Raw genomic sequence first — 57,671 nt, 5'->3', positions numbered from 1 at the left:
CCGTGGCGGAAGAGCGCGATGACGCCGATTCCGACGCAGAAGCCGGCCAGCACCGCCGCCACATAGGGGTTGATGGCACTGAAACTCATCATCGTCGGCAGCAGGCCGGACAGCAGGGCGATGCCGGTCACCGCGACCAGCGACCTGATGGTGAAGCCCACGCCGATGCGGGCCAGCGCAAGGAAGTAGAAGGGCAGATTGACCAGGAAGAACAGAGGCCCGAAATCGACGCCCGTCGCGTAGGAAATTACGAAGGCCAACCCCGCCGCCTGCCCGGTGACCAGCCCGGCGGCATGGAGAATGGCAATTCCGAACGAGGTCATGACAACGCCGAACAGTTGACCTTGCAAATTGTCAAAGAGACTGTGTGCCGCGCGCGGACGCTCGTAAGTGACCGATGCAGGGGATGACGAAACAGTCGAGGCGGAATTGTTCGTCATGTCAGCTACTCCCCCGATGTCGCCTGTGTGTTTACACGCGAACACCAACATAGGTCATTTCTGCTGACCTATCCAGACTTCGCTTCGGTGAAGGGGGGAGCTATGCGATTTGCGGGGGAGCGACCGGTGGGGCGGTCCTTTGGTGCCAGCCGCTTTGCCCCCTCCCCAACCCTCCCCCGCTCTCGGCCGGCCGAAGGCCGGTCCGATCGCGGGAGAGGGGACTGCCGCCGATTCGACGCGTGCTCCCTCTCCCGCAAAGCGGGGGACGGTTGGGGAGGGGGCAAGAGGTCGCAGCAATTGCAAGTCGGGGATCACGCCGCCAACGTCCGCGCCAGCGTGTCGCCGTCCACATTGCGCCCGGACAGCACCGCCACCGTCCGCCCGGTTCGCCCAAGCCGGCCGCCCAGGACCGCGGCGACTCCGGCGGCGCCGGCCCCTTCCGCCACCACGCCGAAGGAGCGGTGCAGGGCGCGCATCGCGGCGGCGATCTCCGCCTCCTCCACCTCGACCACCCGGTCGACCAGCGTGTCGACGATGGCTTGGGGCAGCTTGCCGAGCGCATGAACATTGATGCCGTCGGCCAGCGTTGGGCCGCCGCGCCGGGCAAGGCGCACGCCGATCACCCGCACCCGCGGGCGCTGCGCCTTCACCGCGGCGGCCACGCCGGCCAGCAGCCCGCCGCCGCCGACCGGTACCACCACCGTATCGACGTCCGGCCGGTCGGCCAGGATCTCCAGCCCGACCGTCCCCTGCCCGGCGATCACATCGGGATCGTCATAGGGGTGGAGAAAGGTAAGCCGCCGCTCCGCCGCCAGTTCCAGGGCCTTGCCCTTCGCCTCGCCGACCGTGGCGCCGTGCAGCACCACCTCGGCGCCCAGTTCGGCGGTGCGCTCCACCTTGCAGCGCGGGGCCGTCTCCGGCATCACGATGGTGGCCTTCACCCCCAGCCGGGCGGCGTGCAGCGCCACCCCCTGCGCATGGTTGCCGGCCGACATCGCCACCACGCCGCCGGCCCGCTCCGGCGCCGTCAGCCGCAGCAGGCGGTTCAGGGCGCCGCGCTCCTTGAACGCGCCGGTGGCCTGGAACACCTCAGCCTTCAGCCACAGTTCGCGGTCGAGCGTCGGGGCATGCAGCAGCGGCGTGTGGACGATCTGGCCGGACAGCCGTCGGGCGGCGTCGGTCACCGCCGACAGCGGCAGCCAGGCCGGAAGAAGATTTCCGACGGGCCGATCTTCAAAATCGGAATTGTGGACGGGCGTGCAGACAGAGAGGGTGCGCGCGGCATCGGCATGCGCGGTGAACATCGCGAAAATCCTCGGCGAACGAATTTTTGGGTAGGACGGGCGTGCCCCGGACCGCCTCAGCGGACCGGGTGAATAATTCGCGCCGAGCCACACATTCGCTCGCCGAGACGGACGCCGTTGTTCGACGCCGCAACAGCAGTCAGACGATGGGACTTGTCATGAACCGGATTGAGGGTTCCGGAGACCACAGGGTGCAGCGACACGCCACACACTCCACACGACCAGTGAACACGAACGCGGCAACCTCCGACGCTTCAAAGCGCCGGGCCGGTAATTCGCATTCGCATGGTGTCGGTGGTGTTCATGGGATCTGCATACCCGTTGCCGCGGCGGCGGTCAAGCCGTCTTCGTCCAAATTGTCGCAGGGCAATGCCAAGCGCTTAGGCCAGTTCGACCCGGTTCCTCCCGAGCGCCTTGGCCCGGTAGAGCGCCTGATCGGCCCGGCCCAGCACGCTTTCCACCGAATCCTCCAGCGAAGACACCTCGGTCAGGCCGAAGCTTCCGGTCAGCTGAAAGCTTCGGCCATCGGGAAGCTCGATCGCCAGCGCCGCCAGTCCGACGCGCAGCCGCTCCGCGATCGCCGCACCGCCGGTGCGCGAGGTCCCGGGCAGCAGGATGGCGAACTCCTCCCCGCCGATGCGGCCGATCTGGTCGCTGCCGCGCAGTTGGCTGCGGATCTCCTCGACCACCCTGCGGATGGCGACGTCGCCGGCGGCATGGCCCAGTTCATCGTTGATGCGCTTGAAATGGTCGATGTCGAGCATGACGAGGCAGGCGGTCCCGGCACCGCGTCCGGTCACGATCCGCTCCAGCAGCTCCAGGATTTGCCGGCGGTTGTGGGCGCCGCTCAGCGGATCGGTGGTGGCGAGACGGTGCAGTTCATGCTCCATCCGCCGCCGCTCGGTGATGTCGGTGGCGATGCCAATCACCCCGGCCTCCGTTCCGTCGGGCGCGGTCAGCGGTCGCTTCACCACCAGCAGCTCCCGTGTCCGCCCGTCCGGCCCCTCCACACTCGACTCGAAGGAGAAGGCCCCCGCGCCGGCCGGCACCGGTTCGGACGCCGTCCGGCGGCCGGCGGACCATTCGATCCCGTCGGCGGAGTTCGGAAACAGCTCACGGAAGGCGCGGTTGCACAGGGCATAGCGGCCGGCGGCGTCCTTGTACCAGACCGGACTCGGCATCATCTCGACGAGGTTTTCGATGAAGCGGCGCTGTTCGTCGGCCAGCGCGGTCTGCCGTTCCAGCTCAGCCGTGCGTTCGGCGACACGGCGTTCCAGCGACTGGTTCAGCGACTCGATGGTGACGAGATCGCGCCAGCTGCGCACCGCGCCGACCAGGCTGGTGAACAGCTTCTGGGCGGTCAGCTCCGCCTTGCTCTTATAGTCGTTGATGTCATAGGCGACGATGGCCTCGCGCTCCGGCGCCTGTCCGGGCTGGCCGGTGCGCAGGATGATGCGGATGTGGCGGTTGCCCAGGTCGCGCCGGATGTAATGGACCAGGTGCAGCCCGGCATCCTGCGTCTCCATCACCACGTCGAGCAGGGCCACCGGCAGGTCCGACCGTTCGGCGAGGATCGCCTGCGCCTCCGCCGCCGAGAAGGCGCTGACGATGGCGAAGCGACGGCCTTCGAACTCGAAATCCTTCAGCAGCACGCGGGTCATCGCGTGCACCTGCTCGTCGTCGTCCACCACCAGGATCGGCCAGGGGGCAGCCGCCGCCGACTGCCGTTCCGGCATCGTGCCGGGGTCTTCATCCTCGAACATCAGGTCATCGGGAGACGCGTCCATGGTCGGGACCTGCCCAGTCAAGGTTTGCATAAGCCTGTCGCTCACTGGGGCTCGATGTCTACGCCGGAGAAATCCTGATTGAAGATGTTGTTGGTGTAGTTTTTCACCTCCTTGCGATGGGCGACGGCAATAATGGAATTCGCGATGGGAAACCACGGAACTTCTTCATGAAAGATTCGCTGCGCTTCCTTGTAATAGGCGGTGCGGCGTTCGACGTCGGTGGTGACCTTGGCCTTCGTGATCCGGTCTTCGAAAGCCGGATTGCACCATCTTGCAAGGTTGGCCCCGCCCGGACGCACGGCACCGCAGCTCAGCAGGAAATAGAGGAAATTGTCCGGATCGCCGTTGTCGCCAGTCCAGCCGTAAATCACCATGTCCGGGTCGCCCTGCGTCACCTGACGGCGATAGTTGCTCCAGCTGTCCGTATACAAAGTGACCTTGATCCCGACGCGCTCCAGATTCTCGCGGATCATTTCGGCGGCGCGCTTGCCGTTCGGCAAATAGGGGCGCGTGACCGGCGTGTACCACAGATCGAGCGAGAAGCCTTCGGAATATCCCGCCTCGGCCAGCAGGCGGCGGGCCGCCGCCGGGTCGAACGGATAATCCTCGATGCCGTCGTCGTAGGACCACATGCCCGGCGGAATCGGGTTCTTCGCCGGCGATCCGCCGTTCTGATAGACCGCATCGACCAGGGTGCGCTTGTCGATCGCCATGGTGAGGGCGCGCCGCACCCGCACATCGTTCAGCGGCGGCTTGCCCGTGTTGAACGCCATATAGGCGACGTTGCGGCCGTCCTGCTGCTCGATCACCAGATTGGGGTCTTTTGCAATCGCCCCCAGTTCGGCCGGATTGGGGAAGATCATCACATGGCATTCGCCGGACCGCAGCTTGTTCAGGCGCACCGCGATGTTCGGCGTGATCGAATAGATCAGGTTGTCCAGCGGCTGGCGCCCCCGCCAATAGCCGTCGAAGGCCTTGTAGCGGATCGCCACATCCTTGTGGAAGGACACCAGCCGGAACGGCCCCGTGCCGATCGGTCTCTCGTCGAACAGATCCTGCTTTCCGGCCTTCATCAGGACATCGGCGTATTCGGCGGACTGGATCGACAGGAACGGCATGGCCAGATCGGCCAGGAAGGGAGCCTCCGAATGGGTCAGGGTGATGCGGACCGTGTGATCGTCCAGCTTCTCCACCGATTTCAGCAGATCCGGCAGCCCCATGCCCCTGAAATACTCGTAATTCGCCGTGCCGACGGCGTGATAGGGGTGGTCGGCCTGCCATTGACGGTTGATGGTGAACAGCACGTCATCGGCGTTGAGCGACCGGCTGGGAGTAAACAGTTCGTTGGAATGGAAAGAGACATTCCGGCGAAGATGGAATTCATAGACCAGCCCGTCATCCGAAATCCTGTAGGATTCGGCCAGACCGGAATTCATGATCTGCCCGGCCGGACCGAATTCGACCAGATTGTTGAACAGCGGCGTCGTCGCGTTCACGGTCGTGCCCGAGGTCGACACTTGCGCATTGAAGCCCTGCGGATTTCCTTCCGTGCAGTAGACCAGCGACTTGTCGGCCAGCGCGGGGCCCGACAGCCCGGCAAGCCCGATCAGAACAACAGCCCCCTTCGCAAGACTTCGGATCGACGTCTTCAGCGGCAAAGGCATTCACTGCTCCTGCGGGGATGATATTGCGGGCGCCAAGGATATGTTATCAGTAGCAAATCGCCGTGGAAAGCGAATGGTGAAGCGCACGCCGCTGCCGGGAGGACTGTCGACGGCAACCCTGCCACCCAAGCGGTTCACCACGAGGTTGTATACAATGTGAAGCCCGAGGCCAGTGCTTCCGCTTCCACGCCTGGTGGTGAAAAATGGATCGAACACCCGCGGCAGATCGGGCTGGGCAATCCCCCTGCCGTCGTCGGTGTAGACAAGATCCACCATATCGGCTTCCGCCGCATCGACCCGGATCAGCAGATGGCCCTGCTGCCCCTCCCGGTAGGCGTGGGTGATGGAGTTCATCACGAGATTGGTCAGGATCTGTGCCAGAACACCGGGATAGCCGTCGATTTCGATGTCTTCGGGGCATTCGACCCGCAAACTGTGACCCGCCCGGCGCCAGGATGGGCTGAGGCTGGTCGCCAGATCCTCCAGATAGGGTTTCAGCAGGAATTGCCGCTCTTCGCCGCTGGTCTGATCGGCCGCCACCTGCTTGAAGCTCTGCACCAGCTCGCCGGCCTGCCGCAGGTTCAACACCATCAGCCGGGCCAATTCCTCCGATGTCTCCTGGAATTCGGCGAACTCGCTGCGGCGCAGGTTGCCCGCGCCGGCCATCCGCCCGATCTCCGCCAGACGGTCCTGCAGATGGGTCGCCCCCATCAGGGCATTGCCGAGCGGGGTGTTGATCTCGTGCGCCACCCCGGCAACCAACCCGCCCAGCGACGCCATCTTCTCCGCCTGGATCAGGTCGGCCTGGGTCCGGCGCAGATCCTCCAGGGCGCGATCGGCGCGGTCCTTCGCATGGCGGGCCGCCTGTTCGCGCAGGCCGATCTCGCGGATGAAGAAGGCGGCGGCGCGCGCCATCGCGCCGAATTCATCCTGACGGCGGGTGCCGTCGATCGGACCGGCCAGCGGGTCTTCGGCCAACCGGGTCATCTGCCGCTGCAGGCGCAGGACCGGCCGGCTGATCGACCGCGCCACCACCGCCGCGGCGCCGGCGGCCAGCAGCAGGCCGATGGTCGCGCCGATGACCAGGATGCGGCTCAGCAGCTCGCCGATGCGCGCGGCCTCCTCGCGGAAGGTCTCGTCCAGTTGCCGGGCGGTCTCCACCAGGGCGCCGGCGTCGCGGTCCATGGCGATCAGAAGCTGGTTCAGGTGGCGCAGCCCGTCCGCCGTGCGGCGCAGGCTGTCGCGCCAATTGCGGATGGCCGCCAGAACCTCGTCCTGCAGCAGCGGCGACATGGGTAGCTCGCGCACCGTCGCCAACAGGGTGCCGGCATCGGCGACGATGCGGTCGGCCTCCTCCGCGTCGCGCACGGCCACGGCGTCGGCCGCCCGCCGGCCAAGGCGCAGGGCGACGACGGCGACGTTCTGCGTCTCCTGCTCGGTATCGTTGGCCTGGATGGCATAGGCGATCAGCTGGACCACCTCGTCCTGGATCGCGGTGTAGCCGGTGGACTTCACCATCAGGATCCGGGCGGTCAGCGCCTCGATGGCCGCAGCCGCCTCCGCGCCGGCGCGCTGGGCCGACTCCAGTGCCCGCTGGGCCTCCGCGGTGCGGGCCTGCGCCCGATACAACCCGTCGAGCGCCGGGCGCAGGGTCGGCAGGAGAGAGGACAAATAGGTCACGTCGGGCTGACGGCCGAGCGTCCCGGTCAGGACCAGCGCCCGCACCACCGGCAGCGTGCGGAGGACCTGCTCCCCCAGCATCCGCTCGCCCAGACTGGCGGGATGTCCGGCATCTGCCGCCTCGTTGGCATTGGCCTCCGCGATCCCCGCCGCCTCCTGTGCCGCCGCCTCGAACCGGTTCAGCGCCGCGTCGCGCTCCGCATCGGCCGCGCGCAGGTCCGCGACGGCGCCCTGCAGCCCGGCGACGGTGGCCGCGTAGCGGGCGGCGGCCTGCTTCGCCGGATAGCGGTCGACCAGCGGGTCCGTCCGCCCCAGCACCGCCTGCAGCCGGTCGGCCGTCGCCGTCAGCCGGTCGGTGGCGATGCGGAAATCGCCGGCGGTCAGGGGCTGCCGGTCGCCATGCAGGCCGCTGCCGAATCCGAGCGCCGCGACATGCTGGGCCTCGGCGCGCTGGAGGTCCAACATCGCCTCGCGCAGTTCATGGGCGCCGTCCACCACCTCGCGGCTGTCGCGCAGACGCTTGTCGGCTTCCGTCAGCGACCCCAGGGAGTCGACGTTGGCGGCATGCTGCCGTTCGCGGGCACGGTCGGTCAAAGCCATCAGCGTGGCGGAGTGGAGCCCCATGTCGGCGACGGCGGCGTCGTTCGCCGCGGTCACCTGGATGAAGCTGCGCATCTGGTCGACATAGCGCGCCAGCACGGCGGTCGCGCGCTCCACCTCCGACCGGTGGGTCCTGGCCGACCCGGCCTCGTCCAGCTGCCGCAGTTCGGACGCGGCGGAACTCGACAACTTTTCGAAACGGTCCGCGCGGCCGGCGCGGTCGGCCGGCGCCACCTGGAGATAATCGATGCGGGCCGCCGTCGCCGCCAGAACGTCGCGATAGACGGAGCCGGCGAGCACCGCCGATTCATAGACCCGCTCGCTGCGGGCCAGCAGCAGCCCGCCCGCCACCGCGATCACCGCGGCGACCGCCACCGGCACGCCGCCGACCATGGCGATGCGCGACCGAATCCTCATTCGCGTCCCGCCGCGCCGTCACGCGCGCAGGTTGCCCGGACAGGCCGTCGGGACAGGGAACGGACAAAGGGTGATCGGCGAGCCGCCACGAACGCTCCGCATTCAGGACCCAATGGGCCTTATCAGAGCAATGTTCGGGGGCAAAGGGATAATGCTTCAAGTAGAAAAGGAGCAGGGCGGACGGGACGGCCGGTCGACTTGCCCCGCCCTGGCCGCCCTGGCCTGCCGCGCTCTCGGATCAGGACTTGCCGGCCACGCCCAGCTTGGCCTGCACGGCCGCCAGCCCGTCCTTGCCGTCGAAGGTGGTGACGCCGTCGAGCCAGCCCTTCAGCACCTCGGGGTTCTTCTTCAGCCAGGCCTTGGCGGCGGCATCCGGCTTCTTGTTGTCGTTCATGATGTCGCCCATCACGGCGTTTTCCATGTCCAGCGTGAAGGACAGGTTGGACAGCAGCTTGCCCACGTTCGGGCATTCGGCGGCATAGCCCTTGCGGACGTTGGTGCTGACGGTGGCGCCGCCCAGGTTGGGGCCGAACCAGTCGTCGCCGCCTTCCAGATAGGTCAGTTCGAAGCTCTTGTTCATCGGGTGCGGTTCCCAACCCAGGAAGACCACCCAGCCCTTGCTGCGGGTCGCCCGCTTCACCTCGGCCAGCATGCCGGCCTCGCTGGACTCGACCAGCTTGAAGTCCTTCAGGCCGAAGGCGTCGGCCTTCAGCATCTTGTCGATGATGAGGTTGCCGTCGTTGCCGGCCTCGATGCCGTAGATCTTGCCGCCCAATTTGTCCTTGAACTTCGCGATGTCGGCGAAGCTCTTCAGACCGGCCTCGGCAGCGTATTTCGGCACGGCCAGCGTGTATTTGGCGCCTTCCAGATTGACGCGCGTCACCTCGACCGAGCCGTCCTCCAGCACCGGCTTGATGAAGGGCTCCATCGTCGGCATCCAGTTGCCGAGGAAGACATCCAGCGACTTGGTCTTCAGCCCGGTATAGACCAGCGGCACCGACGTCATCGTGGTGGTCGGCTTGTAGCCAAGCGCGTCCAGCGTGACGGAGGCGAGCGCCGTCGTCGCCGCGATGTCGGTCCAGCCGACGTCGCCGAAGCGCACCGCCTTGCAGGCGGCCGGATCGGCGGCCAGCGCCCCGCCGGCACCCAACGCCATCACCGCCGCGATGCCCACACCGGCAATCCATTTGGCCGGAGCCTTCCATCCGTTCATCTGCTCAACTCCTCGTTCTTGTTGTTCCAGTCTGCGGCATCTGCCGTTTTCGTCATCGACGGAGCGGTGAAAATGGCGCATTTGTTGCGGCGCAAGCCAAGGTCCCGGTTGCGGACGGCCTTGGCGGACAAGGACAGGAGACCGCCAGCCCCATGCCCAAAGTCGGAATGGAACCGATCCGCCGCCGCCAGTTGATCGACGCGACCATCTCCTCGATGGGCAAGCACGGCCTGGCGGACACCACAGTGCAGACGATCAGCCGCGGGGCCGGCGTGTCGCCCGGCATCATCCATCATTATTTCGGCGGCAAGGACGAACTGCTGGCCGCCACCATGCGCAGCATGCTGCAGCAGTTGCGCGACGACGCGACCCAGCGGCTGGCGGCGGCCGATTCGCCGCGCGCCCGGCTGGAGGCGATCGTCGACTGCAACTTCGCCCCCGACCAGTTCGAGCCGCGGGTGGTCGCGGCATGGCTGGGCTTCTGGGCCCAGGCGCCGCACAATCCGGCACTGAGCCGGCTGCAGCGGATCAACGCCCGCCGGCTGCATTCCAACCTGCTGCATGCCCTGCGCCCGCTGCTGCCGCCGGAACGGGCGGAGCGGGTGGCGGTCGGGCTGGCGGCGATGATCGACGGGCTGTGGCTGCGCTTCGCCCTGACCGGCGCCATCGACGGCAGCGCCGCGCGCGCCGTGGCGCTCGGCTACCTCGATTCCGAACTGAACGCCTGACCTCACCGCCGCCACCAGCGACGCTTGGCTTTTCCGGCGGCGGCCGGTCGGCCAAGTCCCCGGCCGAAACTCTGGGTGATGCGGTCGAGCACGACGGCAAGGAACACCACGCTCAGCCCGCTCTGCACGCCAAGCCCGATGTCCAGGCGCTGGATGCCCTGCAGCACCACGTTGCCCAGGCCCCCGGCGCCGATCATCGAGGCGACGACGATCATCGACAGCGCCATCATCATGGTCTGGTTCACCCCGGCCATGATCGACGGCAGGGCGTTGGGCAGTTGTATCTTGAACAAGAGCTGATGTTGGCGGCAGCCGAAGGCGCGGCCGGCCTCCACCAGCTCGACCGGAACCTGCCGGATGCCGAGCGCGGTCAGCCGCACCGCCGGCGGCATGGCGAAGACCACGGTGGCGATGATGCCCGGCACCCGGCCCAGCCCGAAGAACAGCACAGCCGGGATCAGATAGACGAAGGCCGGCATCGTCTGCATCAGGTCGAGCAGCGTCTTGCCCAGCCCGTCGGCGAGCTTGCTGCGCGCCATCCAGATGCCCAGCGGCACCCCGCCCATCAGGCTGAGCGCGGTGGAGGCCAGCACCAGCCCCAGGGTGGAAACCGTCGGCTCCCACAGCCCCATCACGAAGATGCCGCCCAGCGCCAGCAGGGTGAACAGGGCGAAGCCGCGCCCGACCCGCCACAGGGCGATGGCCGCCAGCACCAGCGCCAGCAGCCAGGGCGGCACCCCCAGCAGCAGCCCGTCCAGCGTCTCGCCCAGCCCGTCGACCGCCGCGGCGATGACCGACAGCGCCGGCTGCCCATGGTCGAGGATCGTGTTCACCAGCCATTCGGAGCCGCGGGCGATGCCGCCGCCGATGGTCTCGCTCAGCCACTCGACATCGATCAGCGCGGCGTCAGACATGGCGCACCTCGCGCCCGGCACCCTCGCCACGGTCGAGCGCCTCCAGCAGCACCGCGCGGGAGATCACGCCGATGAGCCGGCCGTCCGCCTCGACCACCGGCAGCGGACCGGGCGCCGCGGCGACCCGGCCGAGCAGCGCGTGGATGGGGGTGTCGGCGGCCACCGGCTCAAGCCCGGGCTGCGGCAATCCGTCATCGGGTGGCCGGGCGATGTCGCGGGCGCGCAGAACGCGTGAGGCATCGACGCCGCGGAAGAAGGCGCGGACGTACTCGTCGGCCGGCGCCCGCAGGATTTCCGCCGGGGTGCCGATCTGGGCGATCCGCCCGTCCTCCATCACCGCGATGCGGTCGGCGATGCGCATCGCCTCCTCCGCGTCGTGGGAGATGAAGACGATGGTGCGGGCATCCTCGCGCTGCAGCCGCAGGAGTTCGCCCTGCATGTCGCTGCGGATCAGCGGGTCGAGCGCCGAGAAGGCCTCGTCCATCAGCATGATCGTCGGGTTCTTGGCCAGCGCGCGGGCCAGCCCCACCCGCTGCTGCATGCCGCCCGACAGTTCGTTCGGATAGCGGTCGGCATAGTCCGCCAGCCCGACCCGCTCCAGCGCCGTCAGCGCCGCCCTGCGCCGCTCCCCGCGCTTTACCCCGGCGACCTCCAGCCCGAAGGCGGCGTTCTCCAGCGCGGTGCGGTTGGGCAGCAGGGCGAAGGACTGGAACACCATGCTCATGTCCCGCCGCAGCACCTCGACCAGCGCGGAGTAGGACAGGCCGGTCAGGTCGCGGCCATCCAGCCGGATTTCTCCCTCCGACGGTTCGATCAGCCGGTTCAGAAGCCGGACGATGGTCGATTTGCCCGATCCCGACAGGCCCATGATGACGAAGATCTCGCCGGCCCGGATATCGAAGCTGGCCTCGGCCACGCCGACATTGACGTTCAGCCGCTGCAACACCTCGGCCTTGGTCGCGCCGTGCCGCAGCATCTCCAGCGCAGGACTTGGATCGTCGGCAAAGACCTTGCGCAGGCCACGGACCGCCAGACGCACCGGTGCGGTGCCGGTCGAAGACGAACCGGTGGGCGTGGGCAGGATCATCGTCATAGGCAAGGCTTCCGAAACGCAACAGACCAGGGTGAAGTCAATCGGGCCGTAGATTGCCCCGAGACGAGGGGCGCGGTCGATAGCTGCGTTCACGAAAGCTGCATTTTGACGGCGCTGCGGCGCGATTGGCCGCAGACGAGTCCAATTTTATTTTGATTGATCGTTCAATGAAAAATCGAGATGCACATCTTCCGGCGCAGGGGAGTCCCCTCTCCCCGGGGGGGAGAGGGGAACCCTCTCGTCCTCAGACCCGCTCGAAGATGGCGGCGATGCCCTGGCCGCCGCCAATGCACATGGTCACCAGGGCATAGCGGCCGCCGGTGCGGTGCAGTTCGTGGATCGCCTTCACCGTGATGATGGCGCCGGTCGCTCCCACCGGATGGCCGAGCGAGATGCCGGACCCATTGGGATTCACCTTGGACGGGTCGAAATCCAGCTCGCGGATCACGGCGCAGGCTTGCGCTGCGAAGGCCTCGTTGGATTCGATCACGTCGAGGTCGGCGACCGACAGGCCGGTCCGCTCCAGCACCTTGCGGGTCGCCGGGATCGGGCCGATGCCCATGTAATCGGGCTCGACGCCGGCATGGGCGTAACCGACGAGGCGGGCCAGCGGCTTCAGCCCCAGCGCCTCGGCCCGGCGGGCGTCGGCCAGCACCACCGCGGCGGCGCCGTCATTCAGGCCGGAGGCATTGCCGGCGGTCACCGACCCGTCCTTCTTGAAGACCGGCTTCATCTTCGCCAGCCCTTCCGGGGTGACGTCGCCGCGCACATGCTCGTCGGTGTCGAAGACGATGGTGCCCTTGCGGGACGCGATCTCCACCGGGACGATCTGGTCCTTGAAGCGGCCCTCGGCGATGGCGCGGGCGGCACGGCGCTGGCTTTCGAGCGCCAGGGCGTCCTGCGCCTCGCGGTCGATGCCGTAGCGGGCGGCGACGTTCTCCGCCGTGACGCCCATGTGAATCTTCTGCCAGGGGTCGTGCAGGATGCCGTTCATGTAATCGACCAGCGCCCCGTCGCCCAGGCGGGTGCCCCAACGGGCGCTCGGCACGAAATAGGGGCCGCGGCTCATCGATTCCGCACCGGCGCCGATGGCGACCTCGCAATCGCCGAGCGCGATGGACTGCGCCGCCGAAACGATGGCCTGCAGGCCGGAGCCGCACAGGCGGTTGACGTTGAAGGCCGGGGTGCCGATGGGAATGCCGGCGTCGATGGCGGCGACGCGGCTGAGATAGGCGTCGTTGGTCTCGGTCGGGATGACGTTGCCCATCACCACATGGCCGATGGCGTCGGCCGCGGCGCCGGAGCGTTCCAGCGCCGCCTTGACCGCCACGGTGGCGAGACGGGTCAGCGGCACATCCTTCAGGCTGCCGCCGAAACCGCCGATGGCGGTGCGGGCGGCGCCGACGATGACGATGTCGTTCTGCATGGTTTGGTCCACTTCTCGGACGGAGAGAACGGTTAGCGGCCGGTGAAGTCCGGCTTGCGCTTGGCGATGAAGGCGCCGACGCCCTCGCGGAAGTCGTCGGTGGCGGCGGTGGCGAGGAAGCGGTCGCGCTCGGCGTCCAACTGCTGGTCCAGCGTCCGGTCGAAGGACTGGCGCATCAGGTGGCGGACGCCGGCATAGGCGACGGTCGGCCCGGCGGCCAGCCGCTCCGCCAGCTTCGCGGTTTCCTCGGCGAGCGAGGCGGCAGGCACCACCCGGTTGACCAGCCCGATCCGCAGGGCCTCCGCGGCGTCGATCACGTCGGACAGCATCGCCAGTTCCATGGCACGGCGCAGCCCGACCAGGCGCGGCAGGTGGAAGCTGCCCGAGCCGTCCGGGGTGGCGCCGATGCGGGCGTAGGCCATGGTGAACTTGGCGTCGTCGGCGGCGATGCAGAGGTCGGCGGCGCTGGCGAGGCTCATCCCCGCACCCGCCACCGGCCCATGGACGGAGGCCAGGACCGGCACGTCCAGCCGGTCGAGGACGCGCAGCGCCTCGTGCAGATGGTCGATAATGGCGCCGGCCACGGCGGGTGCCGCGGCGGGATCGTCGTTGAAGCGGCCGACATCGCCGCCGGCCATGAAGCCGCGCCCATTGCCGGCGATCACAAGAACCCGCGTCGGTCCCGTCCCGCCTTCACCCGCCACGCTGCGGCAGGCGTCGAGGAAGGCGGCGGCGGTCGGCTCGTCCAGTGCGTTCAGCACGCCCGGCCGGTTCAGCCGGATCCAGGACACCGCCCCTTCGCGGACGAGAAGAACCGGTGGGGCTATGTCGGACATGATGGCGTCTCCCCTGATGTCGGCGGAACGGGCATTACCTGATGGAAGGTATGTTACCGTACGGTATGTTCTGTCAACGGTTCGGTTGACCCAATGGTAAGGCCTGGCCGCCGAAGTGCTGGTCTGCGGCGGCGGAGCGAATCCATGGCTTGGCTGTTGGACCCCGGACAGTGCAAGCTGCCGCCCGTCAACAAAGGATCGGAGTCCCCGCCATGCATCATCGGAACCTGACCGGCTTACCGGCCATGACTCGCTGACGGCGGCGGAGATACGGCATGCCTATGGTTGTGCGTTCGGTCGCCTCGCTTCTGCTGGGCGTGGCCTTTCTGATGCTGGGGAACGGTGCCCTGTCGACCCTGATCGGCCTTCGCCTCGCGGCGACCGATTCCGGGACCACCGCGGTCGGAATGATCACCGCCGCCTATTATGCCGGGCTGACCCTGGGGTCGCTCTTCGCGCACCGGATCATCACCCGCGTCGGCCATATCCGGTCCTTCTCCGCCTTCGCCTCGGTCGTTTCGGTGGCGGCGTTGTCGCATGCACTGTTCGTCGATGCGTCGCTGTGGGCAGTTCTGCGTCTGACGCAGGGGTTCTGCATGGCGGGACTCTATATGTGCATCGAAAGCTGGCTGAACGGCACCGCCACCAACGAGAGCCGCGGACAGCTGCTGTCGGCCTACATGGTGACGCTGTACGGCGCCTCGGGCGTCGGCCAGCAGTTGCTGCGGCTGGACGACGAGACCGGCATCCGGCTGTTCATGGTCGTGTCGATCCTGCTGACGCTGGCGCTGGTGCCGGTGGCGCTGACGCGGACCACCCCGCCGCAGTTGCCGGACGTGTCGTCCTTCGGCATCCGGCGGCTCTATCAAAGCTCGCCGCTCGGCGTGGCCGGCGTCTTCATCAGCGGGGCGATCACCGGATCGATCTACGGTCTTGCCCCGGTGTTCGGCGCCGCCTCCGATTTCGGGGTGTCGGGAACGGCGCTGTTCATGTCGGTGCTGATCCTCGGCGGCATGGCTCTGCAATGGCCGCTCGGCCGGCTGTCCGACCGCTTCGACCGGCGCAGCGTCATCATCGGCCTGACCGCGGCGCTGTCGGTGATCAGCGTCTGCATGATCGCCGCCGCCGGGATGAACCAGCAGCTGGCGCTGATGCTGGTGGCGCCAGTGTTCGGCGGCCTGTCCTTCACGATCTATCCGATCTGCGCCGCCCACACCAACGACTATGTGCGCCGAGAAGACATGGTGTCGGCCAGCGGCGGCCTGATCCTGTCCAACTCGGTCGGCGCCATCATCGGGCCGCCGGTGGCATCGGCCCTGATGACCGTCACGGGGCCGACCGGCCTGTTCGCCTTCATCGGCGGCGGCGCGCTGTGCGCCACCGTCTATGGCCTGTGGCGATCCCGCGTCCGTCCGCCGCTGCCGGCCGAGGAGCAGGCAGCCTTCCGCCCGCTGCCGCAGACGACGCCCACCGTCTCTCCGCTCGATCCCATGAGCGCGCTGAAATCATCGCCGGAGCACTGACGATTTACACAGGCCTCCGTTAACGAGTTCGGGGTAAGCTGCCCGGCGGTGGAATGCTGTCTGGTGGTTGCATGCCGTTTTCGCGGGAGCCCCTCTTGCCCGGGCGGTCGGATCAGGATCCGGACCAGGATCGGCCGGCGCAGACTCTGGATGCCGACCGGCTTGGGGTGCTGGTCGTTGCGGTGGCGCGGGATCGCGACCGCAAGGCGTTCGCGTCGCTGTTCCGCCATTTCGCCCCGAAGATCCTGCAATATTGCCTGAAGCTCGGCGCCGACCGCAGCATGGCGGAGGAGCTGGTGCAGGACGTGATGCTGACGGTCTGGCTGAAGGCCGACAGCTTCGATCCCGCCCAGGCCACCGTCGGCACCTGGGTCTTCACCATCGCCCGCAACCGGCGCATCGACCGCCTGCGCAAGGAGATGCGACCGGCCCCCGACCTGGAGGATCCGGCGATGACCCCGCAATCCCTCGCCACGCCCGAGGAGTCCGCCCAGCTGGTCCAGAGCAGCCGGCATTTGCAGAACGCGATCGATTCGCTGGCGGCAAACCAATCCGAAGTGTTACGCCGTTCGTATTTCCTTGAGCAGACACACGAGGAGATCGCCGAGGACACCGAGGTGCCGTTGGGCACGGTGAAGACCCGGCTGCGCCTCGCGCTCGGCCATTTGAAACGCAGCTTGGGGGACAAGGCGTGACGTTGCCTCTCCACCATCCCGACGACCAGCTTCTGATCGGCTATGCCAGCGGGCAGGAGCGGGCCGGCAAGTCGCTGCTGGTGGCGACCCACCTCGCCTATTGTCCGGACTGCCGCCGGCGCGTCGCCTCTTTTGAGGCCTTGTGCGGCAGCTGGTTCGAGGAGCTGCCCTGCAACGATCACGACGGGCTGGACGCCCTGCTCGACCGGATGGACGGCCTGCTCACCGCCGCTCACGCACCGGCGGAGGCGAAACCGCCAAAGCCGCTTGCCGCCGGCTCCTTGGGCGGGCGCCCGGTGCCGGAGCCGCTGCGCAGCTGGCTGCCGGAGGCGATCGACACGCCGACCGACGACGGCACCTGGCGGGAGATCGCCAAGGGGGTTTGGCTGTCGGGCTGGGAACGCACCCTGTCCGGAACGACCATCTGCCTGCTGCGCATGGCCTCGGGCGCCCCGGTGCCGGCCCACCGCCACACCGCAGACGAACTGCTGCTGGTCCTTCAGGGCGCGTTCAGCGACGAATATGGCAGCTACGCCGTCGGCGACGTTGCCCAATACGTCGCCGACACCGACCATCACGCCAGCGGCGCCAGCGAGGAAGACTGCATCTGTCTCTTCCTGCTGGACGGCGTGCTGATCTTCCTCGACGAGGCCGGAAACCCTGCTTAGCCGACGAGGTCCTGATATTCCGGGTGGCGCTTGATGTAGGCCTCGATGAAGGTGCAGAGGGGAATGACCTTCAGCCCCTTCGCCCGGATGTCGTCCAGCGCGCCCTTGGCCAGCGCCGACCCCACACCCTGGCCCGACATTTCGCCCGGCACTTCGGTGTGGGTCAGGGCGATCTTGCCCTCACGCATGTCGTAGGTGACGAAAGCGGTGGAGTCCGCCACCGTCAACTCGTATCGGCTGCGTTCCTCGTTGTTCCGCACCTTGTCCTGCAAGCTCATGATCGTATTCGCCTTTGGTGATTGCGGATCGTCAGCCGACCATCAGGGATTCCGCCCCGTCGATCCAGACCGGCGTGCCGGTGATGTGCTTGGCCCGGTCCGACGCCAGGAACAGCGCGAGATCCGCCACGTCGAAGCTGTCGCCGGACTTGCCGCCGGTCAGGGGCACCTTGCCCTGCGGATATTCGATCGGGGTCTGCACCGATTCAAGGTTCCGCTTCTGGGTGTTGTCGGGAATCTCGGTGTCGATGATGCCGGGGCAGATGGCGTTGACGCGGATGCGGCTCGGCGCCAGTTCCAACGCCAGCATCTTCACCATGGCGAGCTGTGCCGCCTTGGTGCAGGAATAGGCGGTGGCGCCGGTGTTGCTGAACACCCGCGTGCCGTTGATCGACGCGGTGACGATCACCGATCCGCCGCCCGCCTTCTTCAGATGCGGAACCGAATGGTGCAGCGTCAGATAGGCGCCACGCAGGTTGGTGTTGATGGTGCGGTCCCATTCCTCCGGCGTCAGTTCGTCGATGGGCGCCCAGACGCCGTTGATGCCGGCATTGGCGAAGACGATGTCGAGCCGCCCAAACTCCCCCACCAGCCGGTCGATGGCCTGACGCATCGCCGCATCGTCACCGACATCGGCGGTCAGGGCCAGCGCCTTGCCGCCAGCCGCCTTGATTTCCTCGGCGGTCTGCGTGATCTCGTCCGCGGTGTGGCTCAGCACGCCGACGCTGGCGCCGGCCTGGGCGAAGCGCACCGCCGACGCCTTGCCGATGCCCGATCCCGCACCGGTGACCAGCGCAACCTTCCCCGTCAAATCCATAACCCTAAACTCCGTCTGCACGCTTCAACGCGAACCCCAACCTCCGCCCGCACCGATCGGTTCCCGCCGCCGCGTCGCCGCACTTAAATTCCGTATATTGAAACTATATTCCGAAAACTTGCGCTGATCGAATCGTCTGCTAGACTGACGGTCAGCGGGCCACCTTTCACGACGCCGTCTGTGATCGGATCGGCCCGGACCCCATGGCTTTTCGGAGAGTGCCGATGCCGTCGCCGGCCCAGACTGAAGCGGTTCCGTCCAATCCTGTCCAGTATGCGCGCCCAAATGGAGGGGTTTGGAGCCAAGTCGGCGTCATCACCGTCGATTACCCGCCGGTCAATGCCGTCGGTCATGGCGTGCGCAGCGGATTGCTCGCCGCACTCGACGACGGGCTGGCCGACGACGGGGCGGACGCGCTGGTGATCGTCTGCGCCGGCCGCACCTTCATGGCCGGTGCCGACATCCGGGAGTTCGGCAAGCCGTCGGCCCCGCCCACCCTGCCGGAAGTGGTGGCGCGCCTGGATGCCGCGTCCAAGCCGGTGGTCGCCGCCATCCATGGCACGGCGCTGGGCGGCGGGCTGGAAGTGGCGCTGGCCTGCCATGTCCGCGTCGCGCTGAAATCGGCGAAGCTCGGCCTGCCGGAGGTCAAGCTGGGCCTGCTGCCGGGCGCCGGCGGCACGCAGCGGCTGCCGCGACTGGTCGGGGCCGCCAAGGCGCTGGACATGATCCTGTCCGGCGATCCGGTCGGCGCGGAGGAGGCGCTGGCGCTCGGCCTCGTCGACGCGGTGGAGGACGGCACCTCGCCGCTGGAAGCCGGCCTGCGCGCCGCAGAACGGCTGCTGGCCGAGGGGAACGTGCCGCAGCCGGTCAGCGCCCGCACCGACCGCATCGCCGGCACCGACCCCGGCCTGTTCGCGGCGAAGCGGGCGGAACTCGCCAAGCGCCAGCCGCACCTGTTCTCGCCACACCGCATCGTCGACGCTGTGGAGGCCGCCGTCACCCTGCCCTTCGCCGAGGGCACGGCGAGGGAGCGGGAGCTGTTCCTGGCCTGCATGGAGTCGCCGCAGCGCGCCGGCCTGATCCATGCCTTCTTCGCGGAGCGCGAGGTGGCGAAGGTCCCCGGCCTGCCGGCCGACACGCCGACACGTGACATCCGCAAGATCGGGGTGATCGGCGCCGGCACCATGGGCGGCGGCATCGCCATGTGCTTCGCCAACGCCGGCATTCCGGCGGTGCTGGTCGACACCGCGCAGGAGGGGCTCGACCGCGGCATCGCCGCCATCCGCCGCAACTACGAGGCCACCGCCCGCAAGGGCCGGCTGACTGCGGCGCAGGTGGAGGAGCGCATGGCGCTGATCCACCCGACCCTTTCCTACGCCGACCTCGCCGACGCCGATCTGGTGGTGGAGGCGGCGTTCGAGAGCATGGAGGTCAAGCAGACCATCTTCCGCAAGCTGGACGAGACCTGCAAGCCGGGCGCGATCCTCGCCACCAACACCTCGACGCTGGACGTCGACGCCATCGCCGCGGCAACCGGCCGGCCGCAGGACGTGCTGGGCATGCATTTCTTCAGCCCGGCCAACGTCATGCGCCTGCTGGAGGTGGTGCGCGGCGCCAAGACTTCCGACAGCGTTCTGGCGACGGTGATGGGGCTGGCGCGGCGGATCGGCAAGGTCGGCGTGGCGGTCGGCGTCTGCTACGGCTTCGTCGGCAACCGCATCCTGCACCAGCGCGGCCGGGAATCGATGGCGCTGGTCGAGGAAGGCGCCAGCCCGGAGCAGGTCGACCGCGTGCTGACGGAGTTCGGCTTCCCGCTCGGCCATTTCTCGATGACCGACCTTGCCGGCATCGATGTCGGCTGGCGCATCCGCGAGGAGCGGCGCAAGTCCGGCGATCCGGAGGCGCAGGCGCCCAACTGGCTCGACACGCTGGCGGAACGCGGCCGTTACGGCCAGAAGACCTCGGCCGGCGTCTATCGCTACGAGCCCGGCAGCCGCACCCCGATCCCCGATCCGGAGGTGGCGGCGGTGATCGAGGAGGACCGGCGGCGCCGCGGCATCACGCCCCGCACCGTCAGCGACGAGGAGGTCCGCGAACGCTGCCTCTATGTGATGGTGAACGAGGCGGCCAAGATCCTGGAGGAAGGCATCGCCGCCCGGCCGGTGGACATCGACACCATCTGGCTGCACGGCTACGGCTTCCCGTCCTGGCGCGGCGGCCTGCTTTTCTGGGCCGATCGGGAGGGGCTGGGCAGGATCGCCGAGGCGGTGCAGCGTTACCACCGCGACATCGGCGGCCCACAATGGCGCCCCTCTGCTTTGCTGCTGCAATGCGCGGCGGAAGGACGGCCCATCGGATGCTGAAAACGGAATGCGGATTTCAGTTTCGAAACTAGTTTCCGTTACTGATTGTTAGGATTCTTCCCTATACTCTTCGGACAGGGACGCTCCGCCGCGATCGTCCGGCCCCCCAGCCGGGCAGCATGACGGAGCCGACCTGCACGAGGAACCCGGGCTTCACCGAAGGGGAAGAGCATGAAGGACATGACCGTCGCAGCCACCGACTGGGGTCTCCACGCCGTCGCCTGCAGTGGCCTTCGTGACGCTCCTCCTTCCGTCTGGCTCGGGACGTTGCGCAATGCGCTGTCCGGCAGCGGCACCGGTCGCCTGTTCCTGGATCTGCGGGAGGTCGGCGTTTCCCCCCTGCCGTCCTCTCATCTGGGCGCCTTGGCCTCGGTCGTCGTCCAGGCCGGACTCAGCGCGGTCCTGGTGTCGGACCTCCGGCTCGGCCATGCGCTGTGCGATGCGGTTCGCCGCAATGGCGCGACCGGGGAAACCGCAGCCGGCCTGCGCGTGCTGTCCGCCGACGGCCGCGACCGGGTCGCCATCGCCGCCGCCTATCAGTGGCTGCTGAACGGTCGGGAGCCTGCGGATGCCCTGCGGGTGTCCGACGGCCGCCCGTCGGTGCTGCCCTTCCCCACCACGGCCACGGTGCAGAAGCGGTCGAACTTCCCCGGTTCCACCCCCCTGCGCCACGCGTCGTGACAGCCGTGCCGTAACCGCATTTCTTTCCGCAGTCGTCGTCGTCTCAACTGCCTTTTCGCCCCGGCCGGACCCGTCCCGCCGGGGCTTTTTATGTTTGAAGCCCTCATAGATATCAGATTTCTCTGAATTATAGAGCCTATTCTGACTATGGACTTTTCGCGCAACGACTGACTGATGCGTCCACATATTTGACGACGTTCAGATTTTCTTCAGCAAATCACGGTGTTATTGCCAGTTGCTACTAGCAACTTCTGCCCCGGCGAAAGGGCCGTGATGACAGACCCTCAGAAGGCCGACGCAACGTCCGCACCGCTCATGACCATCCCCGAGGCGCTCGCCTCGGAAGCGGCGGAGGTGCTTCTGAGCGGCAATCGGCAAGCGCTGCTGGCGGTGCAGGAGAAGATGGCGGAAGCCCTGAGCAGCCAAGGCTTGCCTGGAAGCGCCGCAGGCGCGCTCGCGGACGGCTGGATGCATGACTTCGCCGATGGACTGGGCGCCCATGCCACGCCGGATGCCGCCATCCTCCAGGCGAACCGAATTGCCGAGGGTGCCGTCGCGCGCATGGCCCAGGCGATGCAGGATGCGGCGTCCCTGACGGGCGAGCAGCGGATGGCGACGGCACTGGCGCAAGGACAGGGAGTGGACACGCACTCGCTGTCCGTCCCGGGCTCGGCAGCCGACCTGTCCGCCGCCCTGTTCAACGGCGTGATGGACCCGCTCGCCCGGCCGGCGGGGGCAGCGGACCCGATTGCCGCACTGGCGCAGTCCCTCAGCGCGCCGGCGGCCCAGACGCCTGCTTCAGCGCCCCCGCTGTCTCCGGTGGACCAACTGACCGCCGCGCTGGCCTCCGGCGCTGGCGTGCAGGAGGCCGTCAAGGCAGTGGGAAGCACTCAGAACAGCCACTTCGCCGATACGCTCGAACGGGCGCTGTCCAGCGGTGCGAAGTCCGAGGCAGCGGTCGCCGCGGCCCGGGAACTGAGCGCCAGCAGCGAGGGGTTGGCCCACTCCGCCTCGGTTGCACAGTCCGACGGAAACCATATGCTTGCCACGCTGGCGGCGGGAGGCGCAGAGGCGCGCAATGCGCTGGGCGGGCCGGCCTTCGCCAGCGTCCTGAATGATGCGCTGGCCAGCGGTGGAGCGCCCGATGCGGCGCTCGGCGCGTCGGTCAGGGCGCAATCGGACCTGACGGCCAGCCAGACGGCCGCCGCGGTACCGGCGAAACCGACCGACGCGCTGGTGGCGTCGCTTGCGTCCGGCCGCGACGTGGCCGAGACGGTAAAGACCTTCGCCATGGCCGCGGGTATCGACGCGAAGGCATCCGGCGGGTTCGGTCAGGCTCTGGAAGGCGCGCTGTCCGCAGGCCAAGAGCCGGCCGGGGCACTGGGCGCGGCACGGCAGGACGTCGTCGCCCTGTCCGCCCTGTCCGCCGAGACGATGAAGGGCGTCAAGGCCGACCCGCTCGTCACGGCGCTCGCCAGCGGGAACGATGTCCAGCAAGCCGTCCAGGCCCTGGGCGGAAGCGGCGCCGCATTCAGCGCGGCGCTGGGACAGGCCTTGGCGGAGGGCCGGACCGCCGGGCAGGCGCTCGCGGCGGCCCGGCAGGCTGCCGAAACCGTCCAGCAGAACGCCAGCGCCAGCGAAGTCCCGGTGTCGCCGCAGGACAAGGCGTTGGCCGATCTCGCCAACCCGGACAAGGCCGCCGCTGCCGAAGAGCCCGGCGACGGCAAGAAGACGGCCGAGGACAGCGCGCAGCACAGCGATAGCGCGGACGGCAAGGCCGCCGATCAAGTGGCGGACGCCGAGGCCAAGGACGCCAAGCCGGACGGCGAACCGGACAAGGAAGGCAAGGACGACGCCAAGGAGACCTCTGGCGACGAACAGTCGGCCGATGCCTCCGCCGATGGGACGCCCCCCGCGCCGGACACCTCCTCTCCCCCGGCGGCCAAGCAGGCGACGATGAGCGAGGCCGCGCTCAAGACCATCAGCTTCGAACAGGCCGGCGCGGCGGACAAGGGAAGCGCGGGCGACACCTCTCCCCACGCCACCCCGTCCCCGGATGCAGGGCCGGCGACCTCATCTCCGTCGGCGACCAAGGCGCTGACCACCACCGACGCCTTCGCCGTTGCCGCGCTAAGCCAGCAGCGGGCGGTGCAGGCGGCGGTCCAGGCCCTCGAGAACGCGTCACCCAACACGACCGGCACCGGTTCACCCGGCAATACGCCGACGCTTCCCTCCACCCCCAGCCTTCCGGCCGGGCAGCATATCGTCGCGCCCACCCTGTCATCGTCCTTCGACGCGGCGGCCCTGGCGAAGGCGCTGGCGGTGACCGAGGGAACGGCCGCTCCCGCAGGGTTCACCGTCTTCCACCTGATCGAATCGATGTTCCGCCCCGGCGAGACCGGCGGCAGCGTGGTCGGCGTCGCCATCGTCGGCAACAGCGGATCGGCGCTCGGCGTCTGGCAGTTCAGCGTCGATGGCGGCAACTGGCTGGCTGTGGGCTCGGTTGCCGAAGCGGCGGCGCTCGTGCTGCCGGGCAACGCCCTTCTCCGATTCCTGCCTGCGGCAGGCGCCTCCGGACAAGCTCCCGCCTTGGACCTCCGGGCGGTGGGGGATGAATGGACCGGCGGCTTCAGCGGCGCCGAACACCGCCTGTTCACGATCGCCGGCACGGGAGGCACGACACCCCTGTCGTCGGAGGTCGCGCGGCTTTCCCTGCAGATCACCCCCGTCAACGGCGCCCCGGTGGCGACGGGCGTACAGGCGGTCCTGGATGCCGTGGCGGAGGACGGCACCAGCCCGTCCGGCGCCAGCGTTTCCTCGCTGTTCGGCAAGCTGTTTTCCGATCCGAGCGATGCGGTCTTCGGTGCCGCCGGAGACGGCTTCGCCGGCGTGGCCGTCGTCGCCAATCCCGGCAACGCCGCCCAGGGCGAGTGGCAATATTGGGACGGCGGCAGCTGGGTCGCCGTCGGTGCGGCGTCGGACAGCAATGCGCTGCTGCTGTCGGCCGGCACGATGCTGCGCTTCCTGCCGGCCGCCAACTGGAACGGCCAGCCACCCAGCCTGATGGTGCGGCTGGTCGACGATTCCCAGGGTGCCATCGTCAGCGGCGACCGTGTGGATCTGAAAAGCGTGGGCGTCGGCGGAACGACGCCCTACAGCGTGTCCGCCATCCTGCTCGACAGCCATGTGACCGCCGTCAACGACGCGCCCATCGCGACCGGCACGACGGCGACGTTGGCGCCTGTCGCGGAGGATACAGCCAATCCCGCCGGCACGACCGTCTCCGCCCTGTTCGGCAGCCTGTTCTCCGACCCGATGGACTCGGTGGCCGGCGGGTCGACGGCGAACGCCTTCGCCGGGGTGCTGGTGATCGGCAACGCCGCGACAGCTGCCCAGGGATCCTGGCAATACTGGACCGGCACCGCCTGGACAGACATCGGCGCGGCGAGCGACGGCAACGGGCTGTTGCTGGCAGCCGGCACCGCTCTGCGCTTCCTGCCCGCCGCCGACTGGAACGGCACGACGCCGGCCCTGACCGTGAGGATGGTGGATGATTCGCTTGGCGCCTTCGCCAGCGGCGGGCGTGTCACCGAGACCACCGGCGGTGGGACCAGCCGCTTCAGCGCCGGCACCATCGCGCTGGCCGGCACCGTCGATGCCGTCAACGACGCGCCCGTCGCCACCGGCACCGCCGCAACCCTGCCGGACATCGCGGAGGACACCGCCGATCCGGCCGGCGCGACCGTGACCAGCCTGTTCGGCGGCCTCTTCTCCGACGCGGCCGATGCCGTGGTGGGGGGATCGTCGGCCAACGGTCTTGCCGGGATCGCCATCGTCGGCAACGCGGCGACCGCCGCACAAGGCGTCTGGCAATATTGGACCGGCACCGCCTGGGCGGCCGTGGGGGCCGTGTCCGAAGGATCGGCGCTGGTCGTCGCCGGCGCCGACCGCCTGCGCTTCGTGCCGACGGCCGACTGGAACGGCACCACCCCGGCGCTGACGGTCCGGCTGATCGAGGAGGGCGGCGGCGCCACCCTGACCGGAAGCCATGCCGACCTGACGCAGGGCGTCGGTGGCAGCACGGTCTACAGCGCCGAAACCATCGCGCTGACCGGAAGCGTCACGCCGGTCAACGACGCGCCGCAGGTCACCGCCGGCACGACATCGCTGTCGACGGTGAAGGGCGTGGCCGTCGCGGTCACCGGGCTGTCGGTGTCGGACATCGACGCCGGTTCGACGCCGATGCTGGTCACCCTGTCCGCCGGACACGGGACGCTGACCCTGGCGAACGGCGGGCTGGATGCCGTCATCACCGGCAACGGGACGGACACCGTCACCGTCCGGGCGACGCTCGCCACCATCAACAGCCTGCTGGGCGCCACCAACGGGCTTCTCTATACCGCGACCTCCTACACCGGCGCCGACAGCATCCATATGCAGGTGGACGACCAGGGCGGCGGCGGAGCGGGCGGGCCGCTGACCGCCGGCGCATCCGTTGCCGTCACGGTGGTGCCGCCCAACGCCACTCCGGTTCTGATCGACACCGACCTCTCCCTCTCCGTCGCGGCGGAGGCGCTGGCGCCGCCCACCTCCGGCACCGCGGGGATCGCCGTATCGACGCTGGTCGGCCTGAACGGCACCGGCCCGGCCAATGTCACCGACGGCGATGTGGGGTCCGTGACCGGCATCGCCCTGGTCGGCACCAACGAGAGCTATGGGCATTGGTGGTTCTCGACCGACGGCGGCACGACCTGGACCCTGGTCGGCACGGTCAACGACAGCGATTCTGCCCTGCTCCTGCGGTCGACCGACCGGCTCTATTTCCAGCCCAACGCCTCGGTGCCCGCCACCGTCAGCGGAGCCCTGACCATCCATGCCTGGGACCAGACCAGCGGAACCGCAGGCACCAAGGTGGCGATGGACACAAGTGCCGGCAGCGCCTTTTCCACCGCCACCGACAGCGTGACACTGCACCCCGGCGTGCTGATCCCGAACGGCTCCTTCGACAATGGGCTGAGCGGCTGGACCTACACCGGCGGCACCAGCGTCGGAGCGACCGGAGACGGTCATGAGGCAACGCTCACCTCGGCGAGCGGCCAGACGCCGACCCAGTTGGAGGACTTCCTCGGCCTGACCCACGGGTCCATCGCCACCGCGACCGGGACTGTGCCGTCCGCCGGCCATGCGATGAAACTCGGCACGACCGTGACGGTGACGCAGGATACGACGCTGACCTTCGACTGGTCCTTCACCTTCACCGACAACGCGTCCTATCACGACTTCGCCTTCGTCAGCGTCAACGGCGTGGTGACAATGCTGGCGAAGGAGGCGAGCGCCAGCGGCAGTTTCAGCGTGGTGGTTTCGGCAAACAGCACCCTGTCGCTCGGCTTCGGCACCTCCGACACCGGCGACAACAGCGTCAACCCGATCCTGCGCGTCGACAACATCAAGCTCACCACCGTCGCCAGCGATCCCATCGTGCTGGACATGACCGGACGGGGGCTGGCCCTGCGTCCGCTGTCCGACGGCATCCATTTCGACGTGACCGGCGACGGCGTCGCCGACAGCACCGGCTGGATCGGCTCCGGCAACGCCCTTCTGGTACAGGACAGCAACGGCAACGGCCGGATCGACGACGCGCGCGAACTGGTATCGGAACAGTTCGGCACCGGATTCAACAGCAGCCTGGAGGCGCTGGCGTCCCTCGACCGCAACCATGACGGACACCTGGATTCGACCGACGATGCCTTCGCCACGCTGAAGGTCTGGCAGGACGCCGACGGTGACGGAATAAGCCAGGCCGGTGAACTGCGAAGCCTCTCCGAAGCGGGCATCCGCTCCATCGCCACCACCTCGACGCCAAGTGATGCGATCCTCGCCGGCAGCCGGATCCTGGGCACCACCAGCATGACGATGGCCGACGGCAGCACCCATACGGTAGCCGGCGTCGCGTTCGACGTGAAGGCCGCCTCCGCGGCACAGGTTCAGATCCAGCCGACGGGGGTCACCCCCGCCGGCGCTGCCGAAAATGCGGTGCCGGGGACCAACTTCACCAGCCTTCTGGCGTCCGGCCTTGGCCTGCCCACCGACGCGGGAGTTGTGCCGCAATCGGATTTCTCTCATTTGCTCGCATGGAGTCCGGAGGCGCACGCTCCCGATCAACATCATTTGCAGAATAGTGATGCGCCAAACGTGCATCACATAAACGGATCCTAATAGGCATGACAGATTTAGAGGATTTATTAAGCAATTGAACACTGTTTTGTCTTAATTTCTGACGAGATCGGTCGGCTATATTCGCCAGCGCAACAAGCCACAAAGCTTCAGCCGACAGCGTTTTCCAGGACCTTCATGCGCAAATTTTTCTTTTACGCCACGGCCTGGCTTACGCTTCTTGGCGGAGTGCCACAACCTGTAATTGCGTCTCCCCGCGAAGACGTGATCTCGCTGATTGCCAAGGCGACTGAAACGCATGACCGCCTGAGAGGGGCGGAGGCGGCAGCCGACTCCGCCCGCAATGGCCTGCGGATCAGCCATGGCGGCTGGTATCCGACCCTCAGCCTGTCGGCCAACGGCGGACGCGAGACCACCGAAAAGCCGGCCGGCCTTCCCAACACCGACCTGAACGCCGGCCAGCTTTCGATACGCGCGACCCAGCTGATCTGGGATTTCGACGCGACCAATGCCGACATCCGGCGGGCGCAGGTCTCGGTCGTCCGCGCCGACATCGCGGTGGAGCGCACCCGCCAGGAACTGCTGGTGGAGGGCCTGTCCGCCTACGCCAACCTCGTCCGCGCCCACCGGCTGCTCACCTTCGCCCGGCAGTCGGAAGACAACATCCGCCGCCAGACCGGTCTTGAGGAGGTCCGCCTCCAGGAAGGCTACGGCTTCTCCACCGACGTCCTGCAGGCCAAGAGCCAGCTTGCCGGCGCCCAGGCCCGCCGCGTCGCGGCCGAGGAGGCGATGCAGACCGCGCTGAGCCGCTTCCAGGCCTATTTCGGCCATGTGTCCTTCCGGCTGGACGGCGCGCAAGTCCTGGCGATGACCAAGGCCGCCCTGCCGGCGTCGATGGATGCGGCGGTGGAGGAGGCGCGGCGCCACAACCCGCGCCTGCAAGAACTGGCGCTGACCACCGCGGCAGCCGAGGAGGCCGTGACCTCGGTGCGCGGCCGCAGCCTCTATCCCCGGGTGGAAGGCTTCGTCGAGCGCAACGTCAAGCGCGACGTCGCCGGCCAGCCCGGACGGCAGAACGAGCTGCTGTTCAAGCTGCAGGTCACCTTTTCGCTGAACACCGGCCTGACCGCGATCAACAGCGTCCGCCTCGCCGAGGCCGACCTGCGCGCCGCCGACGCCAGCTGGGCCGATCAGGAGCGTACGGTGCTGGAGACCGTCCGCAACAGCTGGAACCGGCTGGAAAGCGCCCGATCGCAAGTGAGGCTGCTGAACGATCAGGCCAGCCTCGCCGCCGGCTTCCTCGATGTGGCGCGGGCGGAGCGCGAGTTGGGATCCCGATCACTCATCGACATCCTGTCGGGCGAGACGACGCTGATCAATGCCCGCAGCGACGCCGCCGCCGCCGAGACGGAGCTGGTTCTCGCCGGCTACCGCCTGCTGGCCGCCATGGGCCGGCTCAACGCCGCCGACATTCAGACCAAGCCGATGCCGAAGTCGGCAGCAATGGGGCGCGGCCTGTTCGGCGACCCCGGCAGGCAGGAACCGGCGCCTCCCGCCAACCGGGATTCGAAGCGCAAGCGCGGGACGGGAGACCAGCAATGACCGGCGGCGCCATCGGCCTGCTGCTTCTGCGGCTTCGCGCAAATCTGCGGCTGACGACACGGGTCTTCGCGGCTTCGCTCGCGGCGAACCTGCTCGGCCTCGCCTCCTCCTTCTACACCATGCTGGTGCTGAACCGGTATGTGACGCATGGCGTCGATTCCACGCTCGTGGCGCTGACGGTTGGCGTCGTGCTGTCCATCGCCTTCGAACATCTGTTCCGCCATGTCCGGCTGGGCATCGCCGGCCGCATCGGTCGCGTCGAGCATGAAAATCTCGCGACCGGCGCCTTCGGCATCCTGCTGACAGCACGCAGCGGCGCCGGTTCGGCGGAGGGCGACGCTGCCCGGCGCGAGGCGATGCGGGCGCCGGAGCAGATCGACGCGGCGCTGGGGTCCGCCAATCTGGCGACCCTGTTCGACCTGCCGTTCGCCCTGGGCTTCATCGTCGTGGTCGCGCTGGTCTCCTGGCCGCTGGCGGCGATCTGCGTCCTCTTCACCCTGCTGTCGATCGGCGCCGGCCTGCTGGCCCAGGCCGACATGCGGGCGGTCGGCCGCGATCTGGCACAGGCCGGTGCCGACGCCCAGGGGCTCGTCACCTCCGCCATCGTCGGCCGCGACGCGGTCGCGCTGTTCGGCGGCGCGAAGCCGTTGCTGGGCGAGTGGCAGCGTGCGGCGAAGGCGCTGCGGACGATGCGCGAGCGGATGTCCATGCGGCAGGGCCGCGCCCAATCGATGGCGCAGAGCCTCCAGGCGCTCCAGGGCGTGGCCGTCATCGCCACCGGCGCCGTGCTGGTGGTCCGTGGCGAGTTGGATGTCGGTTCGCTGATCGGCGTCAACCTGCTGGTCGGCCGCGCACTCGCGCCCTTCACCCGGCTGGCGCAGATCGGTGAATCGCTGGCGATGGCACGGCAAGCGCAGCTCCGCCTGGAGCAGTTCGCCCGCACGGCGGTGGAGCCGCCGACCGGCACCAGCCTGCCCCGCTATGGCGGGACGCTGGAACTGCGCGACCTGACCTACACCCCGGCCGGCGCCGTCACCCCGCTGCTGCGCCGCCTGACGCTGTCGGTGCCCGCCGGCAACATCCTGGTGCTGAAGGGCCGGAACGGCTCGGGCAAGTCGACGCTGATCCGCCTGCTCGCCGGGCTGGCAGATCCGCAGGAGGGGGCGGTGCTGGCCGACGGCGTCGACATCCGCAAATTCGCCCCGCTCTGGTGGCGGCAGCAGATCGGCTATCTGCCGCAGGAGCCCGTCTTCCTCAACCGGACCATCCGGGAGAACCTGCTGCTCGCCAACCCGCGTTTGTCGGAGACCGAACTGCAGGCCGTTCTTCACCGCGCCGGCGCCGACCGCGCGCTGGCCGACTGCGCCCAGGGGTTGGACACGCCGCTGCGCAATTTCGGCCAGGAACTGCCGGTCGGCCATCGGCGTCGGCTGGCGCTCGCCCGTGCGCTCGCGGTCGGCGGTCGGCTGATCCTGCTGGACGAGCCGACCGACGGGCTGGATGCCGAAGGCACCGCCGTCGTCTACCGCACGCTGATCGAACTGGCGCGCGCCGGCCACACCGTGGTCATCGCCTCGCACGATCCGCGCATCCTCCAGGGCGCCTCGCTGGTGCTCGACCTCGACCGGCCTCCGGACACGGCAATGACCCCCGACACGACCGCAATGGTGGCGTCATGAAGCCGCTTCCTCTGCTGACCCGCAAGCCGGCCGCCGGCCCTGCCCTGCCTCCCGCCCTCCCCCTGGCGGGCGCAACGGCACCGGCGCTGTCCTTCACCACCGCCACGGCGCCGGAGACCGAGGGCCGCTTCGGCGATGGATTGTTCGCCGTTAGCATCGCCGCCTTCCTGGCAGCGGTGGGCTGGGCATCGGTCGCCGAATTGAACGTCTCCAGCAGCGCCCCCGGCGACGTGGTGCCGCTGGCCTACAACCAGTCGGTCCAGCATTTCGAAGGCGGCATCATCCGCGACATCCTGGTGCAGGAAGGCGATTCGGTGAAGGCCGGGCAGATTCTGGTGGAGTTGGACCAGACCAAGACGCGCGCCGACCTTGAGGAACTGCGCCTGCGCCTCGGCTCGCTCTCCGCCGACATCGCCCGTCTGGAGGCCGAAGTCGCGCGCCGTGACAGGATCGACTTTCCCGACAAGCTGAACCGCGAGCGGCCGGATCTGGTGGTGCAGACCCGCGACCTGTTCCGCGCCCGGCGCGACCGGCTGGCCTCCGACCTCGACATCCAGCGCCAGGACATCGTCCAGCGCGAACAGCAGATGGCCGCCGTCCGCGCCCGCATCTCCGGTTCCCAGGTGGCGCAGGGCCTGATCCGCGAACAGCTGTCCATCAGCGAAAGCCTGCTGAAGCGCGAGATCACCAACCGCATGAAGCATCTGGAACTGCTGCGCGACGACGCCCGCATCACCGGTTCCATCGCCGAGGACCGCGCCACCCTGGCCCAGGCCGAAGCGGCTCTGGCGGAGGCCCGCAGCAAGCTGGTGTGGATCGGCCGCAAGTACGAGGAAGAGGGCCGCAACGCGCTCGACGAGGCGCGGCGCAACCACAGCGAACTGTCGCAGCGGCTGACCCGCTATCAGGACAGCCTCGACCGCTCCAGCATGCGGGCGCCGATGGACGGGATCGTCAAGACGCTGGCGGTCTCCACCAAGGGCGCCGTCGTCAAGGCCGGCGAAACCGTGGTGGAACTGGTGCCGCGCGACGGCAATCTGGTGGTGGACGCCCGCCTGCCGGTGCAGGACATCGGCTATGTCCGTGCCGACCAGCCGGTGGTGGTGACGCTGGCCGGCAGCGATGCCTCGCGCTTCGGCCATATCGAGGGCCGGGTGCGGACGATCAGCCCCGATACCCTGCTCGATGCCAACAAGCAGTCCTACTACAAGGTCCGCGTCGAGCTGCCGGTGACCCACTTCGACTATGGCGGCAAGACCTACGAACTTTTCCCCGGCGTGCGGGTGACCTGCAGCATCCTGACCGGGCGCCGCACCATCCTCGACTATGTCTTCTCGCCGGTTCTCAACGGTCTCCAGCACGCGATGCAGGAGCGGTGATGATGGTCCGCGCGGCCCGACTTTTCCCTCTCCCGAGGTTCACCCGATGCTGAGTTCGCTCCAGCCCCGTTCCCGGCCGCCGCTGCGCTGGTCGCACATGACCAAGAAGGCGCGCTTCGCCCTGATCCTGGCGGCGGCGATGCTGGTCACCGTGCTGGTGTCGCTGGTGGTGCGCGCCGGCTTCCTGGGCGAGCGCGGCGGCGAGCCGCTGACGCTTGCCGTGGTGGGACCGCTGAGCGGGCCGGACTCCGCACTGGGACTGGCGCTGCGCAAGGGGGCGGCCCTGCGTGCCGACACCATCAACGCGGCGGGCGGCATCGGCGGCCGGCCGGTGGAGATCAGGCCCTTCGATGACGAGGGCGACAAGGGCAAGTCGCTGGAGATCGCCCGTCGCATTGCCAACGATTCTGCCATCGTCGCGGTGATCGGCCACACGCCGGAGGCAACGGACAGCGCCACCGCCATCTATGCCCAGAAGAAGATCCCGCTGATCGCCCCGCGCCCGCTGGTCCGCCCGGCGGATGCAGCACCCAGCCCATGGCTGTTCAGCATCGCCTTCGACCGCACGCACGAGACCCGCTTCCTCGCCAACTATGTCCGCAACGTGGTGGGCGAACCGATGGTCGCCGTCATCCGCGAGGACAGCGAACAGGCGGCCACCCTGGCCGGTCAGTTCGACACCATCCTCCAGCGCTTCGGCACCAAGCTGGTCAACCAGTGGACCTACGCCCCCGGACGCGGCGGGGCCGGCGCCCTGCCGGCGCTCGCCCAGGCGGTGAAGGAGAAGATGCCGACCGGCGCCGTCATCGTCATCGGATCGGCGGTGGACAGCGCCCGCGTGGTGGTCGCGCTGCGCGATGCCGGCGTGCGCAACCTGATCGCCGGCGGTTCCGAAATGGCGACGGCCGCTTTCCGCACCGAGATCGTCGCCCAGACCCAGGCCAATCCCAAGGCGCTGACGCCCGAGGCCTACGGCCATGGCCTGCTGGTCGCCTCGCCCGTGCTGTTCGACACGGCGAACGAGCGGGCGCAGCGCTTCTACGGCCAGTATGTCAAGCGCTTCAACGCGGTGCCCGACTGGACGGCGGCGCTGGGGGCAGACGGGGTCGACCTGATCGCCGGCGCCATCGCCGCTTCCCCCGCCGGCGCCGGCAAGCCGGACGGCGACGCGCTGCGCCTCGCCATTGCCGGACATGACCGGACCGAGAATGCCTTCCAGGCCAATGCCGGCGCCTGGACCTTCGATGCCCGCGGGCAGGCGACGCTGCCGGTGATGATGGCGACCTACAACGGCCTGAACCCGGTGGCAGCGCTGACCCAGCTGCAGCCGATCCGCGAGGCCGGCGTCTCCAACTTCCTGGAGGAGGTGCAGCGGGGACGGGCGCTCTACGTCAACGACCGCTTCATGTACAAGACGGACGTCATCTACACCGGCGTCCAGCTGCACGAGATCCGCGACCTCAATCCCGATGCCAACGAAGCGACGCTGAACCTGACCATCTGGTTCCGCTACCGCGGCGCCTTCAACCCGGCCGACGTCGTCTTCACCAACACGGTCAAGCCGGTGGAACTCGGCAAGCCCTACCGCGAGGAGCGCGGCGAGGTCACCACCTACGTCGCCTACCGGATCGAGGGGCGCTTCTCGCTCGACTTTTCCGACCAGCGCCCGCCCTACGGCAGCCATTCGGTCGGCGTCAGCTTCCGCCACCGGACGCAGAACCGGAACACGGTGATGTTCGTTACCGACGTGCTGGGCATGTCGCTGGTGAACACCAACGATTTCGTGGAGAAGCTGAAGGCGATGGCGGCGGCGGAAACCGCCTCGGCCGCCGACCTCAGCCTCGCCGACCGCTTCCGCCGGGCGATGGAGGGCGAAAGCGAAAGCTCCACCCTGCTCGACCAGCTGCGCGCCCGGCGGGTGCTGGCCCCGTCGCCCGGCTGGCGGCTGGCGCGCGCCTGGATTTCCCAGGACGTCACCAGCGTGAGCAGCGAGGGCGACCCCAACTATGTCGGCTTCGGCCGGCCGCAGCCGGACTTCTCCCGCGTCGATTTCGGCGTGGTGGCGACGCCGGACGCCCCGGCGGCGCGCGACTTCATCCACCGCGACTTCTTCGTCTACATCGCCATCTTCAGCGCCGTTCTGGCGGTGTTCGCCGCCGTCATGGACCGGCGCGACCGTGGGCAGTTCTGGAAGATCCAGACCCTGTTCATGCGCATCCTGTCCTGGCCGCTTCTGCTGATGTCGGCCGGCAACATCGCGCTGGACCAGGCGGTGGCGACGCTGCCGGCCAGCGGCATCGCGATGGTGGTGAACGGCATCAACGTGCTGTGGTGGATCGTGCCGGCGATCCTGGTCGACCGCACGATGGAGCGCTTCGTCTGGACCCCGCTGGAGATCCGCACCCAGCGCCGGATTCCGGCGATCGTCCGCCGCTTCTCGACCCTGATCGTCTTCGGCTTCGCCGGCTGCGGCATCATCGCCTTCGTGCTCAAGCAGCCGATCACCAGCCTGCTGGCGGCATCGGGCCTCGTCGGCATGGTCGTCGGCCTCGCCATCCAGGCGAACATCGCCAACGTCTTCTCCGGCATCGTCCTCAACATCGAACGACCGTTCCAGATCGGCGACAGCATCCAGATCACCGACATCGTCCGCGGCGTGGTGGTGGACATGACGTGGCGGACGGTGCGGGTGCGGAACGTCGCCGGCTTCATCGTCGCCATGCCCAACGCCAAGGTGTCTGAGGCCACCGTCGTCAATTTCAGCGCGGTCGAGCGGGTATCGATGAAGCTGGAATATTTCGCCGACGCGCGTCACGACCCCGGCCGGATGGGCGGCCTGCTGACCGGTGCGCTGCGCGCCGCCGACCGGGTGATGCCCAGCGCGACCGGCGGCCTGCCCTTCGTCCGCTATGACGGCTTCCGCGCCGTCAACGGCCAGTGGCTGTGCAAGTACAACCTGTTCTTCTGGGTCAAGGACCACGACGCCAGCTTCGCCGTGCCGGAGCTGGTCTGGCGGTCAGTCTACCGCACATTGGCCGATGCCGGCATCGACCCGACCCCGCCCGATCTGACGGAGGCGGGCGCCGCGATCGGCGCCGCCACCGGCACCGTCACGGCCATACCGGCATGAGCAGGACCATTCCGATGACACACCCCTTCTCCCGCCGCCGGCTCGCCGCGGCGATGCTGCTGCCGGTCCTGCTCGCCGGGGCGGGCTGTGCCCCGCTCGGCGGCGACAAATCCGCCGCGATCCTTGAGCAGGTGGCCGACGGCGATTACGACGTCGGCATCCGCTATCCGTCCAAGCGCACCCGTTACGTGATGATCGTCGAGGACGACGAGGAGTCCTTCGCCATCACCAACCGGGCGGCGGCTGGCAGGAATATGGCCGGCAGGGATACGGCCGTCTCCGTGGCGATTCCGGCGGAGGAACCGGCCGCACCCCAGCGCAACGACAGGGTGCTCGCCCCCTGTGCCGGGTCGGCCGGCAACTGGTATCGCCACACGCCGGCCGGCTATGTCTGCGCCGGCCAGCCGGGCGCCGCATCCGCGGCGGGGGGCTGACCCTTGAAGCGTCTGGCCCTGACAATCGCCCTGCTGCTTGCCGGCTGCGCCGCGGACCGGTCCCCACATCCGGGTGCGGACGGCGGCGCGAGCAGCACCTCCGCCCCCATTCTGCGCATCACCGCCGATGCCGACGCCAACGACCGCCATCCGGTGGCCATCGACGTGGTCCGGGTGGCCGACGGCGCGCTGGCGCGCCGGCTCGGCTCGCTCGACGCCGTAAGCTGGTTTCGTGATCGAGCCGCCCTGAACGGTGAGGCCTCCGGGCAGATCGCCATCGCATCGTGGGAGATGGTGCCCGGCCAGAGCGTGATCCTGCGCAGCCTGCCGCCCTTCGCCGCGACTCCATCCGCGACCATCGTCTTCGCCCGCTACCGCACGCCGGGTGTCTACCGCCAGTCGCTGGATGGCGCCGGCGCCCTGGACATCCGGTTGGGTCGCAACGGCTTCACCGTGGCTCCGCTGCCGAAGGACACAGCACCGTGACCGTCCGGCCTGCCCCCTCGCCTGCCCATTTGCCCGGCCAAGCTCCGGCCGCGCCGGCTCTCCCCCAGGAAGCGACGCACGGCGCCGGTCCCGGTGTCCTGTCCCTGTTCCGTGCCTTCCACACCGACCTGCTGGCCGCCTGCGCTCAGGAGCAGGCCCCCGCCGGATCGGTGGCCGAACGGCTGGTCGCGACGCTCCACGGCATGAGCAGCGCAGCGACCGCGCAAGGTCCCGCCGCCCACGGCATGGTGGTGAAGGCGGCCTTCGCGATGGCGATGCTCGCCGACCGGGCGCTGGCCCAGGTGAAGCCGGCCGATGCCGTCGTCGCCGGCCGTCTGTTCGGTGCGAACGCCACGTTGCAGACCCTGTTCGTCCAGGCCGACGACCTGATCCGCCAGGGCGCCAGGGCCGACCGCGGGCTTGCCACCGTCTATCTTGCAACGCTGGCCCTGGGCTTCCCCGACGACGCCCAGGCGGCCGCGCGGCGTTCCCCGCTGCACCGGATCGTCACCGGCAGGGAAGGTGGAACCGAGCCGGCCCAGGCCGGCCTTGCCAGCCCGCGCGCCTATGATCCGCCGGCGGGTGCCGTGCTCGGCAGCTTCCGTCCGTCGGCACGGCGCTGGTGGATGGCGGCCGGCGGCGTGGCGGCACTGTTCCTGCTGGTTTCGCATCTGCTGTGGTCGACCGCGGTGAACGATCTCCAGCGTGACCTGCACGGTGCCCGCTCCGCGGTCGAGGATATGGGGCTGTCATGGTCTTACTGATCCTGACGCTGGAGTTCCTGCTCTCCACCATCGGCTCGGCCATCGGCTGGGTCCTGTCCTTCGTCTTCGCCTTTCTGCCCTACGCGCTGGCGGCGCTGCCGCTCTACATTCTCTACCGGGCGGCCCGGTCGGTCTGGCCCAAGCTGCGCGCCCGACTGCGCCGCAGCCGCAAGCCCGCCGCCAAGGCGCCGGCCCGCAACAGGGCGGCGGCGCGCAAGGCCATGACATCCTCGCCGCTGCATGTGAGGGCGGAGCCGCCGCCGCCGTCGAAGGCCGCCGCCGGCAAGCCGCCGCTGGCCCGCATCTACGGCGAAGGACTGGACATCCTGACCCGGCAGATGCGCGGTCCCCTGAGGCGCGGCGACATCCCCTGGTTCCTCGCCTTCGGCGTCGGCGGTCCGGCGCTGCTCGCCACCGACCCGACCCATGTCAGCTGGCCGGAAGACGGCAACACCGGCGACGGCTGCTGGTGGTTCTGCGAAGGGGCGGCGATCCTGCATGCCGGCGCCGATTCCGCCGACGGCTCCAGGCTCGACGCCTCCTGGCCGGCGCTGGTCGCAGCGGTGGGCAAGCGGCCGATGCGTCGGCCGCTGGACGGCATCCTGCTGATGGTCGGTGCCGACGAATTGCTTGCCGCCGCCGAACGCGAGGCGCCGCGCAAGGCGCTCGCCAAGCGGGCGGAATCCCTGCGCGCCCGGCTGCGGGCGATCCGCGACGACCTCGGCATGGTGTGCCCGGTGCATGTGGTCGTGGTGCGGGCGGAGTCCCTCGACGGCTTCGCCGATCTCTGCGCCGCGATTCCCGCCGCCCTGCTGGACAGCACGCTGGGGTGGACCAGCCAGCAGGATTGGCTGCTGCCTTTCGAACCCGCCCGGGTGGGCGAGGCCTTCGACGCCATCCGCTCGGATCTCGCCCTGCTGGAAGCGGACGCCCTCGCCGCTGGGACCGCCGGGGTCCGCCTGCCGCTGCTCGCCTCGTCCCTGGAAACGCTCCGGCACCCGTTGGCGCTCTTCCTCGACAGTGCGTTGGGAGGTGATGAGGCCGCCGAACCCTTCCCGCTGCGCGGCATCGCCCTGACGGGCGCCTGCGCCACCGCGACGGGCGGGCGCCGCCCGGCCTTCGCCCGCGACCTGCTGCCCGGCCGCGCCTTCGCGGAACCCGGCTACGGCCGACCGTCCGAAGCCGCCTTCCTGAAGGGCCGCCGCCGGCGCCGGATCGCGCAGGCCACGCTGGCCGCATCCGCCACGGTCCTGTCGCTCGCGGCGTGGCAGGGCTTCGCCGCCGTCTCGGCCGGCAGCCCCGCCGTTGCGGATTCGGTCACCGACCTGCGGCGGGCGCTGCTGTCGCACGACGCCGTTGCCGACGCTGGCTTGGTGACCCGCGTGATCGCCGCCACCGCCGCGATGGAGCGCGACCGGCTCGCCACACCGCTGCTGCCGACCTCGCTGTTCAGCAGCGTCGACGAGGACAAGCGGCGGCTCGCCTCGGTCACCCTGCGCCGCGCGGTGCTGCGGCCGATCCGCGACGCGCTGCTGCCCAGCTCCGCCCTGACCGACCTGCCTCCCGTCACCAATCCCCGCAGCGTCGAAGAGCTGCCGGCCTTCCGCCGGCTGGCCGCACAGCTGGACCGCATCGGCGGCCGGCGCGACGCGCTGGAGCGTTACGACCGCTTCCGCCGCAACAGCGGGTTCGACGAGCTGATGGCGCTGGCGGGAAGCGTCTATGGCGCCGTTCCCCGCCCGCCGGTGACGGCGACCGACGGCTTCATCACGCGCATCGCCGCCGGTGCCGACCTTCCCAACCTGGATGCCAGAACCATCGCGGTCTCACTTCGGGCGGAGTCGGTGCAACTCGCCACCCCGCTCGCCGAAGAACTCTATACCCGCAACCCCTTGCGCCTCCGCGCGCAGGCGCTGGCCTGGCGTCTGCAGGATCTTCCCGGGACACCGACAGACGAGGATGTCGCGGAGGTCCGCCGGCTGGTCGATGCCGTCGCCGAGGCCACCGGCTGGCCGATCGCCGCCGCGCTTCAGGACCCCGCGCGCGGGTTGCCGGATGCCGTCAAGCTGGCGCTCCAGAAGGCGGCGATCGCCGACCTGCCCGGCCGCGACACCACCGACCGCATCACGGAAGCGCTGTCGACCGCCGCCACGTCGGCCCGTGCCGCCGTTCTGGCTCTCGACGCCGCGCCGGTCGGCCGCCTTCTCGCAAGCGCGGAGGGGGGAGCGCTGGCCTTGAACCCGGCCGTCGCCGCATTGCCGGCGCAGATGGCCGCCACCCTGGCCAGCAAGGCTCCGGACGAACCGGCGCCGGCCAAATCCGCCGCCCCCGAAAGCAAGCCCGCAGAGTCCGTTTCGGCCGCACCGGCAGTCGAACCGCAACCCGCGCCGCCGGCCCAGGTGGCGGTTGCTCCCATGCCCGAACGACCGGTTGCCGTCAGCCCGGCACCTGCACCGTATACGCCCCCGCCGCTGCCGCCTGCCGGAGTTCCGGCCCCGGAATCCGACGCGGCGGTGGCGACGCTCGAATCAACCTTCTCCCAGTCGCTGGCGGGCCGCTTCCCCTTCGTCCGTCCCGACCTCGCCCGCGGCGCGCCCGATGCCGATCCCAGGGAGGTTCGCCGCTTTTTCGAGCAGCTTGACGAGAACCGGCCCGCGATCACGAGGACGGCGACGCCCGAACTCGCCGCTTTCCTGGAGAAGATGGAAGCGGCACGGCCGCTGCTCGACACGGTCGCACGCAATGCGCCGGTAAGGGTCCGTTTCACCTACGGCACCAATCGGGCGCAGGAGCTTGGGGCGGAGCACATCATCGATTGGTCGGTCCGTTCCGGAACCGGTGCGGTCGGTGGCTCCACCGGCTCCGAACCGTTGGTCTGGAAGGTCGGTCAGCCGCTGCAGATCAGCTTCCGCTGGGCCTCCGGTTCGCCCTACCGGCCGAAAAACGCCATGGCGAGCGAGGCCGAGGCCGCTGCGGGCGACACGCTGACCCTGGTGGAACGCGGCCCATGGGCATTGCTCCGCCTGTTGAGAGGCCGGTCGGCTCCCTCCCCGGCCACCGGTGACGGCGTTTTGCTGCGCATCGCCCTGCCGACCCAGACCATCGGCGGCGAACCGGCACGCGACACGATCCTGTTCATGACAGCGTCGGTTGCCGTCGGATCGCGCACGTCCCTGTCGCCCAGGACGTTCGAACTGCCGTTCCGTTTCCCTTCCAGGTAGTACAATGTAGTGATCGCAAGAAAAGACGGTGATGAATTTCGTCACAATCCGCGACAAGGCGATCAAATATCCTTTTAAAACCCCAGCAACCCTTATTGCGACTTAATACGATTTTAATTAATAAAAACGTATCAGTAGGTTAGCTCACGCTGCACCGGCAGACTTATAGGTCTTGCTGGAAAACCGATCTAATCATGATTTGCTAATTTCTTCGCTGCCCTAAGCAGCAAACGCCATTTGTTTGTCAATCGCTGCGTCTGCAATTGACGAAAGGCTGCTGCTTTCCCCCAGGAAGCTCGGCTCGGCGATGCAAACCGCACGGAAACGTGTGATGCGCATCGGAATATCCACCACCGATCAACACATCCCGACCCGAGAAAGGCTTCGGATCATGGTAGACCGTAAGAAGCGTGCCCAGGACCTGATCAAGTATCACAGCTACGCCTCCGGCGCCTTCGGGCTGATCCCGGTGCCGGGCGCCGACGTCGCCGCCGTCAGCGCGGCTCAGCTCAACCTGGTCCACAAGCTCGCCAAACTGTACGAGGTCGAGTTCGCGCAGGAGCGGACCCGCGCCATCGTCGGCGCGCTGCTGGGCGGCGTCATGCCGGGGGCTCTCAGCTCCAGCGTCCTGGGCTCCGCCGTCAAGGCCGTTCCCTTCATCGGCACCGCGCTCGGCGTGGCGGTGATGCCGGCGCTGTCTCTGGCCGCCACCCGGGCTCTCGGCCAGGTGTTCGCCCAGCATTTCGAGACCGGCGGCACGCTGCTGGACTTCGATGTCGATGCGATGCGCGAGTATTTCCGCAAGGAGTTCGAGGCCGCCAAGGGTGAGGCCGCCGATGCTCCGGCCGCCGCACCGCAGATGGACGAGCAGCCGGTCCAGAAGGCCGGCTAAGGCCTGAACGACGGAACGCCGGGTAAAGAGGGAAGCATCGCCGTGTTCGAGCTGATCTATATCGGTCTCTGCCTGCTGGTCGGGTTCCTGGGGATCGGCCGCCGCGGCGGCTTCCTGCTTTACGCCTTTCTGGCGGTGGTTCTGACGCCGCCCGGCGCCCTCCTCGTCATGATCCTGCTGACCACCCGTCGCAAGAAGCCGGCGAAGGCGTGACCGCAGTCATGACCCTCCCCCCTCTCACGGCACCGCCACGCCGGCCGCTGTTTCCGGCTTTGCTGCTGGGCCTGCTGGCTCTGCTTGCCATGTCCTTCCCGGCGAAGGCGGAATATTGGACCGTGGCGTCGGAAGACCATTTCCCGCCCTACAATTATTCCTTCAACGGCAACCGCACCGGCATCGATACCGAGATCGTCAATGCGCTGCTGAAGGAACTGAACGTCACCCCGGTCCACCGCCCGCTGTCCTGGTCGGAGGTGGTCCAGTCGATGGACGAGAACACCGCCGACATCGGCTTCCAGTTCATCGCGTCACCCGCCCGCTTCGCGCAATACAACATGATCGGGCCGTTCCGCACCGGCACCACGGTGTTCATGGTGCGCAAGGATTCGACGATCACCTTCGACCGGCTGGAGGATCTCACCCCTTACCGGATCGGCGTGGTCGACGGCTTCTCCTACGCGCCCGATTTCGACGCAGCGACCTATCTGGACAAGCTTGCCTCCAGCAGCAACGTCGTCAACTTCCGCCGCCTCATCCTGGGCCGGGTCGATGTCATCATCGGCGACCTGCATGTGCTGAACTACATGGCCAAGCAGGACGGCCGGCTGAAGGACGTGCGCGTGCTGCCCAAGCCCGCCGGCCTGATCCCCCGCTACATCGCCCTGCCGAAGGCGCGCAAGGAAAAGGCGGAGCGCCTGCAGGCCGCCTTCGTCAAGCTGCGCGACAACGGCACCATAGCCCGCATCCTCGACAGCTGGCTGGCGGAGTGACAGGACGATGGGCAAGCGCACTCCTCCCCCCAGCCGGCCGCCGTCCTATCTGCTGCCGCTGATCGGCCTTTCCGACCGCAGCATCCTGACCCGGCTGGTCCTGACCGGCTGCGTCGCCGCCACCGCCAACCTCATCAGCCTGATGAGTCTCAGCGCGGAACTGAGCGGCTGGATGCGCGGCGAGGTGCTGGACACTCCCTTCCTCGTCTTCTGCCTGTCGCTGCTGGTCGCCTATGCCTTCAGCAAGCGCTTCGTCGCCCTGACGCTGACCACCGCCTTCAGCGCGCTGGCCGAGGTGCGGCGTCGCTTCCTGCGCCATGTCACGCTGGGCGGCCATGCCGACATCCTGGATCTGCAGGCCAAGCGGTCCTTCGACCTGGGCAACCACCAGCTGGAGCGGATCGCGGCCCTGCTGCCCAACCTGTCGATCGCCGCCAACATGATGCTGGTGGCGGCGGTGGCATACCTCTACCTGTGGACGCTGTCGACCGTGGGCGCCACGCTGCTGCTGGTCGCGGCGCTGCTGGTCGGCGGCTGGTACGTGCGCGAGGCGCAGCGGACCCGCGCCCTGCTGACGGATGCCAAGGAGTCCGAACTGCGGATGCTCCAGGGCTTCTCCGAACTGGTGGGCGGCAACGCCGAGATCAAGCTGGGCAAGGCGCGGCGCGACGAGCTGTCCCAGGCGGTGGAGGCCGACGTCGCCCGCTGGGAAGAGCTGAAGCGCCGCCACGGCCGCAATCTGGGCGAGCTGTTCTCCTGGATCGCGACCATCATCATTGGCTTCTCGGCGGTCTTCGTCTTCATCTTCCCGCGCATGGGCGCGATGTCGGTGTCCGAACTGCCGCTGGTCACCTCGGTCATCCTGTTCCTGGCCCGCCCGCTGTCGAAATTCCTCAACGCCGTGCCCGACTATGTGGCGGCGGAGGACGCGGCGGCGCAACTGACGGCGCTGCTCGGCACCATGCCGGCGCTGGAATACGAGCCGTCGCGCACCGCCCGCGCGCCGCGCCGCTTCTCCAGCATCGAACTGCGCGGCGTCAGCTTCGCCTACCGTGCCGGGCTACGTCCGGAGCCCTTCGTGATCGGTCCGGTCGACCTGACCATCCCTGCCGGCAGCGTGGTCGGCATCGTCGGCTCCAACGGGTCCGGCAAGTCCACCCTGCTGCGCGTCATCCCCCTGCTGTTCAGCCCGGACGAGGGTCAGGTGCTGCTCGACGGGCAGCCGGTGGAGACCGACCGGCTGGAGGCCTACCGCGACCTGTTCTGCGCCGTGTTCCAGGACCACCATCTGTTCACCCGGTTGCCGCAGGGCCCCGGCTTCGACGCCGAGCTGTTCCGCGAGATGCTGGCCTATCTGAAGATCGACCATCTGGTGCCGGACACCGGCGACGGGCTGCTGAACCGCGACCTGTCGAAGGGGCAGCGCCGGCGCGTCGCCCTGGCGGTCGCGGTGGCCGAAGGCCGGCCGGTCGTCATCCTCGATGAATGGACCTCCGACCAGGACGCCGAGTTCCGCACCCGCTTCACCAACGAGATCATCGGCAAGCTGCGGTCGCTCGGCCGCACCGTGATCTTCGTCTCGCATGACGGCGACGTGTCGTCGGTCTGCGACGTCACCATCCAGATGAACAATGGCCGAATGACCAACGGGCGAATGGACATGCCGGCCGCCACGGCCGCGTCCCACCCCGTCATGGCTTGCTTGCAGGAGACCGCGTGACATGGCTGACCAGGCCTTCACCATCGACGACGCCGATGCGCTGCCGAAGCCGAAGTCGCGCCTGCGCGCGCTGCTGGCCCACTGGTACGACGAACACCGCCGGTCCCTGCTGTGCACGCTGCTGGTCGGGATCCTGATCTTCCTTTACTTCGCCCCGTCCATCGTCGTCTTCATCCCCGCCGGCCACGGCGGCGTGCTGTGGAAGCGCTTCCACCAGGGCACCCAGATGGCGCCGGCTCTGCCCGAAGGCGTCCATGTCATCTTCCCCTGGGACAAGATTGAGATCTATGACCTGCGCCTGCAGGAGGACACGCGCTCCTATTCGGCCATCGCCAACGACGGCCTGAACGTCAGCATCGAGATCACGGTGCGCTACCGCCCCTATGCGGAGATGCTGGCCGCCCTGCACAAGAATGTCGGCCCGCGCTATCTGGAAGTGCTGCTGGTGCCGGAAGTCGGATCCGTCTCGCGCGAGATCGTGTCGCGCTTCAAGGCGGACGAGCTGTATGCCCATCGCCGCCTGCGGGTGCAGACCGAAACCTACGAGCAGGTCGCCGACCGCGTGATGTACGCCCAGCTGATCGGCGCCGAGAATGTGCCGAAGCCGGACGGGCGGACCAAGACCGGCTATCTGCTGATCCAGGACATCCTGATCCGCAACGTCTCCCTGCCCGAAGCGATCATGGCGTCGATCGAACGCAAGATCCAGCAGGACCAGGCGGCGCAGGAATACCAGTTCCGCCTGCAGCGCGAGCTGTTCGAGAGCCAGCGCAAGCAGCTGGAAGGCCAGGGCATCCGCGCCTTCCAGGAAACCGTGCAGGCCAACCTGACCGAGAACTACCTGCGCTGGCGCGGCATCGAGGCGACGCTGGAACTTGCCCATTCGCCCAACGCCAAGATCGTGGTGATCGGCAACGCCGCCAGCGGCGGGCTTCCGCTGATCCTCGACGCCGCCTCCGGCCAGAACGCCGCGCCCATTCCCAGTGCGCCCACGACGGCACCCGGCGCGCCGCCCGCCTCGCCGAATGCCAAGCTGACGTCGGTGCCCACCAGTGCCGCCATTCCGCCGGTTTCGCAGCTGCCGTCGCTGAGCGGAGAGGGCACCCCCGGCCAGACGCCGGTCGGCCAGATGCCGAGCCTGAACACCGGCAGCGCCGAAGCCGCACCGTCGGCGACACCGCATCCGGCGGCCCCGGCTCCCGGCACCAAGCCGGAGCCGGCGAAGGAGGGCTCCAAGACCGCAGCCTCGGCGCCGATCCTGTCGAAGGTGTCGCCGTCCAAGCTGCTCGACATGATCCAGTCGAAGTGAGGCGGCGATGGACCTCTGGCGTATCCTGAGACGCGAGGCGTTGCGCAACATCCAGCCGCTGATGCTGCTGGCTGTGCTGGCGGCCGCGCTCAACCTCGCCCTGCTGACCTCGCTGAACGACGCGCTGCTGGCGCTGGACGATCCGGAAGGCTTGCAGCGGCTGCTGATCGTCTTCCTGCTGTCGGCCTTCCTGTGGCGCATCGCCCAGGGCTGGATGATGAACGCGGCGTCCAAGCGCATGCAAGCCGCCCTGGCAGTGCTGCGCGTCGACCTGCTGCGCCGGGCGGTGGCCGCCGACCTGCCGGACGCGATGGCGGTCGGCTCATCCCGTCTCGCCCAGGTGGCGGGGCCGGAGCTGCAGCTGCTGGCGCAGGCGGTACCGACGCTGGTCATCAGCTTCCAGTCGGTCGCCGCGATCCTGCTGTGCCTTCTGTATCTCGCCACACTGTCGGGTGCGGCGGTGCTGATCGTGCTCTGCTTCCTGGTGGTCGGCGGAATCCTGATCGGTCGCTCCGTCATCCGGCTGGAGCTGATGTCGGAGACCATCCACGAGGCCGAAGGCGCCCTGTCGGAACGGTCGGAGCACATCCTGCAGACGCTGCGCGAATGCAAGCTGAACCGACGCCGCGCCGCCAATGCGCTGGCCGACGCGACCGCCTGTGCCGAAACGCTGCGCAAGGAACGCCATCGCTTCGGTGCGGAGTACAGCCATTACTTCACCATCAGCGAGCTGACCTATTACGCCGCGCTGGCCGGGATCATCTTCCTGCTGCCGGCGGTGACCGACACCGACATCGCGACCGTCATCCTGGCCGGCCATGCCGCCGCCTTCATCGCCTATCCGGTCATCACCATCGTCGCCTCCTACCCGTCCTATATCGCCGCCGAGACCGCCGCCCGCTCCTATCTGGCGGTGGAGGCGGAACTGAAGGCGGCACCGCAGGCGGTGGTCCGGGGCCGCACCCCCGACGCCGGGGAAGACGGCTTCTCCACCATCGCGCTCGACGGCGCCACCTTCCGCCATGCCGGCCGCGACGGCAGCGGCTCCTTCACCGTCGGCCCGGTGGACATGACGGTCGAGCGCGGCAGCGTCGTCTTCATCACCGGCCACAACGGTGCGGGCAAGAGCACGCTGATCCACATGCTGCTGGGCCTGTATCCGATCCAGCGCGGCACCCTGTCGGTCGACGGCGTGGCGGTGGGACCGGACAGTCTGGCCGCCCATCGCGACCGCTTCGCCGTGGTGTTCTCCGACAGCCATGTGACCCGCCAGCTCTATGGCGCCGCAACGCTGGACGACGGCTTTGCCGACGAGCTTCTCGACCTGCTGGAGATGTCCGACAAGGTTGCGCTCGACGGCCGCGCCTTCACCACCGTCGATCTGTCGCAGGGCCAGAAGAAGCGCCTCGCCCTGATCGCCGCCCTGCTGGAACGCAAGCCGGTGCTGGTGCTGGACGAATGGGCGGCCGACCAGTCCCCCTATTTCCGGCGCAAGTTCTACCGCGAGATCATTCCCTGGCTGAAGGCGCGCGGCATCACCGTCATCGCGGTGACCCACGACGACGCCTATTTCGACGCGGCCGACGTGCAGCTCCAGGTCGACCGCGGCGGCATCCGCCGGCTCGTTACCACGGTTTCCCCGGGTGGCATTCCCGCCCCCGACCTCCTCCCCGCCTCGTCCTGAGACGGGTCCCCCTTCTTCATCCCCTGCCCCCATCCCTTCAGACGCGAGACAGAGGCACACCATGATCCTTCTCACCGGCGGCACCGGCTTCCTCGGCGGCTCCTTCTACCTCGACGCCGTGCGGAACGGATCCGCGGCGGACTGCATTCTGCTGATCCGCGGCGCCGACGAGGCCGCCTGCCGCGCCCGCCTCGCCGCCAACCTCGCGCGCTGCGTCGACCGCGCCACGGCCGAGGCCTATGCCGGCCTGTGCCAAATCCTGCCGGGTGACCTGCAGTCGTTGGCGACCAGCACCGACCCGCGGCTGGACGCGGTGACCCACATCGTCCATGTCGCCGCCGACACCTCCTTCGACAGCCGCCATTCCGTCTGGCAGATCAATGTCGACGGCACGCTGGCGCTGGCCGCCCGCGCCCGCCGGATGAAGCATCTCCAGCGCTTCCTGCATATCGGCACCGCCTTCTGCTGCGGCGAGACGCCGTGGCTGGAAATGGTGAGCGAGGCCCCGGCCCCCGGCCACGACACCCCGCACATCGTCGAATACACCCGCAGCAAGGCGGCGGCCGAGCGTGCCCTGGCGGCCGGCTTCCCCGACCTGCCGATCGTCGTCTGCCGGCCGTCGATCGTCGTCGGCCACACCCAGCTGGGCGTGCGCCCCAGCGCCAGCATCTTCTGGTTCTTCCGTCTGGTCGACCGCACCGGCATCCTGCCCTGCTCGCCCGACGGCTTCATCGACATCGTGCCGGTGGACTGGGCCTCGGCCCGGCTGCACGACCTGCTGCGCAAGCCCGACCTGAAACACAACCTCTATCATATCTCCGCCGGCATCGGCAGCCGGACCACCTGGGTCGATTTCGAAGAGGCCTTCACCAGCCACGGCCATGAGGGCACCCGCCCCTACAGCTTCTTCGACCCCAAGGGTCCGGAAGGCTGGAAGCCGTTCGACCGCGCCTATCGCCTCGCCTTCCCGCAGCGCGACATCCTGCACCGGACGATGGCCGCCGGCGGTCGCAAGTACCACAGGTTCACGGCCCAGGACATCGCCTTCGACAACAGCCGCCTGCTGGCCGAAGGCTTCGCCCCGCCGCCGCGCTTCGCCGATTACATCGGCGTCTGCCTGCAGCAGCCGCGCACGACCATCGAGGAGCAGTTCGTCGACGACGCCGCCAGCTTCGAATTCGACGAATCGCTGGCTCCGGCCGCCACCGCTGCCGCCTGACGCATCACCCAGCCTGTCGGAAGAAGGACGCCATGCCGCTCCTCATCCCCACCCGCCTCGCGGCCAGCCCGATCCACGGGCTGGGTCTCTTCGCCGAGGAGCCGGTCGCGGCCGGTACGCCGGTATGGCGGTTCGATGCCCGCGTCGACCGCCTCTTCGCCTCCGACGACGCCCTGCTGGACGAGTTCCCGCAACTCGCCCGGCTGGCCGATTTCCATGGCTGCGTGATCGACGGGGTCGGCGTCCTCCTGCCGGGGGACGACGCCCGCTTCCTCAACCACGACGACGAACCGTCCATCGGCCGGGCCGACCCCGGCGACTGGCGGATGTTCGTCGCCCGCCGCGCCATCGCCGCGGGTGAGGAGATCACCTGCAACTACGAGGACATCTGCGCCGATGTCCGCGAGGCCGGTGCCGCCGGCTACCTGTCCGCCAGCGCCCACTCCGGAGAGCCGGCATGACGCCGCGCGCGTCGCATCACCCCCTGCGGACCAGCATCGTCGAACCCGCCGCCCTGACGGCGGAGCGGCGGGCGGTGATGTTCGCACTGCTCAGCGTCTGGTTCGAGGGCTACGGCGAGGACTATTTCAACGAAGAACTGGGCGACCTCGACCACTGCGTCCTTCAGGAGGATCCTGAGACCGGCGAACTGGTCGGCTTCGCCACGGTCTACCGCCAGGAGGCCGACATCGCCGGCACCGCCGTCGGTGCCTTCCACACCGCCCACTGCATCCTGGAACGCCGCTTCTGGGGATCGAACGGGCTTGTGCGCGCAATGGTCGCCGAGATGGTGGACCGGGCGCGCGCCGACCGGTCGGGACGGCTTTGGTACTGGAGCTACAGCGCCGTCGGCTACCGCTCCTACCGCTACATGCCGATGCTGTTCATCCGCCACACGCCCAATGCCGACCAGACACCCGACGGGCTGGACCGGGCCCTCCGCGACCATATCGGCCGCGAATGCTTCGCCCAGTATTACGATGCCGGGACCGGCACCGTCGACTGGAAGTGGCAGGGCTACGGCCTGACGGAGGAGGCCCGCGCCATCAGCGAGGCCAAGCTCGACAGCCCGGCGGTCGCCCGGTTCCGCAGCCTCAACCCGCGCTGGGCCGACAGCGTGGAGATCCTCTGCCTCGCCCGCCTGACCGACGACAATCTCACCCCCTTCGGCCGCCGCTGGTTTCCGGCAGCCGAACCCGCCGCCTGACGCTCGCCGCCCCATCCCACGCCGTCCATTCCCGGAATGACCATCCCCATGCGCCCGATGTCCATCGTCTCCATCCTTCGCACCGCAGCCCTGGCCGGCACCGCCGCCGTCGCGCTTCAGGCGGCACCCGCCCTTGCCGAGGCCGAATTCAGCCTGACCATCGGCGGCGACGCCTATTTCCAGGGCGCCTATGTCAGCCAGAAGCAGGACGACGGGCTGCGCTCGACCGAGTTCGCCAACCGCCTGCGCCTGAGCGTCACCCCGTCCGCCACCGCCGACAACGGGCTGACCTACGGCGCCCGGCTGCGTCTGGTCTCGGGCAACGGCGATCCGTCGGTGTCGAGCCGGACGGTGGAGAATGACCGCGCCTATCTCTACGCCAACGGCGCCTTCGGCACGCTGCAGGCCGGCGTGGTCAACGGGCTGTCGGACGAATACGGTATCATCGGCCCCAACAGCGAAGGCATCGCCGGCAGCCCGGACAGCAACGGCATTCTGTTCCTCTACGGCTCCTCCACCTACGCCGCGCTGCCGCTGGCCGCGACCAGCCTGCGCACGCTGGTGTCCTACGACACCGGCACCAAGCTCATCTACATAAGCCCCAGCTTCGGCGGCTTGCAGGCCGCAGTGTCCTACACCCCGCGTACCGGCGATTCCAACACGTCGGTCGACCGCCGCAAGTTCGATGCCCTGGGCGATGGGCTCGCCTTCCGCGACGTGGTCGAAGCCGGGGCCGCCTTCCAGGGCGCTGTCGGCGACGTGACGCTGGAGGCCAGCGCCTTCTACCAGACCGGCAAGGCGGTACGGCAGAGCGACGGCATCGTCAGCCAGTCCTTCGAGGATCTGAACTCCATCCATGTCGGCGCCAATGTCGGCTACGGGCCGGCGAAGGTCGGCGTCAGCTATGCCTACAGCGGCGACAGCGGCTATGCCAAGGGCATCGCGCAGTCGCGCGACCAGCAGAACCTGATCGTCGGCGCCCAGTATCTCAGCGGCCCGCTGCTGTTCGCCGCCAACTACATGCGCGCGCTGGGCAACGACGTGGCGACCATGACGACGCCCGCCAAGGCCGACATCTGGCAGGGCGGCGTCACCTGGACCGTGGCCCCCGGCCTGACCACCGGGCTGGAGTACGACTATGTGCGCTCGACGCTGTCGGGCGGCGCGGCCGGTGGCGGCGATCTGACCGACCGGGCGCATATCCTGATGCTGGACACCCGTCTGGCGTTCTAGGGTTTCGATCGCCCGTCCCCGCCCGTGTCGGAGCCGTCGCGGATTTCCTCTTCGACCACATGATGCGGTCGAATCCCGAGCTTTCCGGGCATCGGACGGGCGTTTGAGCGCCGCAAGGGCGGCAACCGCCCCACCTCCCCCTTGATCAGGACGTGATTTGGAAAATGGATGGCGCCTGCAAGGCCAACAAAGCGTGACGCAGCGGACCACACGCGCTGTATGATCGGGGCACAGCCCACGAGAGAAAGCCGATGCGGATCTTGGTGATCGAGGATGCCGAGGATTTGGCCGACGCCGTCATCGACAGCCTGCGCGGCCTCGGCCATGCCGTCGATTGGGCGGCGGACGGACATCAGGGCGACGAGCTTCTGCGCACCGAGACCTACCAGCTCATCATCCTCGACGTGATGCTGCCGGGACCCGACGGGCAGGCGCTGCTGCGCCAGTTGCGCCGCCGGGGCGACCGGACGCCGGTGCTGGTCACGACGGCGCGGTCGCAGATCGACACCAAGATCCATCTGCTCGACCTTGGGGCCGACGATTACATCGTGAAGCCGTTCGATCTGCGGGAGTTGGAGGCGCGATGCCGCGCCCTGCTGCGCCGTTCGCATGGGATGGCTTCGTCCGAAGCCGTTTTCGGAAATCTGGCGTTCGATGCGGCGGGGCGGACGGCATCGATCGACGGCCGGCCCCTCGACCTCAGCGCGCGGGAGTTCCGGCTGCTGGAGCTGTTCCTTGGCAACCTGGGCCGCGTGCTGACCAGGACCACGCTCATCGATCAGCTTTTCGACCTGGAACAGGCGGTCACCCCGAACGCGGTGGAGATGTCGGTCTCCCGCCTGCGGCGCAAGCTGGAGGGCGCCTCGGTGGTGATCCGCACCGTGCATGGCGTCGGCTATGTGGGTGAAAAGCAGAATGCCGGCTGAAGGGCGGGCCGCCGTGGGGGGCTCGCTGCGCCGGCGCCTGCTGAGCCGGATGTTCGTGGTCCTCGGCCTCGTCACCCTCATCCTGTTCCTGTTCGTCCGCTCCTACGCGCGCGACGCGGCGGACAGCGCCTATGACCAGCTCCTGTCGGCTTCCGCCCTGTCCATCGCCGACGCCGTGCGGGTGGAGAACGGCGCCATCACGGTGGACCTGCCCTATTCCTCGCTCAGCGTGCTGGGAACCGCCCGCCACGACCGGGTCTTCTACAAGGTCATGGCTCCCGGCGGACTCCTCGTCACCGGGTACGAGGATTTGCCGGGCGCAACGGTGCACGACGACACGCCGGTTTTCCTGAACGCCGTCTACAGCGACGCCCCCGTGCGGATCGCCGTGACCGGGCGGTTCATCAGCGGGGTCGCGCGGTCCGGATGGGTGACCGTCGTGGTCGCGCAGACCCGCGAGGCCCGCGACCTGCTGGCATCAAAGCTGATTGCCAACTCCTTCGCACCCATCGCCTTCGCGGTGGTGGTCGGCGCCCTTCTACTGTGGTTCGGCGTCCGTCAGGCGCTGGCGCCCTTGAGCTTTCTCGGAGCACTGATCCACGCGCGGCACCCGCAGGACTTCACCCCGATCGACGCTCCGGTGCCGACCGAGGTCGGGCAATTGCTGACTGCCATCAACCAGTTGATGGTCCGTTTCAAGGCCAACCTGGATTCCACCCAATCCTTCCTGGCCGACGCTGCGCATCAAATCCGCACCCCCCTGGCGGCCCTGCGCTCCCAGGCCGAGCTTGCGCGCCGCGAAGCGGATGTCGAGCGCCTGCGGAACCGCGTCGAGCGCATCCACCGCAACTCCGTAGAGGCGAGCGAACTGACCACGCAGCTTCTGAACCACGCCACCGTCGTCCATCGCGCGGAATCCGTCCAGCCGCAGGTTGTGGACCTCGACGCGCTGATGCGGCAGATCGTCCAGCAGATGGCCGGCCGGCCCGATGCCCCACCCATCGCCCTGACCCGCGAGCCGGCCGAGGGCGATGCGCTGCTACATGGCGATCCCGTGACCTTGCGGGAAGCCCTGTCCAATCTGCTGGACAACGCAGTCAAATACGGCGGCGGCAATCCCATCGACGTGCAGGTGCGTCCGGGAACCGCCGATTACGGCCCGCTGGTGGAGATCGCGGACCGCGGTCCCGGCGTTCCGGACGGGGAGAAGTCCAAGGTGTTCGAACGCTTCAGCCGGGGGCGGCTGTCCAAGGGGATCGCCGGCAGCGGCCTCGGCCTCTCCATCGCCGCGGCGGTGGCCGAGGCCCATCATGCGGCCCTGTCCCTGCTCGACCGCCCCGGCGGCGGCCTGATCGTCCGCCTGGAATTTCCGGCTCCCGACCGCCCCGGAGAGGGAACGGCCGGCACCGGTGCGCCCGGGAGACGCCTGCTCCCGCTGCTTCTGTTCCTGCTGCTGCCCGCTCTTTCCCTGCCCTTCGTCAGACCGGCCCTGGCCTTGGAGCCGGTCGTCTATCCGGCGCCGGCGCCCGCCACGGACCATTTGCGCATCGACGCCGCCACCGACCGGCCGGCGATCGAACCGCTGATCCGGGATTTTCAGCGGTTAAATCCGACGGTCACGATCGAATACCGGGAGATGAACACCGGGGAGCTGTACGATTCCGTCGTCAAGCGCGCCGCCGGCGACGTCCCGGATCTGGTCATCAGCTCCGCCTCCGGCCTGCAGGTGAAGCTGGTCAATGACGGTCACGCGCGCCGCTACAGCTCTCCGGCGACGGAGACGCTTCCGGACTGGGCGAGCTGGCGCAGCGCCGCCTTCGGTTTCACCCAGGAACCGGCTGCCATCGTCTTCAACCGCGATCTCGTTCCGGCGGACGAGGTTCCGAACTCCCGCGAGGATCTGATCCATCTCCTGCGCGACCACAAGGAGCGCTACCGCGGCCGCTTGGTGACCTACAATGTCGAGGACAGCGGCATCGGTTATCTCTTTGCGACCCAGGACTCCGTCCTGACCAGCCAGTTCTGGCAGCTCGCCGACGCGCTCGGCGAAAATCAGGTCAGGCAGATGTGCTGCACATCCGATATGGTGGCCTCCATCGAGCGGGGCGACAGCCTGATCGGCTATAACCTGTTGGGATCCTACGCGCGCGAACGGCAGCTTCACGGCGCCCATATCGGGATCGTCCTGCCTTCCGACTACACGCTGGTCATGACCCGCGTCGCCCTCATACCCCAGCGGGCGGGCGCCCCCGAACTCGCCGGGCGCTTTATCGATTACCTGCTTTCCGAACGCGGGCAGGCGGTGATTGCCGCCAGCACGGGCTTCTACTCCATCCTGCCGACGGTGGGCGGCCCGATGTCCGCGACGCATCTGCAGGAGGAGATGCGCGGCCCGACGCAGCGGATCGGCCTTGGCCCCGCCCTGCTGGTGTTCATGGACCATTTGAAGCGCGCCCGTTTCCTCCAGCAATGGAAGGCCTTCCTGCACCAGCCATAGGTTCAAAAAATGAGGCCCGGGATGACCCGGGCCAGTTCGCCTGGAACGTGCCGTTCCGGACTGGACGGTCGCTCAGCTTCCGGGCAGGGAATGGACGTTGGCGATGAACAGGTCCTGCCAGCTCGACGGCTTGTTCTTGATCGAGCCGACACGGCCCATGAAGTTGGCGAACTGCATGACGCCGTTGGGCGTGGTCGAGAATTTGGTGTCGGGATCCGTGATCATCCGCTGCACCTCGTCGGCCGACAGCTTGGCCTTGGCGGACTGGACATAGATCGTGGCGGCCTGCGCCGGCTCGTCGGCGATCAGTTTGTCGGCCTCCTCCAGCGCCGCGAGGAAGGCAGCGGTCAGCTTCGGGTTGGCGTCGATGAAGCGCTTGGGCGCGTAGACGAGGTCGAGCGAGATGTTGCCGAGCACGTCGACCGAGTTCATCACGCGGTGCACCTGCGGGCTTTCCAGCTCCATGAAGGAATAGGGCGGCGAGCCGAGATGGCTGTTCACCTCGGTCTTGCCGGAAACGAGCGCCGTATAGGCCTCCGGGTGCGGCAGGCCGACCGTCATCGGATCGAGCTTGGCATAATTGTCGTCGCCGAACTCCTTGGCGACGGCCATCTGCAGCACGACGGCCGACAGCGAGGTCTTGATGCCTGGCAGGGCGATCTTGTCCTTCGCGGTGAAGTCCTTCAGCGACTTGATGTTCGGGTTGTTGGTGTTCAGGTACAGCGACGTGGCGCTGAGCCCGGCCAAGGCTGAGACCTCCAGCTTCGCATTGCCCTTCACCTTCGACCACAGCGTCAGGAAGCCGGGCACGCCGATGGCGGCGATGTCCAGGTTTCCGGAGATCATGGCGTCGTTGATGATGTTGCCGCCGTCCAGCTCCAGCCATCCGACCTTGACGTCGCCGAGGCCCGCCGCCTTGGCCTGTTTTTCAAGGAGCTTCTCATGCTCCATGACGATCATCGGCAGATAGAGGATGCCGTAGCCCTTGGAGATGTGAACCTCCGGGGCCTCGGCGCGGGCGGGGCCGGTCGGCAACGTCCCCGATGCCAGGGCAACGAGCGCCGTCGCCAGCACGCCGACCCGGCGCAGGGTTGCGAATGCGGTCATGAGGGAGCCTCCCAGTTAAAATTTTCGTGGCAAGAGACGCTTTTGCGGATCGCGTCAGTGCTGCATGCCCCAGCGGCGGATGGTGCGCCGCTCGATGGTGGCGAAGACGCCGTTCTCGACGACGAGGCCGATCAGGATCACGGTGAACAGGCCGGCGAAAACATTCGCTGTTTCCAGCTGGTTGCGGTTCTCGAAGATGTACCAGCCGAGGCCGCCGGAGCCGGAGCTGACGCCGAACACCAGTTCCGCCGCGATCAGCGTGCGCCAGGCAAAGGCCCAGCCCACCTTCAGGCCGGTCAGGATCGACGGGAATGCTGCCGGGATCAGGATGTGGCGGACCAGACCCAGGCCGCCCAGCCCATAATTCCGGCCGACCATGCGCAGCGTGTTGGAAACGGAGCGGAAGCCGGCATGGGTGTTGAGCGCGATGGCCCACAGCACGGAATGGACGAGCACGAAGATGACGCTGCCCGAACCGAGCCCGAACCAGATCAGCGCCAGCGGCAGCAATGCGATGGCCGGCAATGGGTTCAGCATGGAGGTCATCGTCTCCAGCAGGTCGGTGCCGATCTGCGAGCCGATGGCGACGGTGGTCAACAGGGCCGCCAGCAGGATGCCCATGGCATAGCCGATCACCAGCGTCTGCAGCGAGACCAGCGTGCGCGCCGGGATGATGCCGTCGGCAAGGTCGGTGGCGAAGGCCTGCAGCATCGCCGAAAAGGGCGGGAACAGCAGCGGGTTGTCGAGCCAGCGGCCGTAGACCTCCCAGATCACGGCAAGCACCAGCAGGATCAACCCCTTGCGCATCAGCGGCACGCGGTACAGCCGCTCCCACATGCTGAGGGGCTTCTCGACATCGGCGATAACGGTCGAGCGGGACACGTCCCGGACGATCTCCGGGCGTTCGACGAGGACGGATTGCATGGTCATGGCGGGCCTCAGTGGACGAACAGCATGTCGTTGATGCGGGCTTCCAGCTCCGCCTGGGCGGCGGTGCCGAGCTGTTCCGGCGGAATGCTGTTCAGTTCAGCCTTCACCTGCCCCGGATGCGGCGACAGCAGCAGGATGCGCGTCCCGACGCGGATCGCCTCTTCGATGGAGTGGGTCACGAACAGGACGGTGAATTTGGTGTCGTCCCACAGGCGCAGCAGCTCGTCCTGCATGCGGCGGCGGGTCAGGGCGTCGAGCGCCGCATAGGGTTCGTCCATCAGCAGGACGTCCGGCTCCATCGCCATGCCGCGGGCGATGGCGACGCGCTGCTTCATGCCGCCGGACAGCGTGTGCGGAAAGCTGTGCGCGAATTTCGCCAGACCGACTTTGTTGATGTAGTGGTCGGTGCGCTCGGCAGCCTCGGCCCCGGTGGCGCGACCGCTGGTGGTCAGCGCGAACATCACGTTCTCGCGCACGCTTTTCCAGGGCAGAAGCTGGTCGAATTCCTGGAACACCATCATGCGGTCGGGACCGGGCTTGGTCACCTCATGGCCGTTCAGCCGGATGGCGCCCTCCACCGGCTCCAGATAGCCGCCGATCGCCTTCAGCAATGTGGACTTCCCGCAACCCGACGGGCCGAGCAGGACATAGCGGTCGGATTTGAAAACCTGGAAATCGACCCGATATGTGGCCGTCACCAGATGATCCGCCGTCTTGTACTGCAAGGTGACGCCGGACACCTCCAGCAAGGGGCGGGCCGGGTCAGGGGCCGCCACGGAACCGGAGAATGCGTCCGCACCGGTGGAACGGACGGTCGGTGACGCCCTGTTCATCTTTTCCTCCAACATATTGCCAGTTTGCTAAGGCCGCCGATTGCGTGACTTGCTGACAGTATGTGCGGAAAGTCTGACAGGGTCCTGACAGCCACCTCGGCAAAAGACCGGCTGGCGGCGCTGGCTGGCGACGGCGACGAGGCGATGGAGATGGTGCGGATCATGATCGACCGCGTCGTCCTGACGCCTTCCCCTGCCGGGGCCGACCTGCACGGCGAGTTGGCCGGCGTGCTGGCGGTCTGCGAGGGCGCCGCCCGGATGGGCAAGGCCCAGACGCACGAACGCCCCGGCTCTTTCGAACCGGGGCGTCAAGTGTCGGTGGTTGCGGGGGCAGGATTTGAACCTGCGGCCTTCAGGTTATGAGCCTGACGAGCTACCGGGCTGCTCCACCCCGCGGATGTTCTTGATATGGGGTGACGGACTGTGACGATGCAAGCTTATGCTTCGGTATGGCGTCTCTTGAGCCTGAGTGACCTGGCGGCGACCTACTCTCCCACGTCTTAAGACGCAGTACCATTGGCGCGGAGGCTTTTCACGGCCGAGTTCGGGATGGGATCGGGTGTTTGACACCTCGCCATGACCACCAGGTCACCAAGGCTCAAGACCGACGCGTCTTCCGAAAGCTTAGCTTGTTCAGTGCAAGTGAGGGAGGAGTATCGAACGGCTGTGCGTGCTGTCAAGCTTGCTGTTTTGAGCAGGCTTGCTGCTGCGCATGGCGCGGTTTGTGGGGTGAGATCAAGCCGATCGAGCGATTAGTAAGGCTTAGCTTCAGACATTGCTGTCCGTCCACATGCCTCCTATCGACGTGATGGTCTGTCACGGCTCTCAAGGGAGCTCTGGTTTAGAGGTGGGTTTCCCGCTTAGATGCTTTCAGCGGTTATCCCGTCCATACTTAGCTACCCGGCCATGCCACTGGCGTGACAACCGGTGCACCAGAGGTATGTCCATCCCGGTCCTCTCGTACTAGGGACAGATCCTCGCAAAACTCCGACACCCACGGCAGATAGGGACCGAACTGTCTCACGACGTTCTAAACCCAGCTCACGTACCACTTTAATCGGCGAACAGCCGAACCCTTGGGACCTGCTCCAGCCCCAGGATGTGATGAGCCGACATCGAGGTGCCAAAC

At 68.2% G+C, this 57,671-nt stretch carries 42 protein-coding genes, 1 tRNA gene and 2 rRNA genes (2 of these 45 cut by a window edge); 27 read left to right on the top strand and 18 right to left on the bottom strand.

Annotated features, from left to right (window positions below; genetic code table 11):
* The 6 genes from B9N97_RS11360 to B9N97_RS11335 form a co-directional block, all read right to left on the bottom strand.
* A protein-coding gene (locus B9N97_RS11360; RefSeq protein ID WP_085086352.1) for a YitT family protein crosses the window boundary here: on the bottom strand, positions 1-440 show its 5' portion. The gene continues 217 nt to the left of window position 1, outside the view; only the first 440 of its 657 coding nucleotides appear in the window; its start codon is at positions 438-440; its stop codon lies beyond the left edge, outside the window.
* Positions 441-751: 311 nt separating this feature from the next.
* Positions 752-1,744 (bottom strand): pyridoxal-phosphate dependent enzyme, encoded by a 993-nt coding sequence (locus B9N97_RS11355; RefSeq protein ID WP_085086350.1) that lies wholly within the window; start codon positions 1,742-1,744, stop codon positions 752-754.
* Positions 1,745-2,124: 380 nt separating this feature from the next.
* A complete protein-coding gene (locus B9N97_RS11350) occupies positions 2,125-3,531 on the bottom strand; it encodes a sensor domain-containing diguanylate cyclase (RefSeq protein WP_085086748.1) in 1,407 nt (468 codons plus the stop codon).
* A gap of 41 nt (positions 3,532-3,572) precedes the next feature.
* The gene (locus B9N97_RS11345; RefSeq protein WP_085086348.1) at positions 3,573-5,195 is read right to left on the bottom strand and encodes an ABC transporter substrate-binding protein; all 1,623 of its coding nucleotides are present in this window, start codon (positions 5,193-5,195) and stop codon (positions 3,573-3,575) included.
* Entirely contained in the window at positions 5,196-7,892 is a 2,697-nt protein-coding gene (locus tag B9N97_RS11340; protein ID WP_244560671.1) for a sensor histidine kinase, read from the bottom strand. It lies immediately after the preceding gene.
* Between the two features lie 238 nt (positions 7,893-8,130).
* Positions 8,131-9,105 carry a choline ABC transporter substrate-binding protein gene (locus B9N97_RS11335; protein ID WP_085086344.1) on the bottom strand — a complete coding sequence of 325 codons (975 nt, stop codon included), beginning with the start codon at positions 9,103-9,105 and terminating at the stop codon, positions 8,131-8,133.
* Between the two features lie 152 nt (positions 9,106-9,257).
* Between B9N97_RS11335 and betI the strand changes: the two genes are divergently transcribed.
* Positions 9,258-9,833, top strand: coding sequence for a transcriptional regulator BetI (gene betI / locus B9N97_RS11330; protein WP_085086342.1), 576 nt, complete (start codon positions 9,258-9,260; stop codon positions 9,831-9,833).
* A 2-nt stretch (positions 9,834-9,835) separates the two neighbouring features.
* On the opposite strand, the gene B9N97_RS11325 is transcribed toward betI, so the two are convergent.
* The 4 genes from B9N97_RS11325 to B9N97_RS11310 all read right to left on the bottom strand — a co-directional run bounded on the left by B9N97_RS11325 (position 9,836) and on the right by B9N97_RS11310 (position 14,102).
* Positions 9,836-10,747: an ABC transporter permease gene (locus tag B9N97_RS11325; protein ID WP_085086340.1), complete on the bottom strand. Its 912-nt coding sequence runs from the start codon at positions 10,745-10,747 to the stop codon at positions 9,836-9,838.
* On the bottom strand, positions 10,740-11,840 hold the full coding sequence (locus tag B9N97_RS11320; protein ID WP_244560670.1) for a quaternary amine ABC transporter ATP-binding protein: 1,101 nt from the start codon (positions 11,838-11,840) through the stop codon (positions 10,740-10,742). The genes B9N97_RS11325 and B9N97_RS11320 overlap by 8 nt, the downstream gene beginning before the upstream one ends.
* Positions 11,841-12,084: 244 nt before the next feature.
* On the bottom strand, positions 12,085-13,266 hold the full coding sequence (locus B9N97_RS11315; protein WP_085086338.1) for an acetyl-CoA C-acyltransferase family protein: 1,182 nt from the start codon (positions 13,264-13,266) through the stop codon (positions 12,085-12,087).
* 32 nt (positions 13,267-13,298) lie between these two features.
* Complete coding sequence (locus B9N97_RS11310) at positions 13,299-14,102, bottom strand: enoyl-CoA hydratase/isomerase family protein (protein ID WP_085086336.1); 804 nt, start codon at positions 14,100-14,102, stop codon at positions 13,299-13,301.
* A 275-nt stretch (positions 14,103-14,377) separates the two neighbouring features.
* On the opposite strand from B9N97_RS11310, the gene B9N97_RS11305 reads away from it, so the two are divergent.
* From B9N97_RS11305 to B9N97_RS11295, 3 genes are all read left to right on the top strand, one after another.
* On the top strand, positions 14,378-15,625 hold the full coding sequence (locus B9N97_RS11305; RefSeq protein ID WP_085086334.1) for an MFS transporter: 1,248 nt from the start codon (positions 14,378-14,380) through the stop codon (positions 15,623-15,625).
* Positions 15,626-15,720: 95 nt separating this feature from the next.
* The gene (locus B9N97_RS11300; protein WP_244560669.1) at positions 15,721-16,320 is read left to right on the top strand and encodes a sigma-70 family RNA polymerase sigma factor; all 600 of its coding nucleotides are present in this window, start codon (positions 15,721-15,723) and stop codon (positions 16,318-16,320) included.
* Entirely contained in the window at positions 16,317-16,988 is a 672-nt protein-coding gene (locus tag B9N97_RS11295) for a ChrR family anti-sigma-E factor (RefSeq protein WP_085086330.1), read from the top strand. The genes B9N97_RS11300 and B9N97_RS11295 overlap by 4 nt, the downstream gene beginning before the upstream one ends.
* Here B9N97_RS11295 and B9N97_RS11290 read toward each other — a convergent pair.
* Positions 16,985-17,266 carry a GNAT family N-acetyltransferase gene (locus B9N97_RS11290; RefSeq protein WP_085086328.1) on the bottom strand — a complete coding sequence of 94 codons (282 nt, stop codon included), beginning with the start codon at positions 17,264-17,266 and terminating at the stop codon, positions 16,985-16,987. The two genes, B9N97_RS11295 and B9N97_RS11290, sit on opposite strands and share 4 nt — an antisense overlap.
* A gap of 31 nt (positions 17,267-17,297) precedes the next feature.
* Positions 17,298-18,083 (bottom strand): SDR family oxidoreductase, encoded by a 786-nt coding sequence (locus B9N97_RS11285; protein ID WP_085086326.1) that lies wholly within the window; start codon positions 18,081-18,083, stop codon positions 17,298-17,300.
* 224 nt (positions 18,084-18,307) lie between these two features.
* On the opposite strand from B9N97_RS11285, the gene B9N97_RS11280 reads away from it, so the two are divergent.
* The 23 genes from B9N97_RS11280 (at position 18,308) to B9N97_RS11175 (ending at position 53,672) form a co-directional block, all read left to right on the top strand.
* Complete coding sequence (locus tag B9N97_RS11280) at positions 18,308-20,446, top strand: 3-hydroxyacyl-CoA dehydrogenase NAD-binding domain-containing protein (RefSeq protein WP_208621196.1); 2,139 nt, start codon at positions 18,308-18,310, stop codon at positions 20,444-20,446.
* 171 nt (positions 20,447-20,617) lie between these two features.
* Positions 20,618-21,127 carry a hypothetical protein gene (locus B9N97_RS11275; RefSeq protein ID WP_085086324.1) on the top strand — a complete coding sequence of 170 codons (510 nt, stop codon included), beginning with the start codon at positions 20,618-20,620 and terminating at the stop codon, positions 21,125-21,127.
* Positions 21,128-21,400: 273 nt separating this feature from the next.
* The gene (locus tag B9N97_RS35935) at positions 21,401-27,343 is read left to right on the top strand and encodes a hypothetical protein (protein WP_208621195.1); all 5,943 of its coding nucleotides are present in this window, start codon (positions 21,401-21,403) and stop codon (positions 27,341-27,343) included.
* Between the two features lie 222 nt (positions 27,344-27,565).
* Positions 27,566-28,903 (top strand): TolC family protein, encoded by a 1,338-nt coding sequence (locus B9N97_RS11265; protein WP_244560668.1) that lies wholly within the window; start codon positions 27,566-27,568, stop codon positions 28,901-28,903.
* Positions 28,900-30,582: an ATP-binding cassette domain-containing protein gene (locus B9N97_RS11260; RefSeq protein WP_085086322.1), complete on the top strand. Its 1,683-nt coding sequence runs from the start codon at positions 28,900-28,902 to the stop codon at positions 30,580-30,582. The genes B9N97_RS11265 and B9N97_RS11260 overlap by 4 nt, the downstream gene beginning before the upstream one ends.
* Entirely contained in the window at positions 30,579-31,961 is a 1,383-nt protein-coding gene (locus tag B9N97_RS11255) for an HlyD family type I secretion periplasmic adaptor subunit (RefSeq protein WP_085086320.1), read from the top strand. Before B9N97_RS11260 ends, B9N97_RS11255 begins: the two co-directional genes overlap by 4 nt.
* Before the next feature lie 46 nt (positions 31,962-32,007).
* Positions 32,008-35,091, top strand: coding sequence for an ABC transporter substrate-binding protein (locus tag B9N97_RS11250; RefSeq protein ID WP_085086318.1), 3,084 nt, complete (start codon positions 32,008-32,010; stop codon positions 35,089-35,091).
* A 14-nt stretch (positions 35,092-35,105) separates the two neighbouring features.
* Positions 35,106-35,525, top strand: coding sequence for a hypothetical protein (locus B9N97_RS11245; RefSeq protein ID WP_085086316.1), 420 nt, complete (start codon positions 35,106-35,108; stop codon positions 35,523-35,525).
* Between the two features lie 3 nt (positions 35,526-35,528).
* Entirely contained in the window at positions 35,529-36,011 is a 483-nt protein-coding gene (locus tag B9N97_RS35595) for a hypothetical protein (protein ID WP_085086314.1), read from the top strand.
* Positions 36,008-36,775, top strand: a complete 768-nt coding sequence (locus B9N97_RS11235) for a DotU family type IV/VI secretion system protein (protein ID WP_167393272.1) — start codon at positions 36,008-36,010, stop codon at positions 36,773-36,775. Before B9N97_RS35595 ends, B9N97_RS11235 begins: the two co-directional genes overlap by 4 nt.
* Entirely contained in the window at positions 36,763-39,996 is a 3,234-nt protein-coding gene (locus B9N97_RS11230) for a type VI secretion protein IcmF/TssM N-terminal domain-containing protein (RefSeq protein ID WP_244560667.1), read from the top strand. Before B9N97_RS11235 ends, B9N97_RS11230 begins: the two co-directional genes overlap by 13 nt.
* Positions 39,997-40,387: 391 nt before the next feature.
* A complete protein-coding gene (locus B9N97_RS11225) occupies positions 40,388-40,888 on the top strand; it encodes a YcjF family protein (protein ID WP_085086309.1) in 501 nt (166 codons plus the stop codon).
* Positions 40,889-40,930: 42 nt separating this feature from the next.
* Positions 40,931-41,101: a hypothetical protein gene (locus tag B9N97_RS35590; RefSeq protein WP_167393271.1), complete on the top strand. Its 171-nt coding sequence runs from the start codon at positions 40,931-40,933 to the stop codon at positions 41,099-41,101.
* Positions 41,102-41,109: 8 nt separating this feature from the next.
* Positions 41,110-41,877, top strand: coding sequence for a substrate-binding periplasmic protein (locus tag B9N97_RS11220; RefSeq protein WP_085086307.1), 768 nt, complete (start codon positions 41,110-41,112; stop codon positions 41,875-41,877).
* A 7-nt stretch (positions 41,878-41,884) separates the two neighbouring features.
* On the top strand, positions 41,885-43,597 hold the full coding sequence (locus B9N97_RS11215; protein ID WP_085086305.1) for an ATP-binding cassette domain-containing protein: 1,713 nt from the start codon (positions 41,885-41,887) through the stop codon (positions 43,595-43,597).
* A gap of 1 nt (position 43,598) precedes the next feature.
* Entirely contained in the window at positions 43,599-44,906 is a 1,308-nt protein-coding gene (locus B9N97_RS11210) for an SPFH domain-containing protein (RefSeq protein ID WP_085086303.1), read from the top strand.
* Positions 44,907-44,913: 7 nt separating this feature from the next.
* Positions 44,914-46,590, top strand: coding sequence for an ATP-binding cassette domain-containing protein (locus B9N97_RS11205; protein WP_085086301.1), 1,677 nt, complete (start codon positions 44,914-44,916; stop codon positions 46,588-46,590).
* Positions 46,591-46,651: 61 nt separating this feature from the next.
* A complete protein-coding gene (locus B9N97_RS11200; RefSeq protein ID WP_085086299.1) occupies positions 46,652-47,809 on the top strand; it encodes an SDR family oxidoreductase in 1,158 nt (385 codons plus the stop codon).
* A gap of 32 nt (positions 47,810-47,841) precedes the next feature.
* Entirely contained in the window at positions 47,842-48,270 is a 429-nt protein-coding gene (locus tag B9N97_RS11195; RefSeq protein ID WP_085086297.1) for an SET domain-containing protein, read from the top strand.
* Positions 48,267-49,016, top strand: a complete 750-nt coding sequence (locus B9N97_RS11190) for a hypothetical protein (protein ID WP_208621194.1) — start codon at positions 48,267-48,269, stop codon at positions 49,014-49,016. Before B9N97_RS11195 ends, B9N97_RS11190 begins: the two co-directional genes overlap by 4 nt.
* A 48-nt stretch (positions 49,017-49,064) precedes the next feature.
* A complete protein-coding gene (locus B9N97_RS11185) occupies positions 49,065-50,249 on the top strand; it encodes a porin (protein WP_244560666.1) in 1,185 nt (394 codons plus the stop codon).
* 251 nt (positions 50,250-50,500) lie between these two features.
* Positions 50,501-51,175 (top strand): response regulator transcription factor, encoded by a 675-nt coding sequence (locus B9N97_RS11180; protein ID WP_085086295.1) that lies wholly within the window; start codon positions 50,501-50,503, stop codon positions 51,173-51,175.
* On the top strand, positions 51,165-53,672 hold the full coding sequence (locus B9N97_RS11175) for a sensor histidine kinase (protein ID WP_085086293.1): 2,508 nt from the start codon (positions 51,165-51,167) through the stop codon (positions 53,670-53,672). The genes B9N97_RS11180 and B9N97_RS11175 overlap by 11 nt, the downstream gene beginning before the upstream one ends.
* 72 nt (positions 53,673-53,744) lie before the next feature.
* Here B9N97_RS11175 and B9N97_RS11170 read toward each other — a convergent pair whose 3' ends face one another.
* From B9N97_RS11170 to B9N97_RS11145, 6 genes are all read right to left on the bottom strand, one after another.
* On the bottom strand, positions 53,745-54,779 hold the full coding sequence (locus B9N97_RS11170) for an ABC transporter substrate-binding protein (protein WP_085086291.1): 1,035 nt from the start codon (positions 54,777-54,779) through the stop codon (positions 53,745-53,747).
* A 54-nt stretch (positions 54,780-54,833) separates the two neighbouring features.
* The gene (locus B9N97_RS11165) at positions 54,834-55,709 is read right to left on the bottom strand and encodes an ABC transporter permease (RefSeq protein WP_244560665.1); all 876 of its coding nucleotides are present in this window, start codon (positions 55,707-55,709) and stop codon (positions 54,834-54,836) included.
* An 8-nt stretch (positions 55,710-55,717) separates the two neighbouring features.
* Positions 55,718-56,542 (bottom strand): ABC transporter ATP-binding protein, encoded by an 825-nt coding sequence (locus B9N97_RS11160; protein WP_085086732.1) that lies wholly within the window; start codon positions 56,540-56,542, stop codon positions 55,718-55,720.
* A 319-nt stretch (positions 56,543-56,861) separates the two neighbouring features.
* A tRNA-Met gene (locus B9N97_RS11155) sits at positions 56,862-56,938 on the bottom strand.
* A gap of 76 nt (positions 56,939-57,014) precedes the next feature.
* Positions 57,015-57,130 (bottom strand): 5S ribosomal RNA (gene rrf / locus B9N97_RS11150).
* 143 nt (positions 57,131-57,273) lie between these two features.
* Positions 57,274-57,671, bottom strand: a 23S ribosomal RNA gene (locus B9N97_RS11145) (it continues 2,347 nt past the right edge of the window).

Source organism: Azospirillum oryzae (assembly GCF_900177515.1).
Lineage (GTDB): Bacteria > Pseudomonadota > Alphaproteobacteria > Azospirillales > Azospirillaceae > Azospirillum > Azospirillum oryzae_A.
This window is presented reverse-complemented; position numbering and strand designations above follow the sequence as displayed.

What these genes read in the sequence shown, in the direction of transcription:
- B9N97_RS11345 (WP_085086348.1), bottom strand. Translation starts at nt 5,195, where the DNA reads ATGCCTTTGCCGCTGAAGACGTCGATCCGAAGTCTTGCGAAGGGGGCT.
- B9N97_RS11280 (WP_208621196.1), top strand. Translation starts at nt 18,308, where the DNA reads ATGCCGTCGCCGGCCCAGACTGAAGCGGTTCCGTCCAATCCTGTCCAG.
- B9N97_RS11290 (WP_085086328.1), bottom strand. Translation starts at nt 17,266, where the DNA reads ATGAGCTTGCAGGACAAGGTGCGGAACAACGAGGAACGCAGCCGATAC.
- B9N97_RS11225 (WP_085086309.1), top strand. Translation starts at nt 40,388, where the DNA reads ATGGTAGACCGTAAGAAGCGTGCCCAGGACCTGATCAAGTATCACAGC.
- B9N97_RS11320 (WP_244560670.1), bottom strand. Translation starts at nt 11,840, where the DNA reads ATGACGATGATCCTGCCCACGCCCACCGGTTCGTCTTCGACCGGCACC.
- B9N97_RS11195 (WP_085086297.1), top strand. Translation starts at nt 47,842, where the DNA reads ATGCCGCTCCTCATCCCCACCCGCCTCGCGGCCAGCCCGATCCACGGG.
- B9N97_RS11165 (WP_244560665.1), bottom strand. Translation starts at nt 55,709, where the DNA reads ATGACCATGCAATCCGTCCTCGTCGAACGCCCGGAGATCGTCCGGGAC.
- B9N97_RS11315 (WP_085086338.1), bottom strand. Translation starts at nt 13,266, where the DNA reads ATGCAGAACGACATCGTCATCGTCGGCGCCGCCCGCACCGCCATCGGC.
- B9N97_RS11190 (WP_208621194.1), top strand. Translation starts at nt 48,267, where the DNA reads ATGACGCCGCGCGCGTCGCATCACCCCCTGCGGACCAGCATCGTCGAA.
- B9N97_RS11260 (WP_085086322.1), top strand. Translation starts at nt 28,900, where the DNA reads ATGACCGGCGGCGCCATCGGCCTGCTGCTTCTGCGGCTTCGCGCAAAT.
- B9N97_RS11200 (WP_085086299.1), top strand. Translation starts at nt 46,652, where the DNA reads ATGATCCTTCTCACCGGCGGCACCGGCTTCCTCGGCGGCTCCTTCTAC.
- B9N97_RS11230 (WP_244560667.1), top strand. Translation starts at nt 36,763, where the DNA reads ATGGTCTTACTGATCCTGACGCTGGAGTTCCTGCTCTCCACCATCGGC.
- B9N97_RS11205 (WP_085086301.1), top strand. Translation starts at nt 44,914, where the DNA reads ATGGACCTCTGGCGTATCCTGAGACGCGAGGCGTTGCGCAACATCCAG.
- B9N97_RS11310 (WP_085086336.1), bottom strand. Translation starts at nt 14,102, where the DNA reads ATGTCCGACATAGCCCCACCGGTTCTTCTCGTCCGCGAAGGGGCGGTG.
- B9N97_RS11215 (WP_085086305.1), top strand. Translation starts at nt 41,885, where the DNA reads ATGGGCAAGCGCACTCCTCCCCCCAGCCGGCCGCCGTCCTATCTGCTG.
- B9N97_RS11185 (WP_244560666.1), top strand. Translation starts at nt 49,065, where the DNA reads ATGCGCCCGATGTCCATCGTCTCCATCCTTCGCACCGCAGCCCTGGCC.
- B9N97_RS11210 (WP_085086303.1), top strand. Translation starts at nt 43,599, where the DNA reads ATGGCTGACCAGGCCTTCACCATCGACGACGCCGATGCGCTGCCGAAG.
- B9N97_RS11180 (WP_085086295.1), top strand. Translation starts at nt 50,501, where the DNA reads ATGCGGATCTTGGTGATCGAGGATGCCGAGGATTTGGCCGACGCCGTC.
- B9N97_RS11160 (WP_085086732.1), bottom strand. Translation starts at nt 56,542, where the DNA reads ATGAACAGGGCGTCACCGACCGTCCGTTCCACCGGTGCGGACGCATTC.
- B9N97_RS11335 (WP_085086344.1), bottom strand. Translation starts at nt 9,105, where the DNA reads ATGAACGGATGGAAGGCTCCGGCCAAATGGATTGCCGGTGTGGGCATC.
- B9N97_RS11220 (WP_085086307.1), top strand. Translation starts at nt 41,110, where the DNA reads ATGACCCTCCCCCCTCTCACGGCACCGCCACGCCGGCCGCTGTTTCCG.
- B9N97_RS11245 (WP_085086316.1), top strand. Translation starts at nt 35,106, where the DNA reads ATGACACACCCCTTCTCCCGCCGCCGGCTCGCCGCGGCGATGCTGCTG.
- B9N97_RS11325 (WP_085086340.1), bottom strand. Translation starts at nt 10,747, where the DNA reads ATGTCTGACGCCGCGCTGATCGATGTCGAGTGGCTGAGCGAGACCATC.
- B9N97_RS11355 (WP_085086350.1), bottom strand. Translation starts at nt 1,744, where the DNA reads ATGTTCACCGCGCATGCCGATGCCGCGCGCACCCTCTCTGTCTGCACG.
- B9N97_RS11250 (WP_085086318.1), top strand. Translation starts at nt 32,008, where the DNA reads ATGCTGAGTTCGCTCCAGCCCCGTTCCCGGCCGCCGCTGCGCTGGTCG.
- B9N97_RS35935 (WP_208621195.1), top strand. Translation starts at nt 21,401, where the DNA reads ATGACAGACCCTCAGAAGGCCGACGCAACGTCCGCACCGCTCATGACC.
- B9N97_RS11350 (WP_085086748.1), bottom strand. Translation starts at nt 3,531, where the DNA reads ATGGACGCGTCTCCCGATGACCTGATGTTCGAGGATGAAGACCCCGGC.
- B9N97_RS11285 (WP_085086326.1), bottom strand. Translation starts at nt 18,083, where the DNA reads ATGGATTTGACGGGGAAGGTTGCGCTGGTCACCGGTGCGGGATCGGGC.
- B9N97_RS11305 (WP_085086334.1), top strand. Translation starts at nt 14,378, where the DNA reads ATGCCTATGGTTGTGCGTTCGGTCGCCTCGCTTCTGCTGGGCGTGGCC.
- B9N97_RS11275 (WP_085086324.1), top strand. Translation starts at nt 20,618, where the DNA reads ATGAAGGACATGACCGTCGCAGCCACCGACTGGGGTCTCCACGCCGTC.
- B9N97_RS11170 (WP_085086291.1), bottom strand. Translation starts at nt 54,779, where the DNA reads ATGACCGCATTCGCAACCCTGCGCCGGGTCGGCGTGCTGGCGACGGCG.
- B9N97_RS11175 (WP_085086293.1), top strand. Translation starts at nt 51,165, where the DNA reads ATGCCGGCTGAAGGGCGGGCCGCCGTGGGGGGCTCGCTGCGCCGGCGC.
- B9N97_RS11255 (WP_085086320.1), top strand. Translation starts at nt 30,579, where the DNA reads ATGAAGCCGCTTCCTCTGCTGACCCGCAAGCCGGCCGCCGGCCCTGCC.
- B9N97_RS11340 (WP_244560671.1), bottom strand. Translation starts at nt 7,892, where the DNA reads ATGAGGATTCGGTCGCGCATCGCCATGGTCGGCGGCGTGCCGGTGGCG.
- betI (WP_085086342.1), top strand. Translation starts at nt 9,258, where the DNA reads ATGCCCAAAGTCGGAATGGAACCGATCCGCCGCCGCCAGTTGATCGAC.